This window comes from Pseudomonas sp. PA27(2017) (assembly GCF_001945445.1).
In the GTDB taxonomy this organism is placed as follows: Bacteria; Pseudomonadota; Gammaproteobacteria; order Pseudomonadales; family Pseudomonadaceae; genus Aquipseudomonas.
On record NZ_MSXW01000015.1, the window covers coordinates 113,594 to 156,963 of the forward strand.

The window sequence follows — 43,370 nt, forward strand, 5'->3', positions numbered from 1 at the left end:
TACCACGCGCTGTTCGCCGAGTTGCCGTCGCATACCACACGCGCTGCCATTGCCGATTACGCCCGGGCTTGAACAGGCGCCGCCATCCATCACTCTGCAGCATCGATTGTTCTTGGAATCGGTCATAGCCTGGACATGACCGTTCCGGACCTTGACGATGAAGCGCTTGCGAATCGCCACGTACAACATCAATGGCATCAACGCCCGGCTGCCCAATTTGCTGGACTGGCTGGAGCGCGAGCAGCCGGACATCGTGTGCCTGCAGGAACTGAAGACGCCCGACAAGTCGTTCCCGGCCAGGGATATCGAAGCGGCCGGGTACGGCGTGGTGTATCAGGGGCAGACATCGTGGAACGGCGTAGCGATTCTCGGCCGTGATACTCAGCCACTGGAGATTCGTCGCGGCCTGCCAGGCGCCGAGTGGGATACCCAGGCGCGCTACATCGAGGCTGCGGTACTGGGCGTGGTGGTGGCCTGCCTGTATTTGCCCAACGGCAACCCGCAGCCCGGGCCGAAGTTCGATTACAAGCTCAAATGGTTCGAACATCTGATCGCCCATGCCCAGGCGTTACAGGCCAGCGAGCATCCGGTGGTGCTGGCCGGCGACTTCAACGTGGTACCGACCGATTTCGACATCTACAACACCCGCTCGTGGCTCAAGGACGCTCTTTTACAACCCGAAAGTCGCGCCTGTTTTCAGCGCTTGCTGGATCAGGGCTGGGTGGATGCGCTACGCACGCTGCACCCTGATAAGCAGCTCTTCACCTTCTGGGATTACTTCCGTCGCCACTGGCAGAGCAACTCCGGGTTGCGTATCGACCACCTGTTACTCAATCCGGCGCTGGCCCCCTATCTACAATCGGCCGGCGTGGACACCTGGGTGCGGGGCGAGGCGCACCCTAGCGACCATGCGCCGACCTGGATCCAGCTGGGCAGCCGCAAAAAGCGCGACAGGTAAACGCGAAGCTCATATCAGAAGGTTAATTTCTTATTCATTCTAGGAATATGTAAAGAGTTTTTTCATATTTGCGGCGACTATGGCCGAATAGGAAAATGCTCGATTGCACGAATTTATTGATACAGGTCAAAGCCTTACTTCAAAGGTGCCATTTGAACACAACCCTTAGTGGCCAATTGGCCAGAACGCTTGCCGACAGCCAGCCAGGGTCTGATGAGCGTCAACGCGCCCGCGAGGGCGTGATCGATTACTTCGCCTGCCTGCTGCCCGTGCAGCTCGGTTTGCTGCGGGACTCGGGGCTGACCTCGGTTCGCAAGGTGTTTCCCGCAGCGCGCAGCACGGAGAATCATGCCCTGCAGCTGGGTTACATGAGCCACGCGCTGGATTTCGACGACTACCATGCGACGTTCCGCGGCCACCCGACCACGGTGGTGCTGTCGACGCTGCTGGCCGTGCTCGCGAATCATCCGCGCCTGACTTTCGAGAATTTTCTCGATGCTTATGTCGTCGGCGTCGAACTGGCCGGGCGCCTGGGCAAGGCCATCGGTACCCGCCATTACGCCGCCGGGCTGCACAGCACCGCGACGCTGGGCGTGATCGCGGCGACGGGCGCTGCCTGCCGGCTGCTGCGCCTGACGCCTGAGCAAAGCGAAACCGCCCTCGGCCTGGCTGCGACCCAGGCTTCGGGGCTGCGCGCCCAGTTCGGCTCCGCTGCCAAGGCCCTGCATGCCGGCCTGGCCGCGCGAGGTGCGATCAACAGCGTCGAGTTGGCCCAGGCCGGTTTTGCCGCGCAACGTCACGGCGTGCTGGAGGCATTTCTGGCCGCTCTGGGTTACGGCGTCGAACGCCCGGATGATCTGTTGGCCGGGTGGGGGGCACCCTGGCGGATCATTGCGCCAGGCCTGGAATTCAAGCGCTATCCCACCTGCGGTGGAACCCACAGTGCGGCGGAGGCCGCTTTCGTGCTGCGCGAGCGGCTGGGCGCCGACCTGCATGCTGTGCAGCATATCGAGGTGAGTTTCCCGCCGGGCGCCGACACCGCGCCCAACATCATCGCGCCTGTCAATGGCGTGCAGGCGCGTTTCAGCCTCGAATACGTGATCGCCGATGCGCTGCTCAACGGCGCCATCTCCCTTGAGCGTTACGGCGAAGAACCGGTCGATACCCAGATCGCCGCGCTGGCCGCACGGGTGAGGCGCGTACCGGATCCGCGTGCGCCGGCCGATGAACTCGATCCGGATCGGCGCTTTCACCGCGTCACGCTGTTCATGGCCGATGGCACGTCCCACAGCCACTGCGTGACCCGCATGGAAACCGCCGCCGCGCCCACCGACGTGCTGGCCAAGCTGCGCACTAATCTTCGATCCCTGCCCGAGGCGCGGCTGGCCGCGATCAGCGGGGATCTGCAACTCGCTGACGATGCCGCGCTGCATCGCCTGGCTTCACTCATTAGCTGTCAGTAAGGATTCGTTATGTCCGTGCAACCTACTTCACCCCGTCAACTGCGCCTCGGCCTGTTCGTGCAGGCGCTGGGGCACCACGTGGGCGGCTGGCGTGCCGAGGGCGCGAAAGGCTCGCCCACCGACATCGACTGGTTCACCTGGATCGCCAAGAAGGCCGAAGAGGGCAAGTTCGACATGTTCTTCGTCGGCGACGCCCTGGCCACCAGCGTGCACCGCCTGCCCTCGACCATGTCGCGCCTGGAACCGCTGACGCTGCTCTCGGCCCTGGCCGTGCAGACCAAACACATCGGCCTGGCCGCCACGGCGTCCACCACCTTCGACGAGCCATTCCACCTGGCACGCGCGCTGTGTTCGGTGGACCATATCAGCCGTGGCCGTGGCGCCTGGAACGTGGTCACCTCGTTTTCCCTCGACGCGGCGCGCAACTTCAGCCGTGAAGACCTGCCGTCCCACGCCGACCGCTATGAAATGGCCCGTGAGTTTCTCGATGTGGCCTTCAAACTGTGGGATGGCTGGGAAGAGGGCGCCATCGTCCGTGAAAAGGCTACCGGCCGTTACTCGGACGAAAACAAGATCCACGCGGCCAATCACAAGGGCAAGCACTTCCAGGTGCAGGGCCCGCTGAACATCGCCCGCTCGCCCCAGGGCCGCCCGGTGATCATCGAGGCGGGTTCGTCGCCTGCTGGTCAGCAGTTGGCCGCACAAACCGCCGAAGTGGTGTTCACCGCTGCATCGTCGCTGGAGGAGGGCCAGGCCTTTTACCAGAGCCAGAAGCAGTTCGTGCGCGACGCCGGTCGCCAGCCCGACCACCTGCTGATTCTGCCGGGAGTGATGCCCATCGTCGGTCGCACCCGTGAAGAGGCCCAGGCAGTCTGGAACCAGCTCAACGAACTGGTCGATATCGACAACGGCATCGAGCAGCTTTCGGCGCGTTTCGGCGTGGACATGACCGCCTATCCGCTCGACGGTCCGGTACCGGAAATCCCCGCTACCGAAGGCAGCCAGAGCCGCGTCAAGCTGCTTACCGAGCTGGCCGCCCGCGAGAACCTGACCCTGCGCCAACTGGCAGCAGTGGCTGCCGGCTCGCGCGGTCACCGCGTGGTGGTCGGCACGGCCGAGGATATCGCCGATGACTTCCAGCACTGGCTGGAGCAGGGCGGCGCCGATGGTTTCAACATCATGCCGGCCGTGCTGCCCGATCAGCTCGAGCTGTTCGTCGAGCTGGTGATTCCCGAACTGCAGCGTCGCGGCTTGTTCCGCACCGATTACCAATACAGCACGCTGCGGGAGAACCTCGGCCTGCCTAGCGTTGCTGAAAACTTTGCCGCCGTTGCCCCGCTGGCAACCGAGAAGGAATGACCCATGAAACGTTCTGCACTGACCGCTGCCGCCTTCGCGCTGTTGCCACTGACCGGCGCTTTCGCCGCCGACAAGGGCGTGCCCTTCAACGCCACCGCCAAGCCCGAGGCCGATGCCGCGCTGCATGACAGCCTGCCCGAAGCCATCAAGAAGCGTGGCAGCATCATCGCCGGCACCAACCCGAACACACCGCCGACCACCTTCTACCAGGCCGACAACAAGACCCTGGCCGGGCGCGAGATCGACATCATCAGCGCGGTTGCCGATCGCCTGGGCGTGAAGCTGGACCTGCGTGACACCGGCGGCTTCGACAACATCATTCCAGGTCTGAAATCCGGGCGTTACGACGCGGCGATCTCCAACATCGACGCCAATGCCAAGCGCCTGGAACAGGTCGATTTCGTCGGCTACTACAACGCCTCCAAGCTGGCACTGGTCGGCCGCGCGGATTCCGACAAAGGCCCGTTCAACAGCTTTGCCGAGCTGTGCGGCCAGACCGTCGGCGCCGGCGCCGGCACCTCCCAGGTTACGCGCCTGCAGCAGGCCAGCGAGGCGTGCGTGGCCGATGGCAAGCCGGCCATCAAGGTGCCTATCTTCCCGGATCGCCCAGCCGGCGTGCAGGCCGTGATCAGCGGCCGCGTGCCGATGTTCTTCGGTCCGTACGAAGGCCTGCGTTACCAGGCCAGCCAGGTGAAGGCGCTGAAACTGGCCGGTGAGATCACCATCGAGGACACCATCGTGTCCATCGCCCTGGCCAAGGACTCGCCGTTGGGCAAGCCGATCCAGGCAGCGCTCAACTCGCTGATCAAGGACGGCACCTACCAGCAGATCCTCGATAAGTGGGAAATCGGCTTCGGCGCCGTCGAATCCGCCGGCCTCAACGCAGAAAACCTCAAATGAGCCAACGGCCTGACGACGACATCGCCGGGCTGCGCATCGTCAAGCACCGTCACTGGGGGCGCTGGTTCAGCGCCCTGATCGTGCTGTTGCTGCTGTCGCTGGTGGCCACTTCGATGGTCAACAACCCGCGTTTCGAATGGGACGTGGTGGCGCAGAACCTGGCGGAAGAATCGATCCTCGCCGGCGTGCTGATGACCATCGAACTGACGGTCATCTCGGTGGTGTTCGGCTTTGCCGGCGGTACGCTGCTGGCCCTCATGCGGCTGTCTTCCAACCCGGTGCTGGTCAGCGTCAGCTGGGCCTACACCTGGTTCTTCCGCGCCGTGCCGATGCTGGTGCAGCTGTTTCTCTGGTACAACATCGCGGCGCTGTATCCGCAGCTGTCGCTGAGTCTGCCGCTGGTGGGCGAGGTGTGGAGCGCGGAAACCAACGAGATCATCAGCCCGTTCAGCGCCGCGGTGCTGGCCCTGGTGATTCACCAGTCCGCGTACGCGGCAGAAATCATTCGCGCCGGCATCCAGAGCGTCGGTCAGGGCCAGCTGGAAGCCGCCAAGGCGCTCGGCTACCGCCCCGGGCAGATCTTTCGTCAGACCGTGCTGCCCCAGGCCATGCGCACCATCCTGCCGCCGGCCGGCAACGAGGTGATCGGCCAGCTGAAAACCACCGCGGTGGTGTCGGTGATCGCTCTGCAGGACGTGCTCTATTCGGCGCAGATCATCTACCAGCGCACCTATGAGGTGATCCCGCTGCTGCTGGTCGCCACCCTGTGGTACCTGGTGATGACCTCGGTGCTGTCGGTGCTCCAGCATTACATCGAGGTGTGGTTCAGCCGCGGCAATGGCCCGGCGCGCGGAAGCTGGCTGCGCCGCAACAAAGGCACGCAGGAGTCCGAGTCATGAGCGAGTCCATCCGCCTGCGTGGCGTTCACAAGCAATTTTCCGGCAATACGGTGCTGCACGGCATCGACCTGGACATTGCCGCCGGCTCGGTGACGGTGATTCTCGGGCCGTCCGGCTCGGGCAAGTCGACCTTGCTGCGCTGCATCAACCACCTGGAAAAGCTCGACGGTGGCACCATCCACGTCGGCGACACGCTGATCGGTTATTGCCGCAAGGGCCAGGCGCTCTACGAACTGCCGGAGAAGGCCGTCGCCCGGCAGCGTCAGCGCATCGGCATGGTGTTCCAGCAGTTCAACCTGTTCCCGCACCGCACGGTGCTGCAGAATATCGCCGATGCACCGATCCGCATCCTCGGCCAGAAACGCGCCGAGGTGGAGGCGCGGGCCATGCAGTTGCTCGATCAGGTCGGCCTGGCGCACCGCGCCCAGGCCTGGCCGCGCGAGCTGTCCGGCGGCCAGCAGCAGCGCGTGGCGATCGCCCGGGCGCTGGCGATGCAGCCCGACGTGATGCTGTTCGACGAGCCGACCTCGGCGCTAGACCCCGAGCTGGTCGGCGAAGTGCTGCAGGTGATGAAGCAGTTGGCGCACTCGGGCATCACCATGGTGGTGGTCACCCATGAAATCGGCTTTGCCCGCGAGGTGGCGGACAACATCGTGTTCATGGACAACGGCAAAGTGGTGGAGGCGGGCGATGCCCGCGCCTTGCTGGACAGCCCTCAGCATCCAAGGCTGCGCGAGTTTCTGGCCAGCGTGCTGTGACGCGTCGCCTGGTGGTGAGCCTCTCGCTCACCACCAGGCGCATCGTCATCCCGCCCGGCCTGCGTGCACGGCTTGCAGGAATTCCGCCGCCAGGTGATGGGCCCAGGGCCTGGCGGTAAGCCCCGACAGGTAGGCGCAATGGCTGCCGCGCGAGGTGACGGCCAGCAGCGTTCTGGGCAAGCGCGCCATGGCGTGTACATGCTCGCGCACGTTATCCGCCACGCAGACGGGATCGTCCTCGGCATTGAGCACCAGCAGCGGCACACTGACGCGATCCATCAGCGCAACCGGGTTGCAGCCGTCCAGGTAGGCCTGCCAACTGTCGTAGCCAGCGCACTCGTACAGGTGCTGGTGAAATTCATCCAGGCTTTGCGCCCCCTCGAGCCGCGCCAGGCTGGGCCAGGTCGCCAGGGCTTCGCGGTTGCGCGTTACGAACTGGCGTACCAGCCTTCTCGCCATCACCCGGCTGTAGGGTGCTCGCGAGCGGGCGAACGCCACCTCGATGTCGTAACCCGGGCAATAGGCAAAGGCGCCGTGCAGCGGCGTGTCATCGCCTTGCTCGCCAAGGTAGCGCACCAATAGGCCGGTACCGGCCGAAATACCCGCGGCGTAAAGCGGGGAGTGGGGATGGCGCTCGCCGATCTGCCGCAATTGCTCGCGCAGGTCTTCGGTGTCGCCCATGGTGTTGAAGCGCGGGCTGGTCAGCGGCAACTCGCCGTGGCCGCGACGCTCGCACAGCACGATCCGCCAGCCGGTGAGGCGCTGCATGTCACGCACGAACACGCGCATGCTCTGCGGTGTACCGGTGATGGTGTGCAGCACTGCCAGGGTCGGCGTGTGGGCCGGCAAGTCGGCGCCCAGCCAATGCAATGCCGTGGTTCCACCATCGCTCATACGCAGCATCTCGACCTGGTCATAGACCAGGCGAGGGGACAGCGCTTCCTGGATGCCGGCGACGAAAATCTGCAGGTGTCCGTTGACGGCCCAGGGGGTGGCCCAGAAGCGCCGCGTCAGGCGTGGCAGCCTGGCGAGCAACTCGGCATTGTGTGCGTTGGCCTGATAGGTCAGCTGCGGTCGACGCGCGGCGGTGGCCAGGTAGTAAGCGGCGAAGCCGATCAGAAATACGCACAGCGCGACCATCGCGGTTGTCATTCAATGCCCCCATGAGCGTTCTCAGCCGGGCAATCTTACCGGCTGCGGCGCCGGATTGCCGCGTGGCCTGGGTGAATGAAGGCGGGTGAGGGCAGTTATTGCGCGCTATCTGTCCAACTGACGAGCCAGATCGAGCGCCCGGATGGGTCGGAATTAGTCGCCTGATGCTTTAAACTAGCCGGTTACCGTAAGAACCGTCATGGCCATAGCCATGAAGGGCTTCAAACCTTCAAATATGTGTGGTGAAGATGACCAAGCCTTTCATTTCGCTGTGCCCGGAAATCACTCGGGCACATGCGCTGAAGCTGATGGACTGGTTGGAAGATGATCGCGTTACCTGCTACCTGAGCGATTCACGAGATGTCTCCCGGTCCATCGAACACGCTATCGATCGGACGCAATTGCCGATCCTGACCCATCTGTTCGACCGCGACGGCCGCTTCTTCATGGCTTACGACCGGCACGACGAACCGGTGGGCTTCGTGCGTCTGATCAAGAATGGACCCGAGTGCGAGATCGTCCTGGCCATCGGCGACCGCGAAAAATGGGGCCGCAATCTCGGCACCCGCACCATCCGCGAAGGCATGAAGCTGGCGTTTCTCGACATGCGCGCCAGGAAGCTCATCGCCAAGATTCACCCGGACAACCAGCGCTCGCAGAACGCCTTTCTGCGCAGCGGCTTCGAACTCGAGAGCGAAACACCGACCCTGACCTCATGGGCCATGACGGCCGGGCGCTACCTGCAACTGCTGCGCGAAGATGCCTTCCGCGATGCCCCCGGGATCTACATCACCGAAATGGACAAGGCCAAGCTCGACAACCTGATCGCACTGGAGGAAGGCCCGGTCGTCCAACTCGAACACGAGCTCGAACGCGCCATTGTCGTCGAGCCGGACCAGGTGCCCAGCACCGTCGTCACCATGAACACCAGAGCCCTGGTGCAACTGGACGACGAAGAAATCGAAGTGGCCGTGGTTTACCCCGAAGACGCCAACAGCAGCGCCGGCAAGCATTCCGTGTGCTCCGACCTCGGCGCCGCCATCCTGGGTTATCAGGAAGGCGATGCTATCGACTGGCGCATCGCGGGCCGCACGCGGCAGATCGAAATCAGGAAGGTGCTTTATCAGCCGGAGGCGGCGGGGGATTTTCATCTTTAGTGGCCGAGGAAGCCTCCCCAAGAGCCTGTCCATAGTCTTGCCGTACAGGTTCGTGGGTTTGGCAACCAAGTGGGCGAAAGCGGGCGGTGTGCGCAGTACCTGTAGGCTTTCTTGTCTGCCTTGATGAAACGCTCGGGGCTAACGCGGATCGCCGCCAGGCCCCTCCTACAGAGGCGGCGCACGGTGACCGCTTCTGCTTTATGCGCACAAAGACCTTGAACAGGTTCTGAAGAGCCTCGCCCCAAGGGCAACTGATCGCGTTCGGCGAATCTGCCCCCAGTCACCGCACTTGTTGCTTGGGCTACTCAGGCCGCAGCGCTGGCCTGCCATCGTTATGGCCTATTGCACCGTCCCCAAAGACAGCAGTTTTCCTATTTTCCTGCTGGCTTCGAGCATCAGTTCGGTGAGCCTGAGTAAATCGAGATCCTTTTTGCGGTACTGCGGAATCGTAGCGGAGATCGAGCCACGAATCTTCCCATCGACGAAGAAGGGAGTGGCGCAGCCGAAGGCACCGATGACGCGCTCACCGTCGCCAGTAGCCCAGCCCCTTTCCCTGATCATTTTGAGGTCGGCATTGAGGGTTTCATAGGAGGTGATGGTGGCTTCCGTAATCTTCTTCAGCTCGATCGAGTCGATCGTGCCGGGGGCGCAATACGCCAAAACGGCTTTCCCGGACGCGCCTGCATAAAGAGGAACGTCAATTTGGGTTTGGAGCTTGTACTGGATGGGCCGCCACCCCTGAATTACATCCAGGTACCGGGCCTTGCGACTCGATTCGTCATAAGACAGAAACGCAATCGTCTCGCCAGTTTCTTGCACCAGATCAAGCAGAATCGAGCGGGCGAGATCCGCCAAGCCAGAAGGATGGCTACCCAGTTTGGCTGCCCACTTATAAAGCCTGGCGCCTGGGTAAAGGATGCCATCTTGCGCGACGACCACTCCGGCCTGAATAGCCGACTGTACGAGACGCTTGGCCGTGGCTCCATTGCAGAGCAATTGCTCATGAAGTTCGGCGTTGTTTTTCAAACCCTCAGGATGGACGCATGTGAGCAGTAGGAGCCTTTCAAGGCGATAGGCAGTGGATGTGGTGTCTTCGTCTGGCAACGCCGAGAAGGGCTTGAGACTGCCCGGCTCAAGGATCTCGATCTGCGCGTCCATCTCATCGATGGGCTGCGAGACGCAAGGAGCGGCATTCTCGTTTCTCTCCGGTTCTGATGCTCTAATCGAATGAGTGGAAACTGCAATCAGAAGCCCATTCGACAGTTGTCTGGTCGCGATAGATGTAGCACTGGGAAACTCCGATTCTGAAAGCAAACCCGCCGTATCCTGACGCTCGGTTCTCGTTGTTTCCCCTAAAAAACTGGGCGCGCAAGCATGTGTCAGCCCTACAGGTTCTTGCTCGAAAAAAGCGGTGAAATGGCGGCCTATATCACCGAATGAGAGGGGATAGATACGCCCCAGCTCAGGCCGGAACGAGAGCGTGGCAGCGGCTTCACCGCTCGCTGCCACGAAGTAACCGCGGCTGATTGGGCAGTACACCGAGATCAGGGCCGTGCTTCTAGTGGCATCGGCTAGCGAGTCGAGTGAACGTTTGCCCTCGCGCAGCAATACGCTCGAACCGCTCAATGCGTTGGTGAGGACCGTCATCCTAGGGCCTGCGTTGTACTTTCCTGCCCCGACTTCTACCGCAAGTCCTCGCTCGACGAGCGATACCAGAATTCGATTCACGGTACTTCGGCTTTCGTTCAATTCGGTAGCGAGCTCGCGAACCCCCCAGGGCTCAGCCGCTGATCGCTTGACGAGCGCGTCCAATACCTCGACGAGCCTGGTATGGCTGGAAGTAGAGCCCGTTGGCGTCATGGATGCCACAGCAGCTTGAGCGTCGTTCATCGCATTCGGATCGTCTATCGGGGCCTTCATTTTGGGCTCTAGCAGCAGGAAACCGCAAATCCGCCAGATGTTGACAAGCGTCGAATGGTTCTGGATGCTAGAAAAAAACAAGAGTAGGACGCTGTCCCATTATTTGAAATGGCGTCATACAATCCCGGAGTAGCGATGAACAATAACAATGCAATGACGGAACCGGTCGCCCAGGTGGAACAAACCAGAAAGGCCAAGAAAGCCACGCGAGCGGCGGTATTTGGCACTTTCGTCGAGTATTACGATTTCAGCGTTTATGGGTACGTGGCTGCCACTCTAGCCCTGGTGTTTTTCCCCTCGGATGACCCGACAACCGGGTTACTCAATACTTTTCTGGTCTTCGGATCAGCATTTTTGGTACGTCCCCTCGGTGCCGTGGCCTTCGGCTGGCTGGGTGACAAGGTCGGTAGGCGTACCAGTCTGATCGCGTGCATTACCCTGATGGGCGCAGCCGCTACCCTTATCGGATTACTTCCGGGGTATGCGCAGATCGGCGTCTGGGCACCAATCCTGCTCGTCGTACTACGAATGCTTCAGGGCTTCTCTGCGGGCGGAGAGATCGGTGGTGCGGCGAGCTACATTCGCGAGTGGGCTCCGCCATCTCGTCGAGCGTTGTACATCTCCTTCCTGCCTTCCATTGCGCAATTCGGTAAAGGGTTGGCCGCTGCAATAGCCGGGTTGGCAGCAGCGAATCTCACTGATCCGCAGATGCTTGAATGGGGCTGGCGTATCCCGTTCCTGCTGGCACTGCCCCTTGGTATCGTCGGTCTCTGGATGCGCTTGAGTATCGAGGACAGTCCTGAGTTCGAAGCCAAGAAAGAGGAAACTGCCAGTAAGCAAAGCGCTCCCTTCAGCGAGCTGATTCGTAAATATCCTCGTGCACTCTCCAAAGTTATTCTGATCTCGCTGGTTCAGAACACGGGTACTTACATCGGCACCGTTTTCATCGCTGCGTATTTCAGCTCAATACTCGGTTATTCGAAAAGCCAGGCTTCAACCATCGTTCTGATCGCAGTGATTCTGGCAGCGTTCCTGATTCCACTTGCGGGGCAACTTGGATCCTCTCGGGGCGGCAAGTCGATCTTGCGGATGTCTTATATCGCTTATGCCTTGCTGTCGATCCCGTCTTTTATGTTGATGCAGCAGGGCTCGATCAACCTTGCCGTCCTAGGACTTGCGGTTGGCATGATCCCCTATGCGCTCTGCCAGGCTGGCACCTATTCCGTAATGCCGGAGTTCTTTCCTACGCACATCCGTCATACGGGCGTGGCGTTCGGGCATAGCGTGGGCGCAGTTCTTGGTGGGGGCATTGGCCCGTATCTGGCAACTTGGTTGGTCGGCGCGACGGGCGATCAATCGGCGCCTGCCTACATTCTCTGCACCGCGGGTGTTATTGGCCTGATTGTTATATCAACAGTTCGCAAGAATGCCCCAGTACAAAACGATACCAACAGCCACCAATTTTCGTGAGTTGAAAGATGACCTTGATTTATGTGACCAGCCCAATTCATGAAGATGTGGTACGTGAACTTTCTAAAATTGGAAACGTTACGCTCGGCTACGGAGCCAACGCTGTTTCATATGCAGACATTCAGGAGCAAGTCGATGCGGTCTTCCTACGGGGAGGGCATATCACCGCCGAGATGATCGCAGCCTCTCCGAAGTTGCGCATCGTGGCACGCCATGGTGCCGGTTATGACAATGTGGACTACAAGGCCGCAGCGGCGTATGGGGTTTGGGTTACCAATACACCTGGTGCGAATCGGCGCAGTGTGGTCGAGCATGTCTTCGCGCTTCTTCTTGGGCTTTGCAGAAAGATTCAATTCGCCTCCGATCAGACGCGCAGTGGCGTGTGGGCTGAAGATCGTCTGTCGCTCACCGGCATCGAGCTGGAAGGTCGAACGATGGGGATAGTCGGCTTCGGCAGCATCGGCCAATACGTCGCTCCGATGGCGGAAGCGTTCGGCATGAAGGTGCTGCTGGCCGACCCGGCTTACGATTCCGGTTACGACAGCCGGATCGTCGATCTCGATACCTTACTGGCGAATTCAGACGTAGTCAGCCTTCACGTACCGCTTCTGCCGGGCACTCGAAATCTAATAGGTGCGGTTGAAATCGAGAAGATGAAAACCGGCGCCATTCTGATCAACACCAGCCGAGGAGGGGTAGTTGACGAGACGGCTCTCGCCGAAGCACTGACTCGTGGAAAGCTTGCAGGTGCGGGTGTCGATGTTCTGGATGCCGAGAACATCGACATGATCTCGCCGTTCAAACACAGCAAGTTTCCCGTTGCCGAGTTGCCGAACTTAATCGTGACGCCCCACGTTGCGGGGCAGACAAATGAGTCTCTTCTGCGGGTGGGTATGAGTGCTGTGGATGCCATTTCCGCCGTTCTCAAAGGCGAGTCGCCTGCGCACCCGGTCAATGAGCCAATAGCCAAGAAATTCAGCTAAGCATTACGAATTCACACTGAGGTCAATATGTTCATTAATGTCTCTGATGAAAGCATCGATGTAAGTGAGGGTTGGGAACGTGCCGACCTTGGCTTGATCGAGGAGATTTCCCATTATCCAATCGCTCTGATCGGTGACGTTCTTCAACGCATGGGAATGATGGCTTCAGCGATTCATCATGTCGCAGGCAAGCCCTCCTTCTTTGGAACCATTATGCCGTTGCTGACGAGGGAGGGGGACAACCTTGCCATTCACCGTGCCTTGGATGATGCACAGCCGGGTGACGTACTTGTCGTCAACGCGAATGGTGAAACCAATCGTGCTGTCTTCGGCGATCTGTTAGGCGAGATTTGTCTGCTCAAGAAGGTTGCTGCTGTGGTGATTGACGGCGCCGTCAGAGACATCGAGGAGCTGGATGTGATGGGATTGCCCACATACGCTCGCGCTGTAAATCCAGCTGGCCCGTCGAAATATGGCCCAGGCCAGGTTGGTGCCCCAGTAGCTTGCGGCAACGTCGTGTGCAATCCAGGCGATGCAATTCTTGGTGATCGAGATGGCGTCATAGTTATCAGTCGCCACATCCTTCCAACGTTGGCGGAAAGGCTCAAGACGCAAAATGACTTTGAGGTTTCTTTTCGTGAGCGCGTTCGTGCGTCCGTCGGCAATCGTTGATCGCGACAAAACCGGTTCGAGTGGGCGTGCGAATGCCTGCCTAATAACGTATCGAGGCACTTGGCCAAGCTTCCGAGGCTGTCGGGTGTTACGAGAAAGCATTGAGGCTGAACCCGAAGATTGAGGGTTAGGGGAACGCTTGATGCTTTGCTGAATCCGCAAAGTTTCTGCCTGATCGGGCGAGTGATGATCCAGCGACCTTTGAGATCTTTAGCCCCAGCGGTTAGCAGAGCAGTTGAGGTACGACCAGTCTGATCGTGCCATGCGATGCTAACCGGCGATTAATGAAACAGCAGTGAGAAGAGAGCATGAGTTAGGGAGTGAGGATGAGCATTCAGATGCTGCTATAGATCGTGGTAGGCAATTTAACATAATATACATTATGCGAAGTTATGGCTGAGCGATGCCAGCCATTCTCCCTGCCATTTTCTCGTAATCATCCGCTGCAAAACCCTCTAAGCAATCAGCCCCAGCGTCAACCCCTTCAACGTGGCTGCCGCCCGCGTCGAACACTCCAATTTGCGAAAGATGCTCTCCATATGCGTGCGCACGGTGCTCGGGCTGATCGACAGGTTGCGCGCCACTTCCTTGTTGCTGGCTCCACGGCTGATTTCGGTGAGAATGTCGCATTCACGTGCGGTTAGCAGCGCGCTTCTGGTGGATTGCGACAGCCGTCGTTTGCCTTGGGCGGCTGCAATCACGGCTTCGCAGATATCGCTGTCGAAGATGTCGCGGCTGGCGTCCTGCCTCAGTTCGCGTTGTGCCTGAGACATATCGCGGGCCGTTCGCCAGGGCCTGGTGCTGCGCAATGCGACCCAGGCAACCGAAGCTGCAAGCAAACGGTATTCGGTGCACAACGAATCAGCTGACGAGCCACGGAAGTAGCCGCTGCCGTCCAGGCGTTCGTAGGCATGGGCGGCGATTTCTCCAGGGCGGGCCAGTTCGGCGATGGGTTTGCAGGCCTTTTGCGTCCAGTACGGCGCCAGGTGAACACGTTCCAGGGCGCCGTATGGCAAAGCTGCCGGGTTGTTCCAGACCTGGTTGGAGACAGCGGCGCGCCCCAGGCCATGTAGTAGCGCGGCCTTGCCGACGTCGATCAGCGCGTGTTCCGGTAGGCCCCATAGTCGTCCCGCCTCGATGGCCATGTCCGCGACCTGCCGAGAATGGCCCGCCAACCAGGGCAACTTGAGATCGATCACGTCACCGACCAGACTCAGGGGCACCTGGCTTTCGGCTTGCGCCGCGCTCTGCGGTGGTTCGTAGCCATGCAATTGATCGAGCCAGTCGCTGGCATGGCGTTGCAGCAGTCGGGCAAGCGCTGCGGGATAGCGCCTGTCACCCTGCCCGCCAATCCACTCCAGCGCCGCTTTCAGGCCGTGACTGCGGCTGAGAATCTCCAGGTCGCCGGCCAGTACCACGTGGTAGACCGCATCGGGAATTTGCCCGTGCTTCAGCCCGGCAGGTCGGCCGGAACCGTCATAAGTTTCGAATATCCGGTACAACGTTGCCTCGACGTCCGTGCCAAGCCCCAACGTGCTTGCTACCTGCTCCGACACCTCGCAGTGCACGACGGCGAGCGAGCCGGCTTCGTGTACTGCACGCATGGGCGCAGCGCCGAGGGTTTGATCGAGCATCGCGCGGCGGCCGTCTACGTCGTCCCCCAGCAGATGGCTGAAACCCTCGGCGTTGGCCGTGCAACCGGACCAACGCAGCAAGGCCGCGTGCTCGGCGATGTCTAGATGACCGCCCTCGCCCAGGCTCGCTTGCGCCAATTGCCGCGCCAACCTGGCAACGCGCATCGAATGGCCCAGTGGCTGGCCCATGCTCAGGTCACCTACCTGGGAAATGGCCGCCAACGCGGCGCCGGTGGAGACGACAAGGTGCGAAGCGTCATTCACGGCAGAAAGTCTCCAGGTCGGATAAATGACCGATACCGGCCATGTGGCGCGCTCAGCAGAATTGGAGCCTCACCCACGCAGGAGTTTACCCAATGAAAACCTTCGGATCGCAAATCGCTGCACTCGCGCTCGCACTGGGCACTACCTTCACCGTTGCCGCCAGCCAGGCGGCCGATGCTTCGCCCTCGGTGGTGATCGTCCACGGCGCGTTCGCCGATGGCTCCGACTGGGCCAAGGTGGTGCCATTGCTGCAGGCGAAAGGCGTGACCGTTACCGTGGTGCAGAACCCCCTTACCTCGCTGGCCGATGACGTCGGGGCCACCAAAAGAGTGCTCAACAACCAGACCGGCAAGGTGGTGCTGGTCGGCCATTCCTGGGGCGGCACGGTGATCAGCGAAGTCGGTGACGATAACAAGGTCGGCGCGCTGGTGTATGTTGCGGCCTTTGCGCCGGATGCCGGCCAGACCAGTGGCGAACAAGGAAAAGGTGCGCCGACGCCTCCCGGTATCAGCCAATTGAAGACCGATGGCAATGGCTTCATCTACTTGACGCCCCAAGGCATGGCCACCGACTTCGCCCAGGACCTACCTGCTGCCCAGACAGCGGTGATGACCGCGACCCAAGGGCCGATCAAGGCATCGGCCTTCGAGGACAAGACCAGTGTCGCGGCCTGGAAGACCAAGCCGTCCTGGTATCTGCTGGCCACTCAGGATCGGATGATTCACCCGGACGTTCAGCGCTCTTCCGCCAAGCGCATCGGCGCAACGCTGGGCGAAGTGAACAGCAGCCATGTGCCGCAGCAGTCGCGGCCGGCCGAGGTCGCCAAGGTGATTCTCGAGGCGGTGCATGCGGTTGCCGGCGATGATCGAGATAGGTAAACCCGCACCGATGCCGTCATCACCATGACGGCATCAGCCTTTCACGCTACAGGATCAGGCTACCAATGACCGCCAGGGTGAAGGCGATGCCACCGAGCAGGGTTTCCATCACGGTCCAGGTCTTGAGAGTGGTCTTCTCGTCCATTTCCAGGAAGCGGCTGACCAGCCAGAACCCCGAGTCGTTGACGTGAGACAGCACGGTAGCGCCACCGGCGATGGCAACTACGATGAAGCACAGGTCGAACTCGCTGAGCCCGGGCGTGGCGGCAACCATCGGTGCCACCAGGGCGGCTGTGGTGGTCAGTGCGACGGTGGCCGAGCCCTGGGCCACGCGCAGCGCCGCAGAGATCACGAAGGCAGCGAGGATGACCGGCATGCCGGTGTCCGACAGGGTGCCAGCCAGCGCGTCACCGATACCGCTGGTGCGCAGTACGCCACCGAACATGCCCCCTGCCCCTGTCACCAGAATGATCGAGCAGATCGGGCCGAGCGCCCCTTCGCAGACCGTTTCCAGGTGCTTGCGGCTATGTCGGCCGCTGAAGGCGATCAGCGCGAACAGCACGGTAATCAGCAGTGCTACCGGGGTTTTGCCGAGCATGCGCAGGAATTGCACCCAGCTGCTGCCGCCATCCACTGCGCCAATGACGGTCAGGGTATTGAGGCCGGTATCCAGGAAGATCAACACCAGCGGCATCAACAGAATGGTCAGCACCAGCGAGAACGCCGGTGGCGTCACGCTGTTGTCACGCGGCACATCGGTCAGAAAGCTGGCCGGCAGTTTCAGGTCGTAGCGCTTGCCGGCCCACAGCCCGAACAGATAGCCGCCGAAATACCAGGTTGGCAGCGCGATGACGGTGCCGACGATGACCAGCAGACCAATGTTGGCACCGAGCAGCTCAGCCGCGGCGACCGGGCCGGGATGTGGCGGCACCAGCGCGTGCATGGCGGCGAAGGCACCGGCGGCTGGCAAGGCGTACTTGAGAGTGGAGCCACCGAAACGCTTGGCCACGCTGAAGATGATCGGCAACATCACGATCAGGCCGGCATCGAAGAAGATCGGAAAGCCGAACAACAGCGAAGCCACTCCCAGGGCGAACGGCGCCCGATGCTCCCCGAACTTGTTGATCAGCGTGTCGGCCAGCACCTGGGCACCGCCGGTAATCTCCAATAGCCGGCCGATCATCGCGCCGAGGCCGACCAGCAAGGCCACCGCCGCGAGCGTGGTGCCGAAGCCGCCGAGTAGCGTCGGTACGATCTTGTCGAAGGGAATCTGCGTTGCCAGTGCGGTGAAAATGCTCACCAGCACCAGTGCCAGAAAGGCATGCAGGCGGAAGCGGATGATCATCAGCAATAGCAGCAGGACGGCGCCGGCGGCGATGGACAGTAGCGGTCCCGCGCCAAGGGTGGTGGTCACCTCATTCATGGTGAGCGCCCTCCTCTATGCTTGCAGCATGGGATGAACAGTACGGTGCAGCCTGATGCTTGATATTCATGTCGCCTCCACTTGTCTTTGTTATGGGAGATGCATGGGGTCGTTACGGTCAGCGGTCGTCGTTGGAAGTCCGCCACCAGTCAGCGGCCTTGCGGCCAAGGGTATCGATGGGTTGCGTGGCATCCAGCACCAACGTCGAAGGCTCGCCGTGAGGCGGTTCCAGAGTGGCGAACTGGCTGTCGATCAGGCTGGCGGGCATGAAGTGCCCCGGGCGATTGCCGACACGCTGCGCGGCCTCCTCACGGGACAGTTCGAGAAACACGAAGCCCAGGCCGGGCACGGCTTCGCGCAGTCGGTCGCGGTACTTGCGCTTGAGCGACGAGCAGGTCAACACGGGATGCGGGTGGGTCTCGAGCGCGCTGACCAGTTCCCGGCCCAGGCGGCTCAGCCAGTCGGCACGGTCATCGTCGTCGAGGGGAATGCCGGCGCTCATCTTTTCGATGTTGGCAGGCGGGTGAAATTGGTCACCTTCGATCAGGTAACCACCGACATGGTTGGCGATCGATTCGCCGACGCAGCTCTTGCCGCATCCGGATACGCCCATGACGACTACTGCGGTTATCGGTTTACTCATCGTGCAACTCCAGCAGAAGACAGCGCTATCTTTGGCGAGTGAAACGATACGCGAGACAGCGGCTTCAGATGTTGTAGCTGTTATTCGCCGGTTCCTGCTGCTCAGAAGTGGCAAGCGCATTGCGCTCAATTGCCAAGCCCCCGAGACAGCGCTACCTTAACCAGCAATTCTGGCCGCTGACAACCCCTGCCGATGAAATCCCCGACGCACAACAACTCCCGCACCCTTGGTATGCCGACCCTGGCACAGGTCGCTGAACGCGCCGGCGTATCGACCATCACGGCCTCGCGGGCGCTGCGCGGCGTGGCCACGGTGGGCGCCGATCTCGCCGAGCGGGTGCGCAAGGCCGCCGATGAATTGGGTTACGTGGCAAACCCGGCGGCACGAACCCTGGCATCGGCGCGCAGTACCTCGGTCGTGGTGCTGATTCCCTCGCTCTCCAACCAGCTGTTCATCGAACCGCTGGATGCCATTCACGAAGTGATGCGGCCACGCGGTATCGAGGTGCTGATTGGTGATTACCACTACTGCCGGGACGAGGAAGAACGGCTGGTGCGCAACTACCTGCCATATCGGCCGATGGGCATGCTGCTGACCGGTTTCGACCGCACCGAGGGCACCCGGCACCTGCTCAGCGCCAGCCGTATTCCCTGCGTGCACATGATGGAATTGAGCGATGCGCCGGGTATCGCCAGCGTCGGCTTTTCCCAGCAGGCGGCCGGTGAAGCCGCGGCCAGGCATCTGCTGCAGCAAGGTCGCAAGCGGCTCGCCTATGTGGCGGCCCAGCTGGACCCGCGGGTGATGCAACGCGGCGAAGGGTTTCGCCGCGCCTTGCAGGCCGCCGGCGTCTACGACCCGGCCCTGGAGCTGTTGCATCCCCTGCCCTCGTCCATCGGCCTGGGCTGCCAGCTGTTTCACGATTTGATGCAGCGTCATCCGGATGTCGACGGCATCTTCTTCTGCAACGACGACCTGGCCCAGGGCGCGCTGTTCGAAGCACAGCGCTGCGAGATGGCGGTGCCGGGGCGCGTGGCGATGGTCGGCTTCAACGACCTGCCGGCTTCGGCGCACACCGTGCCGCGGCTGTCGTCGATCCATACGCCGCGCACCGAGGTCGGCCGCGAAGCCGCCAACCTGCTGCTGAAAATGCTCGATGGCCGCCCTGCAACGCCTAACATCGACCTGGGTTTCGAGCTGCGGGTGCGTGAGAGCAGCTAGGCGCGCGGTCATCAAATCGCAAGGGATGGCCGCCATGATCGGTACCCGACACAAGGATGTGTTACCCCAGAAAGAAGCCCGGTCAGTGCCGGGCTTCTTTCGTTCAGGGGCGGATCATTCCAGCGTCAGGGCGACGCGTCCACGATCGGGGCAGGCTTCCATATGGCGGTGCGCGTCGGCGAACTCCTCGAAGGCGAAGGTCCGGTCGATTCGCGGCTTGAGCAGGCCATCGGCGGTGAGCATGTTGATGTGATCCAGCGCGCGCTGTACGGCGGCGTGATCCTGCTCGATGCCCAGCTCCGAGTGCCCGGTGAAGTCCAGCACGCAGTGACGGAAGAACTGCAGGTGCTTCTTGAACGCCGCGCAGGCCGGAAACGCGGTGTCGTTGCCACCGTTGAGGCCGTAGAGAATCAGCTTGCCGCGGGTAGCGGCCACGTCACCGAGCAACTTCAGCTGCTGGCCGGCGCAATGGTCGAGAATCACCTCGGCGCCCTTGCCCTCGGTGTATCGCTCGACCTCGAGCACCAGATCCTGTTCTTCGGTGAAGATGATCTTGTCGGCGCCCAGCTCGCGCAGGAATTCACGGCTGCCCGGCACGCTGGTCGACACGATGACCTTGGCACCCAGCGCCTTGGCCAGTTGCACCGACTGTGGCGCCAGGCAATGGCAGGCCTCGGTGATCAGCACGTGCTGGCCAGCCTTGAGCTTGGCCAGGTCTACCATCGCGAAATAGGCGAACAGCAGGCCAGTGTAATGGATGCTGGCTTCGGTCGGGCTGAGCACGTCCGGGTAGCGGGTCAGCGCATAGCGCGGCACCACCACCACATCGCCCCAGGTCGGATAACGGTTGGGCGTGTTGGCCGGGAACGCGGCAACCGGCGTACCGACCGGGAGGTCGTCAACGCCCTCGCCCACGGCTTCTACGATACCGGCCAGCTCGGAGCCGACACCGGAGGGTAATTTGGCTTCTTCAGAGGCCAGGTTCTGGCGCCACAGCACATCGCCCCAGCTGACGCCAAGCGCCTGGACACGTACCAGCACCTCCCCGGCGTTCGGAGTGGGTGTCGGCATTTCTTCGCACTGCAATACGCTGGCGTCGCCGAACTTGTGGAAACGGATCATGCGGGACATCGTCAACCTCAACTGATCGCGGATTGGGTCATTCACTGGACTCGACTTTATCTGCACACCTGGGTGCACACCACCCGACACGACTAATAGTCGTCATGCCTGGCAGTGATATAGGCCGGCGGAACGTGTGGATATGCCAATCTTACCGGTGTCTTTCCCAATGCGCTCAAGTGCTCGTACTATTGGCGCACAAGGCTCTCACTAGCGTCCCGCTCTGGCAAGCCCGCACATTTGGAACCCGGATGAACCGCAACGACCTGCGACGTCTCGATCTCAACCTGCTGATCGTGTTCGAAACGCTGATGCACGAGCGCAGCGTGACCCGTGCGGCAGAGAAACTGTTTCTTGGCCAGCCGGCGATCAGCGCGGCGTTGTCGCGCCTGCGCAACCTGTTCGATGACCCGCTGTTCGTGCGTACCGGGCGCAGCATGGAGCCCACCGCGCGCGCGCAGGAAATCTTCGCCCTGCTCTCGCCAGCGCTGGACTCGATCTCCACCGCGGTCAGCCGCGCTTCCGAGTTCGACCCGGCCACCAGCACCGCGGTGTTCCGGGTCGGCCTGTCGGACGATGTCGAGTTTGCCCTGCTTCCCGCGCTGCTGCGGCGCCTGCGCTCCGAAGCGCCCAATGTGGTGCTGGTGGTGCGCCGCGCCAACTACCTGCTGATGCCCAACCTGCTCGCTTCCGGGGAAATCTCCGTAGGCGTCAGTTACACCGAGGAACTGCCGGCCAACGCCAAGCGCAAGACCCTGCGCCGCAGCAAACCGAAGCTGCTGCGCGCCGATGCGATCCCCGGCAAGCTCAGCCTCGACGAATACTGCGCTCGCCCCCACGCCATGGTGTCGTTCGCCGGCGACCTCAATGGCTTCATCGATGACCAGTTGGCGCGTTTCGACCGCACCCGCAAAGTGGTGCTCGCCGTGCCGCAGTTCAACGGCCTGGGCACCTTGCTGTCCGGCACCGACCTGATCGCCGTGGTGCCCGACTACACCGCTGCCACGCTTACCGCCGCCGGCGGCCTGCGCGCCGAAGACCTGCCGTTCGAGAGCAACAGCTTCGAGATGTCCATGGCCTGGCGCGGCGCTCAGGACAACGACCCGGCCGAGCGCTGGCTGCGCTCGCGCATCCAGATGTTCTTCGGTGATCCGGACAGCTTGGAATAGCCCTTACGCCTGCCGACAGGTCTAGATTAAATAGATAGGTAGCTCTCTATTTATATTCCAACGGGTAATATCATCATTCTCGATGATATCTATCTTCGTGGCGTTCGATTCGTTCCCGGATGTTGCAGCGACCAGACTCCGCCTCCATCACTTCCCTCTCCTCTTGGCGGATCGAAATCATGGAACAGTCCAACCCAAGGCTCTGGCAATTCCCCCTGGCCCTAACCGCAGCGCTCGTACTGGCCGCCTGTGGCAAGAGCCAGGAAACCGCACAGCAGATGCCTACCCCCAAGGTCAGCGTGGCCGAAGTCATCGAACAGCCCCTCAACGAGTGGGACGAGTTCACCGGCCGCCTCGAGGCGCCGGAATCAGTGCAGATACGCCCGCGGGTGTCCGGCTTCATCGACAAGGTGAGCTTCACCGAAGGCGCACTGGTGAAGAAAGGCGACCTGCTGTTCCAGATCGACCCGCGCCCGTTCCAGGCCGAAGTCAAACGCCTCGAGGCCCAGTTGCAACAAGCCCGCTCCAATCAGGTACGGGCCAGCAGCGAAGCCCAGCGTGGTGAACGCCTGCGTGAAGGCAATGCGATCTCCACCGAGCTGGCCGATGCCCGTAAAAGCGCGGCACAGGAAGCCCAGGCCGCCGTGGCCGGCATCCAGGCCGAACTCGACAACGCCCGCCTGAACCTCAGCTTCACCCGCGTCATCGCGCCCATCGATGGCCGCGTCAGCCGTGCCGAAGTGACCGCCGGCAACCTGGTGACCGCTAGCGAATCGCTGCTCACCTCGCTGGTGTCCACCGACAAGGTGTACGCCTACTTCGACGCCGACGAGCGCGCCTTCCTCAAGTACACCGAGCTGGCTCGCAAGGCCGGCCATGACAGCCGTAGCAAGAGCCCGGTGTACCTGGGCCTGTCCAACGAGGCCGGCAACCCGCATCTGGGCCAGCTGGACTTCCTCGACAACCAGGTCAACCCGCGCACCGGAACAATCCGCGGCCGCGCCGTGTTCGACAACCGTGACGGCACCTTCACCCCGGGCCTGTATGCGCGCCTGAAGCTGGTGGGCAGCGACACCTACGACGCCATGCTGATCCAGGACGTCGCCGTCGGTACCGACCTGGGCAAGAAGTTCGTGCTGGTGCTCGCTGACAACAACACCGTGGCCTATCGCTCCGTGGAGCTGGGGCCCAAGCTCGAGGGGCTGCGCATTGTCCGCAGTGGTCTGGCCAAGGGCGACCGCGTGGTGGTCAACGGCCTGCAGCGCGCGATACCGGGTAGCACCGTGGACCCGCAGAGCGTGCCGATGGCCGACGAGAAAACCCTGGCGACGCTGGAAAAGCAGCGCAAGGCCGTAGCCTCGGCGCGCAATGACGAACCCCTGAAGGTCAGCCTCAAGTAACACCGGGCCTCGCCCTCTCCCATTTCCTACCCGAGAACCTGCTCGCGCCGCCCATGGCGTGGGCAGGCTGGGCTGTGCCCGCATCAAAAGGACATTAACGATGAACTTCTCGCAGTTCTTCATCCAGCGGCCGATCTTCGCCGCCGTGCTCTCGCTGATCATCCTGATCGGCGGTGCCATCTCGCTGTTCCAGCTGCCGATCAGCGAATACCCGGAAGTGGTGCCGCCCACCGTGGTGGTGCGTGCCGACTTCCCCGGCGCCAACCCCAAGGTGATCGGCGAAACCGTGGCTTCGCCGCTCGAACAGGCCATCGTCGGCGTCGAGGGCATGCTCTACATGTCGTCCCAGGCGACCAACGACGGGCGCATGACGCTGACCATCACCTTCGCCCTGGGCACCAACCTGGATACCGCCCAGGTGCAGGTGCAGAACCGCGTCACCCGCACCATGCCGACGTTGCCCACGGAAGTGCAGCGCCTCGGCGTGACGGTCGACAAGGCGTCGTCTGACATGACCATGGTCGTGCACCTGACCTCGCCCAACGACGCCTACGACATGCTCTACCTGTCCAACTACGCGTCGTTGAACATCAAGGACGAGCTGGCTCGTCTCGATGGCGTCGGCGACGTGCAACTGTTCGGTCTCGGTGACTACTCGATGCGCGTGTGGCTGGACCCGGACAAGGTCGCCTCCCGCGGGCTGACCGCCACCGATGTGGTCAACGCCATCCGCGAGCAGAACCGCCAGGTGGCGGCCGGCTCCCTGGGCGCGCCACCGGCGGCCAGCGACAACAGCTTCCAGCTGTCGATCAATACCCAGGGCCGTCTGGTCAACGAGGAAGAGTTCGAGAACATCGTGGTGCGCGCCGGCGAGAACGGCGAGATCACCCGCCTCAAGGACATCGCCCGCATCGAACTGGGCTCCAAGCAATACGCCCTGCGTTCGCTGCTCAACAACAAGCCCGCCGTGGCCATGCCGATCTTCCAGCGCCCGGGCTCCAACGCCATCGCCATTTCCGATGCGGTGCGCGAGCGCATGGCCGAGCTCAAGCAGAGCTTCCCGGAAGGCGTGGATTACGAAATCGTCTACGACCCGACCATCTTTGTGCGCGGTTCCATCGAAGCGGTGGTGCACACACTGCTCGAAGCCATCGTGCTGGTAGTGCTGGTGGTGATCCTGTTCCTGCAGACCTGGCGCGCCTCGATCATCCCCCTGGCCGCCGTGCCGGTGTCGCTGATCGGCACCTTCGCGGTCATGCACATGTTCGGCTTCTCGCTCAACGCCCTGTCGTTGTTCGGGCTGGTATTGGCCATCGGTATCGTGGTGGATGACGCCATCGTCGTGGTGGAGAACGTCGAACGCAACATCGGCCTCGGCAAGACGCCGCTGGAGGCGACCCGCCAGGCCATGAAGGAAGTCACCGGGCCGATCGTCGCCACCGCCCTGGTGCTCTGCGCCGTGTTCGTGCCGACCGCGTTCATCTCCGGCCTCACCGGGCAGTTCTATCAGCAGTTCGCGCTGACCATCGCCATCTCCACGGTGATCTCCGCCTTCAACTCGCTGACCCTGTCGCCGGCCTTGGCCGCCGTATTGCTCAAAGGTCATCACGAGCCCAAGGACCGCTTCTCGGTGGTGCTCGACCGTTTGTTCGGGCGCTGGCTGTTCAACCCCTTCAACCGCGTGTTCGAACGGGCCAGCCATGGCTACGTCGGCACCGTGCGCCGTGTGGTACGCGGCAGCGGCATCGCCCTGATCGTCTACGCGGGCCTCATGGGGCTGACCTATATGGGCTTTTCCAGCACCCCGACCGGCTTCGTACCGCCCCAGGACAAGCAGTACCTGGTGGCCTTCGCCCAGTTGCCGGACGCCGCCAGCCTGGACCGCAGCGAAGCGGTGATCAAGCGCATGTCGGACATCGCCGCCAAGCACCCTGGCGTGGAAAACACCGTGTCGTTCCCGGGCCTGTCGATCAATGGCTTCACCAACAGCCCGAACAGCGGCATCGTGTTCGTCACCCTCAAGGATTTCGATCAGCGCAAGGACGCATCGCTGAGCGCCAACGCCATTGCCGCCGACCTCAACGGCCAGTTCTCCAGCATTCAGGAGGCCTACATCGCCATCTTCCCGCCACCGCCGGTGATGGGCCTGGGCACCATCGGCGGCTTCCGCGTGCAGCTGCAGGACCGTGGCAGCCTGGGGTACGAAGAGCTTTACAAGCAGACCCAGAACATCATCGCCAAGAGCCAGAACGTGCCGGAGCTGGCCGGGTTGTTCACCAGCTATCAGGTCAACGTGCCCCAGGTGGAAGCCAACCTCGACCGCGAGAAGGCCAAGACCCACGGCGTGGCCATCGATGACATCTTCGACACCATGCAGGTCTACCTCGGCTCGCTGTACGCCAACGACTTCAACCGTTTTGGCCGTACCTACCAGGTCAACGTGCAGGCCGACCAGCGCTTCCGCCTGGACGCCGAGCAGATCGGCCAGCTGAAGGTACGCAACAACCGTGGCGAGATGATCCCGCTGTCGACCTTCGTCAAGGTCAGCGACAGCTCCGGCCCCGACCGGGTGATGCACTACAACGGCTTCATCACCGCCGAGATCAACGGCGCCGCAGCTCCCGGCTACAGCTCCGGCCAGGCCGAAGCGGCGATGGCCAAGCTGCTCAAGGAAGAACTGCCCAACGGCATGAGCTACGAGTGGACCGAGCTGACCTATCAGCAGATCCTCGCCGGCAACACCGCGCTGTTCGTGTTCCCACTTTGCGTGCTGCTGGCCTTCCTGGTGCTGGCCGCCCAGTACGAGAGCTGGAGCCTGCCGCTGGCGGTGATCCTGATCGTACCGACGGTGCTGCTGTCGGCCATTACCGGGGTGATCCTGTCCGGCGGCGACAACAACATCTTCACCCAGATCGGCCTGATCGTATTGGTTGGCCTGGCATGCAAGAACGCGATTCTGATCGTCGAGTTCGCCAAGGAACAGCAGGAGCACGGCCTGGATCGCGTCGCCGCGGTGCTGGAAGCCTGCCGCCTGCGTCTGCGGCCGATCCTGATGACCAGCTTCGCCTTCATCATGGGCGTGGTCCCGCTGGTGCTGTCCAGCGGCGCCGGCGCGGAAATGCGCCATGCCATGGGCGTCGCGGTATTCAGCGGCATGCTCGGCGTGACCTTCTTCGGCCTGCTGCTCACCCCGGTGTTCTACGTACTGATTCGCGCCTTCGTGGAAAAACGCCAGGCGCGCAAACAACAGGCCCGTCTGCAGGAGGCCCAGGCATGAATTCGATGACTCACTTGGTGCCACGCACGCTGCTGATCTCAGCCCTGGCGCTGGCCATCAGCGCCTGCGCGGTCGGCCCGGACTACCAGGCGCCGCAGGATGCCACCGTGGTGTCGGCGCAAGCGGCCCAGGGCCGCTACGACACCGCCCGCTTCGAAGCGCAGTGGTGGCAACAGTTCGACGACCCGACCCTGAATCAACTGGTCGATCAGTCGCTGCAGAACAACCGCGAGCTGCGCGTGGCCTACGCCCGGCTGCGCGCTGCCCGGTCGATTCGCGACGACGTCGCTAACGACCGTCTGCCCACCGTGACCAGCCGGGCCAGCAGCGAAATCGGCAAGGCCCAGCAGCCCGGCGTGACCGAGCAGCGGGTCAATGCCGAGCGTTATGACCTGGGCCTGGACATGGCCTGGGAGCTCGATCTGTTCGGTCGCATCCAGCGCCAGCTGGAAGCCAGCGAGGCGCAGATCGAAGTGGCCCAGGCCGACTATCAGCAGCTGCAGGTCAGCCTGATCGCCGAACTGGTCGACGCCTACGGCACCTTGCGTGGAGCGCAGTTGCGCGAAGGCATCGCCCGCTCCGATCTGCAGAACCAGCAGTCGTCTCGGGACATCATCGAGCGTCGCCGCGAAGTCGGTATGGGCAGCGAGCTGGACGTGCTGCGCTCCGACGCCCGCCTGGCGGCCACCGAAGCGACGCTGCCGCAACTGCAGGCGCAGCAGGTGCGGGCGCGCAACCGCATTGCCACCCTGCTCGGCCAACGCCCGGAGCAACTCAGCGTGGACTTGGCGCCGCGCCCGCTGCCGGCCATTGCCAAGGCACTGCCGATCGGTGACCCGGGCGAGCTGCTGCGTCGCCGGCCGGACGTGCGCGCCGCCGAACGCGAGCTGGCGGCGGCTACCGCCCAGGTCGGCGTGGCCACGGCGGATCTGTTCCCGCGGGTCAGCCTGTCCGGCTTCCTCGGCTTTACCGCCGGCCGCGGCTCGCAGCTCGGCTCCTCGGCAGCGCGCGCCTGGGGCGTGGCGCCAACCATCAGTTGGGCCGCGTTCGACCTTGGCAGCGTCAGGGCCCGCCTGCGCGGCGCCGAAGCGGATGCCGACGGCGCCCTGGCGAGTTACGAGCAGCAGGTGCTGCTGGCCCTTGAGGAATCGGAGAACGCCTTCAGCGACTACGGCAAACGCCAGCAGCGTCTGCTGTCGCTGGTGCGCCAGTCCGAGGCCAGCCGCGCCGCCGCAGCCCAGGCCGCCCTGCAGTACCGCGAAGGCAGCGCTGATTTCCTCGTGCTGCTCGACGCCGAACGCGAACGCCTGGCCGCCGAAGACAGCCAGGCCCAGGCCGAGGTCGAGCTGTATCAGGGCATCGTCGCCATCTACAAGGCCCTGGGTGGCGGTTGGCAGCCGGCCTCCTGAACGCCTTTTCCCTACATGGCCGGTTCGCAGGCCCCTGATGCCCCGCCACTCGAGTTCGAGTGCGGGGTTTTTTTCGGGTTGTGGATGGCTCCCGCGGTTACCGATCCCGCGCTCTGCGTGGAAATGCAGCCATCGACGCTCCGCTTTGCGCACCTAAGCGCTCCGCAGCGCTCGATAGCGGGCACGGAGCGTGGGGAACGATTTCAGTGCCAAGTGACGCCATCTATTGATCAATAGATGTTGACAATTAACAATTTTTGTGTTGTTGGGCAAAAATCAAGAACATAAACTGCGCGCCCCTTCGCTCTGGCTCTAGCCCGGGATTCTTTGCCGATGTCCGTCAACACCCCGCAACAAATCGCCGTGCTGGTCATTCATACCGGCGTGCGCAAAAGTCGCATGCCGCTGCCCAGCGTGCTGATTCTTGGTTTCCTTGCTGGCGCCTTCATCGCGCTTGGTTTTCTCCTGGATATCCGTATCACTGCTCTGATCCCTGCAGAGTGGGAAAGCCTGGCCACGTTGCTGGGCGCGATGGTGTTTCCCCTGGGGTTGATTCTCGTCGTACTGGCCGGCGGTGAACTGCTCACCGGCAACATGATGTACCTGTCCATGGCCTTGTTTTCGCGGCAGATCGGCGCGGCGGCGCTGCTGCGCAACTGGTTCTGGGTGACCCTGGCCAATTTCGTCGGGGCCTTTTTCGTCGCCCTGGCATTCGGCCATTTTCTCGGCGTGATCGAAGGGCCGATTTTGGATAAGACCCTGGCCATCGCCCATGCCAAGGCCAATGCGGGATTCATGCATGCTTTCGTATCCGCCATCGGCTGCAACTGGCTGGTGTGCCTGGGCATCTGGCTGGGCCTGTCGAGCCAACAGGTGGCCGGAAAGATTCTCGCCATGTGGTTCCCGGTGATGGCCTTCGTTGCCATCGGTTTCCAGCACGTGGTGGCCAACATGTTCGTTCTGCCCATGGCCATCCTCAACGGCGAAATGGGCTGGGCAACCTACTTCGCCAACTTCGTGCCGGTGTTCCTCGGCAACATGATCGGCGGTTCGGTATTCGTCGGCCTGGCCTATTACCTGTCGCTGCAGCCGAACATCGAACCGGCGCAATGATACTCGTGACAACCTGATTGTTTTCATCGCAATCCACGATTGCCGTTCAGGGCGCCTTCCGGTACAAACGGCACCTTGCCACCGTAGGCCTTCGCTCCTGGAGAATTGCATGTCCCGCCCCGCCCCGCTGTTGCTGCTGATCGCCCTGGCCAGCGTCCTGATGCTCGCCGGTGCCCTGATTGCCCAGCATGTATTCGGTTGGGAGCCCTGCACCCTGTGCGTGCAGATCCGCCTGTGGCTATGCCTGACCGCCGTCATCGCCCTGCTGCTGAGCGCCGCCTCGGCAGCCCGCCAGACCTGGCTGTCGGTACTGCTGTGGCCCCTGCTGCTCGCTGCCAGCGGCATGGCGCTGATCGACAATGCCCACGTCACGCTGATCGAACTGGGTATCATGGAAAGCAGCAGTTGCTCGCCCTTCCCGTTCTACTACCAGCAGCTGCCTCTGCACGAATACTGGCCTGGCGTGTTCATGAGCGGCGGCGTATGCGGCATGAACGACTACAAGATTCTCGGTGTGCCGTTCACCGCCTGGACACTGGCGAGCATCGCCGCGCTGTTCGTGCTGGTACTCGTCACCCTGTGGCGCAGCATCCGCGGCACGCGCTGAGCCCTTATGCGCAAGGTACTGGTGCTCGGCTACGTGTGGCCGGAGCCGCGTTCGTCTGCCGCTGGCAGCCGCATGCTGGAACTGCTCGGGGTGTTTCGCAGCCAGGGCTGGCAGGTCACCTTCGCCAGCGCTGCGGCATTGTCCACCCATCGTGCCGACCTGGCCACGCTTGCGATCGAGGAAGTCGCCGTCGCCCTGAACTGCGACAGCTTCGATCGCTATGTCGCGAGCTTGCAACCGGATCTGGTGCTGTTCGACCGTTTCTTCACCGAGGAACAGTTCGGCTGGCGTGTGGAGCGGGCCTGGCCAACGGCGCTGCGGGTGCTCGACACCAGTGACCTGCATTGTCTGCGCGACGCCCGCCACGCTTTGCTCAAGGCCAGCCAGCAGGCCTGCGACAACGAAACCCAGCGGCATCAGGTCGGGCCCGTACAGGCATCCCCGCAGCAGCTGTACGCGGCCATGGCGACCGGCGACATGGCCCAGCGCGAAGTGGCGTCGATCTACCGCTGCGACCTGACGCTGATGATCTCCGCGTTCGAGATGCACCTGCTGCAGGAACAGTTCGGCGTGCCGGCGAGCCTCTTGCACGACTGCGCGCTGATGCTGATCCCGCCTGTGCTGGCCGACCTGCCCTTCGCCGAGCGTGCGCATTTCCTGAGCATCGGCAATTTCCGCCATGCGCCCAACTGGGACGCCGTGTTGTGGCTCAAGCACGCCTTATGGCCGCTGATTCGCGCACGCTTGCCCCAGGCGCAGCTGCACGTCTACGGCGCCTACCCGCCCCCCAAGGCCACGGCGCTGCACAACCCCAGGCAGGGCTTTCACGTGTTGGGCTGGGTCGACGACGCGCATCGGGTGATGGCCCAGGCCCGGGTCTGCCTGGCGCCCCTGCGTTTCGGTGCGGGCATCAAGGGCAAGCTGGCCGATGCCATGGCCTGCGGCACGCCCAGCGTGACCACCCGTATCGGCAGCGAAGGCATGCACGGCGAGCTGCCATGGCCGGGGCACGTGAGCGACGACGCCTTGGCCTTTGCCGAGGCGGCCGTGCAGCTTCATGAAGACCCGGCGACGTGGTCGCAAGCGCGTAGCCACATCGCGCCGCTGCTGCAGCAGCGCTTCGATCGCCCGCGGCTCGGCGCCGAACTGCTCACCAGGCTGGAGCAGTTATTGGAGACGCGCGAGCAGCATCGCCAGCTGAACTTCGTCGGCGCCATGCTGCGTCACCACCAGCACAAGAGCACCCAGTACATGTCCCAGTGGATCGCCGCCAAGAACGCACGCGGCGGCTGACCTGACGCAAGCTGGCATTTTGCTAGATCATTGCGCAGCAGGTTCTGCGCGAAAAGTCTCCGAGCGAAGGTCAGGCGAGGCAAAAATCGACGAGGACGCGGAGTTTACGAGCTGTAAATGAGCAGTCCGAGTCGATTTTTAACGAAGCATCACCGAGCGTAGGTACTTTTCGCGCAGAGCCTAGGACGGCTGTCACATATATGGCGCCAGCATTGCAGTAGACTTCGCCTACAATCCTAAGCGGTACCCACGGGCGCTACTGCCAACCGGCGTCCGACCGTAAAAAACAGTCGACAAGAATAAGGTCATCCACATGCTGAAAAAGATCGCTGTCGCGGCCGTCTGCGCCCTGACGCTCACCTCCTACGCCGCCGTCGCCCAGGAAAGCACGCTGGTGATCAAGCTTTCCCATGTGGTGGCGGACGACACGCCCAAGGGCCAGGGCGCCCTGATGTTCCAGCGCCTGGTCGATCAGCGTCTGGAAGGCAAGGTGCGGGTGGAGGTCTACCCCAATTCGTCGCTGTATGGCGATGCCAACGAGCTCGAGGCCCTGCGCAACAACGAGGTGCAGATGCTCGCGCCGTCGCTGGCCAAGTTCGACCAGTACACCAAGCAATTGCAGGTGTTCGACCTGCCGTTCATGTTCGATGACCTGGAAGCCGTCAATCGTTTCCAGAAGCGCGCCAAGGGGCGTCAGCTGCTGCGCTCGATGGAAGATCAGAACATCGTCGGCCTGGCCTATTGGCACAACGGCATGAAACAGATGTCAGCGACCAAGGCCCTGCGCCTGCCAGGGGACGCTGCCGGCCTGAACTTCCGTATCCAGAATTCCAAGGTGCTCGATGCCCAGTTCGCCCAGCTGGGTGCGACCGCGGTGAAGATGCCCTTCGCCGAGGTCTACAAGGGCCTGCAGAGCGGTCAGGTACAGGGCGCTGAAAACCCCTGGTCGAACATTTACAGCCAGCGCCTGCACGAGGTGCAGCCGTTCATCACCGAAACCAACCACGGCGTGCTCGACTACATGCTGATCAGCAACGCGCGCTTCTGGTACGCCATTCCTCACCAGATCCGCACCGAGCTGGAAGCGATCATCGACGAGGTCACCTATGCGGTGAACCGCCAGGCCGAAGAAGCTAACCAGGCCGATCGCCGCCGCATCGAAGCCTCCGGCAAGAGCCAGATCATCAGCCTCACCCCGGAACAGCGCCAGGCCTGGCGCGACGCGATGCAGCCGGTGTGGCAGCAGTTCGAAGCCGAGATCGGCAGCGACGTGATCAAGGCCGCTCAGGTAGTGAACCGCAAGCGCCACGATTGATCGTTCCACAAACGAAAGAGGCCCGCGTTATGCGGGCCTCTTCGTTTTTGCTCCCAGGCTCAGGTGTGCTGCGCCCCTTCGAACCAGGCCAGCTTCTCGCGTAGCAGCACCACTTCCCCGACGATCACCAGGGTTGGCGCATGCACTTCATGCTGCGCCACCAGATCCGGCAGGTTGGCCAGGGTGCCGGTGAATACCCGCTGATTTTCCGTGGTGCCCTGCTGGATCAGCGCTGCTGGCGTGCTGGCAGCACGGCCGTGGGCGACCAGTTGCTGGCAGATGGTCGGCAGGCCGACCAGGCCCATGTAGAACACCAGGGTCTGGCTGGAGGCCACCAGTTCCTGCCAAGGCAGATCGGCGCTGCCGTCCTTCAGGTGGCCGGTGACGAAACGTACCGACTGGGCATGATCGCGATGCGTCAGCGGAATGCCGGCGTAGGCTGAACAGCCGCTGGCCGCGGTGATGCCTGGCACTACCTGGAACGGAATGCCGTGGGCCGCCAGTTGCTCGATCTCCTCGCCGCCACGGCCGAAGATGAACGGGTCGCCGCCCTTTAGGCGCAAAACGCGCTTGCCGGCCTTGGCCAGGTCGATCAGGCGCTGGTTGATCTGCTCCTGGGGCACGGCGTGATCGGCGCGGCGCTTGCCCACGTAGATGCGTTCGGCGTCACGGCGGCACAGCTCGACGATGGCCGGGGCGACCAGGCGGTCGTAGAGCACCACGTCGGCCTGCTGCATCAGGCGCAGCGCGCGGAAGGTCAGCAGATCGGGATCGCCGGGGCCGGCGCCGACCAGGTACACCTCGCCCAGCGCCTGGGGCGCCGCGCCGTTGATCTTGTCTTCGAGCAGGCGGCGAGCTTCACCGAGCTTGCCGGCGAATGCGCTCTCGGCCACCGGGCCCTGGAATACGTCTTCCCAGAAGACGCGGCGCTGCTGTACGTCCGGGAACAGGTTCTTGACCTGGGCACGGAAGATCTTCGCCAAGCCGGCCAACTGGCCATAGGTGGCCGGGATCCAGGTTTCGATCTTGGCGCGAATCAGGCGAGCCAGCACCGGGGCATCGCCACCGCTGCTGACCGCGACGATCAGCGGCGAGCGGTCGACGATGGCCGGGAAGATCACGCTGCACAGCGCCGGCGCATCGACCACGTTGACGGGAATGCCGAGGGCCTGGGCCTGCTCGGAGATCTGCGCATTGAGGGGCACGTCGTCGGTCGCCGCGATGACCAGCGACACGCCCTGCAGGTCGCCTGCCTCGTAGCCACGCAGCAGCAACTCCCCTGCCCCTTGCTCGACGAGGTCACGCAATTCGCTGACCACGTCGGGCGACACCACCCGCAGCGTGCCGCCGGCATCGGCCAGCAGCCGCGCCTTGCGCAAGGCGATTTCGCCACCGCCTACCACCAGCACGCGGCGGTTCTGCAATTTGTGGAACAGGGGAAGGAAGTCCATAGCGAGTCCCGCTTCAGTCGCTCACGGCAGCGACATTGAAAATGGCGACCCCGAGACGAAGCTCGGGGCCTGGTTGGTAAGGTGGGCAGGGGCGCGTAGCGACGCTCTATTGGCCCACCGCTGTAACGGCCGGGCGCTCAGTCGAGCGCCCAAGCCGCTTCAGATGACCTCGATGCCACCCATGTACGGCTTCAGCACGTCCGGTACGCGGATGGTGCCGTCGGCCTGCTGGTAGTTCTCCAGCACGGCCACCAGGGTACGGCCCACCGCGAGGCCGGAGCCGTTGAGGGTGTGCAGCAGCTCGGGCTTGCCGGTTTCCGGGTTGCGATAACGGGCCTGCATACGGCGTGCCTGGAAGTCGCCACAGTTTGAGCACGAGGAGATCTCGCGGTACTTGTCCTGGCTTGGTACCCAGACTTCCAGGTCGTAGGTCTTGGTGGCGCTGAAACCCATGTCGCCGGTGCACAGCGCGAGGACGCGGTACGGCAGTTCGAGCAATTGCAGCACTTTCTCGGCGTGGCCGGTCAGCTCTTCCAGGGCGTCGAAAGACTTGCCCGGCTCGACCACGTGAACCATCTCGACCTTGTCGAACTGGTGCTGGCGAATCATCCCACGGGTGTCACGCCCCGATGCACCTGCCTCGCTGCGGAAGCACGGCGTGTGGGCGACGAACTTCAACGGCAGTTGCTTGGCCTCGACGATCTCGCCGGCAACGATGTTGGTCAGCGACACCTCGGCGGTCGGGATCAGGTAGAAGTCGGCTTCGCCTTCGCGGCTGATCTTGAACAGGTCTTCCTCGAACTTCGGCAACTGGCCGGTGCCCTGCAGCGCAGGCGCCTGCACCAGGTACGGCGTGTAGGCTTCTTCGTAACCATGCTCGGCGGTGTGCAGGTTGATCATGAACTGCGCCAGGGCGCGGTGCAGGCGGGCGATCGGGCCACGCAGCAGGGCGAAGCGCGCGCCGGACAGCTTGGCGGCGGTTTCGAAATCCAGCCAGCCGTGCTGCTCGCCAAGGCTGACGTGATCCTGCACGGCGAAATCGAAAGCACGCGGCGTACCCCAGCGACGCACCTCGACGTTGTCGTCTTCATCGGCGCCCACCGGCACCGACTCATGCGGCAGGTTGGGGATGCTCAGCAGCAGGTTATCCAGTTCGACCTGGATGGCGTCCAGTTCGCGCTTGCCCTCTTCCAGCTCGTTGCCCATGCGGTCGACATCGGCCAGCAGCGGCGCGATGTCTTCACCGCGCTGCTTGGCCTGGCCGATGGACTTGGATCGACTGTTGCGCTCGGCCTGCAGTTGCTCGGTGCGGGTCTGAACGGACTTGCGCTGCGCCTCGAGGGCTTCGACGCGGGTCACGTCCAGTTCATAGCCACGGGTGGCCAGACGCTGGGCAATTTCGTGCAGTTGGCTGCGCACCAGTTTGGAGTCGAGCATTTCAGGTTCTCGTCGATCAGAGTTTGGTTAGCGAAAGGCCTGCCCAGGTGGCGAGCAGGCCGCCCAGGACACTCACTGCCACATAGGCCAGGGCCAGTGGCGCCTGGCTGCCTTCCAGCAGGCGCAGGGTGTCCAGGGAAAACGAAGAAAATGTGGTGAAACCGCCCAGCACGCCGACGATCAGCCCTGCCCGAACGGGCAGCGGCACCTCGGGGCGCATCAGGAACAGGCCGTAGAGTACCCCGATCAGCAGGCAGCCGACGAGGTTGACGATCAAGGTGGCGCCATAAAAATGCTGTGGCCAGTTGGCGTTGACCCAGTTGCCAGTGAAAAACCGCGCCAGGGTGCCCAGGGCGCCGCCGACGGCAACCGCGACGATGGTCGTGATCATGGCTTTCTCCGCTGCCGGGGGCTGTTGGCATCCTGATTGGCCAGATGGGCCAGCTTGTCGCGAATTTTCAATTCCAGACCGCGCGGCACCGGTTCGTAATAGCGCCGCGGTTCGAGGTCTTCCGGGAAGTAGTCTTCGCCTGCCGCATAGGCATCGGGCTCGTCGTGGGCGTAGCGGTATTCATCGCCGTAGCCGAGCTCCTTCATCAGTTTGGTCGGTGCGTTGCGCAGGTGCAGCGGCACTTCCCGGGAGCCATTTTCGGCGATATCGCGCTTGGCGGCCTTGAAGGCCATGTATACGGCGTTGCTCTTCGGCGCACAGGCCAGGTAGACGATGGCCTGTGCCACGGCCAGCTCGCCCTCGGGGCTGCCCAGGCGTTCCTGCACGTCCCAGGCGTTCAGGCACAGGGTCAGGGCGCGCGGGTCGGCGTTGCCGATATCCTCGCTGGCCATGCGCACCACACGGCGGGCGATGTACAACGGATCGCAGCCACCGTCGAGCATGCGTGCGAACCAGTACAGCGCACCGTCCGGGCTGGATCCGCGAATCGATTTGTGCAGCGCGGAGATCTGGTCGTAGAACGCCTCACCGCCCTTGTCGAAACGCCTACGCGTGTCGCCAAGCAGGTCGAGCAGCAGCTCGGTGCTGATCTCGCCGCCGTCATCGGCCAGGTCCGCCGCGTTCTCGAGGAAATTGAGAAATCGCCGGCCGTCACCGTCCGCGGCGCTCTTCAGAATCTCGAAGCTTTCTTCCGGCAGCGTCAGGTGGCGCTCGCCAAGCCCTTTGGGCTCGTTCAGGGCGCGGTTTACCAGCTTGCGCAGCGCAGCGTCGTCGAGGCTCTTGAGCACATAGACGCGGGCGCGGGACAGCAAGGCGTTGTTGAGTTCGAAGGACGGGTTTTCGGTGGTCGCACCGATGAAGATCAGCGTGCCGTCTTCGACATAGGGCAGAAAGGCGTCCTGCTGGGACTTGTTGAAACGATGCACTTCGTCGACGAACAGGATGGTGCGCCGGCCATACTGGGCCGCATGCTGCTGGGCGACCTCAACGGCCTGGCGGATTTCCTTGACCCCGGACAGCACCGCGGAAATGGTCTCGAAATGCGCGTCGGTAACCTGGGCCAGGAGACGCGCCAGGGTTGTCTTGCCGACCCCGGGCGGGCCCCAGAAGATCATCGAATGCAGGGCGCCCAGCTCCAAGGCTTCGCGCAGCGGTTTGCCGCGGGCCAGCAAGTGCTCCTGACCGACGTATTCGTCCAGCGTGGTCGCCCGCAAACGGGCGGCCAGAGGCTGGGCGACGGGCGCGCTGCGAAACAAATCCACGACGACCTACTCTTGGATGACGTCCGCACCCTCAGGGATTTCGAAGCTGAACTGCTTGTCATCCAGAGGCTGGTTCATCTTCACGCTCATGAACAGGATGTTGGTGCGCTGGCCGATGCTGTCGATCAGTTGCATGTCGTTGAGCACGCCGTTGCGGAAGGACAGGCGCAGGCTGTCGAACAGGGTGTCCTTGGACTTCGGCTTGAGGATGAAGTCCACCACATTGCCACCTTCCTTGAAGGTGATCTCGAAGTTCTCGCGAATCTGCGACACGTCGCCGGACAGCAGCAGCGCCGGCGTGTGGGTCAGACGCTGGTCGAGGGACTGAATGGTGACCTGCTCCAGGTCCGGGTCATACAGCCAGACCTGCTTGCCGTCGGAAACCAGCAGCTGCTCCATCGGCTCGTCGGTGTGCCAGCGGAACAGGCCCGGGCGCTTGAGTGCCAGCTCGCCAGCGGTTTCCTGCAGCTGAGTGCCGCTGCCATCGAGCGACAGCTGGGAAAAGCGTGCGGTGATGGTCTGCGCCTGGTTGAGCAGCTCGGTCAGGCGTTTGACCGCCGCCTCGTCGTCAGCGTGGGCGAACAGGCTGGCCGTGGTGAGAACGGCGAGCAGCATCAGGCGAATCAGGCGCATGTGAATCCTCTGTCGGAGTTAATCGCGGCTCGAACCAGGTGCGATGACCTCGCGCGAGCCGTTGGTGTTCATCGGGGTGACGACGCCGGCCATTTCCATGGCTTCGATCATGCGAGCAGCGCGGTTGTAGCCGATCTTCAGCTTGCGCTGCACCGAAGAGATCGAGGCGCGACGGCTCTCCAGTACGAAGTTGACCGCTTCGTCGTACAAAGGATCACTCTCGCTGTCTTCACCGCCCTCGCCGCCGCTGCCGCCGTCGAAGCCACCGCCGCCTTCTTCGGCGCCGGCGAGGATGTCTTCGTTGTAATCCGGTGCGCCGCGCAGTTTCCACGCTTCCACCACGCGGTGCACTTCGTCATCGGATACGAAGGCGCCGTGCACGCGGATCGGCAGGCTGGTGCCCGGCGGCATATAGAGCATGTCGCCATGGCCGAGCAGCTGTTCGGCGCCGCCCTGGTCGATGATGGTGCGCGAGTCGATCTTGCTCGATACCTGGAACGCCATACGGGTCGGGATGTTGGCCTTGATCAGACCGGTGATCACGTCCACCGAGGGGCGCTGGGTGGCGAGAATCAGGTGGATACCAGCCGCACGCGCTTTCTGGGCGATACGGGCGATCAGTTCTTCGACCTTCTTGCCGACGATCATCATCATGTCGGCGAATTCGTCGACCACGACCACGATGGTTGGCAGCGGCTTGAGCAGCGGTGCTTCGTCTTCCATGCTCTCGCGGCGATACAGCGGGTCGGCCAGCGGTTCGCCGGCTTCGATGGCGTCCTTGACCTTGCGGTTGAAGCCCGCCAGGTTGCGCACGCCCATCTTCGACATCAGCTTGTAGCGGCGCTCCATCTCGGCAACGCTCCAACGCAGGGCGTTGGCCGCCTCCTTCATATCGGTAACCACCGGGCACAGCAGGTGCGGAATGCCTTCGTAGATCGACAGTTCGAGCATCTTCGGGTCGATCATGATCAGCCGCGCGTCTTCCGGGCTCGACTTGAACAGGATCGACAGGATCATCGCGTTGACGCCCACCGACTTACCAGAACCGGTGGTACCGGCCACCAGCAGGTGCGGCATCTTCGCCAGGTCGGTGATCACCGGCTTGCCGCCGATGTCGTGGCCCAGGGCCAGGGCCACCGGCGACTTGGCGTCGTCGTATTCCGGGGTGGACAGCACTTCGGAGAAGCGCACGATCTGGCGGTTCTCGTTGGGAATTTCGATACCCACGGTGGTCTTGCCGGGAATCACTTCCACGACGCGCACGCTGGTCACCGCCAGCGAACGCGCCAGGTCCTTGGCCAGGTTGGCGATACGGCTGACCTTGACGCCGGCCGCCGGCTGGATTTCGTAGCGGGTGATCACCGGGCCCGGATGGATCGAATCCACCGTGACCTCGACGCCGAACTCCTTGAGCTTGATTTCCAGCAGGTGGCCGACGCCAGCCAGGGATTCGGGCGAGTACTCGACCTTCTTGGCCTCGGCCGGGTCGAGCAGGGAAATGGGCGGCAAGGTGCCTTCCACGGCGCTGTCGACGAACAGCGGCACCTGTTTTTCCTTCTGCACGCGCTTGCTCGGCTCCGGCGCCTTGGGCGCTATCGGTGCGGAAATGACTGGCGCCGGTCGGCTTTCACGCTCGGTCATGTGCTTGTTGAGCGACTCTTCACGCTCGATCAGGCGTTCCTTGACCTTGGCCTGCTCGCGGCGGTCCTTGACCACCGGGGCGGCGACGTCATGCACGCGCTCGTCCACTTCCCGCAACTGGGCGACCAGCTGTTTGCGATCCTGGCGCGAGCTCCACCAGCGGTTGACCACGCTCTGCACCAGTTCCAGCAGGTCGAGGGTGATCTTGCCGGTCAGGTCCATGACCTTGAACCAGGACAGGTCGGTGAACACGGTCAGGCCGAACAGGAACAGGGCAATGAACAGCAGCGTGCTGCCCTGTACGTTGAGCGCTGCGACGGTCAGTTGCCCGAGGCTCTCGCCCAGCGCACCGCCGGCGGAAGCCGGCATGTTGGCGCCGCTCTGGAAGTGAATGTAGGCCAGCGCCGCCCCGGACAGCACCAGAAACACCAGGCCGATCAGCCGCCAGGAGAACAGCCAGCCGCTCCAGTGCCACGGCTCGTGGCGTGCGCGAAACACCTGCAGGGCCTTGATGCCCAGCAGCAGCGGAAACAGATAGGCGAAATAGCCCAAGGCCATGAACAGCACATCGGCGAACCAGGCGCCGGCTCGCCCCGCGGCGTTGTGCACCTGCTCGACGTTGCTGGTGTGCGTCCAGCCCGGATCGGCCGGGTCGTAGGTGAGCAACGCCATCCACACGTAGAGACACAGCGCACCGAGAGCGATCAGGGCGCCCTCTTTGAGGCGATATGGCAATTGCTGACGCCAGGCCGGCGCCGGTGCTGTAGAGCTAGAGTTCTTCAAAACGCATCTGTTCCTGCGCTGCTTAGCGCGCCGAATGATCGGTGGAGGACGAAACGCCGCCATTGTACGGCATGCCGCCGGTGCATTGGGGAACCGATCGCCCGGCTGGCTCCCGCTCGTCCCGTGCTTCGGTGTAGCATAGCGGCCACTATTCGTCCGTGCGGCTCAATTTGAGCATGCATTCTCTTTTGTGACAAAGGCTTATGAGGTGTTTTTATGAGCGAAGTCAAGCATTCCCGCCTGATTATCCTGGGCTCCGGGCCGGCCGGTTACAGCGCCGCCGTATACGCCGCTCGTGCCAATCTGAAGCCTGTCATCATCACCGGTATTCAGCCTGGCGGTCAGCTGACCACCACCACCGAGGTCGACAACTGGCCGGGTGACGTGGAAGGGCTGACGGGACCGGGGCTGATGGAGCGCATGCAGAAACACGCGGAGCGCTTCGAAACCGAGATCATCTACGACCACATCCACACCGCCGAGTTGCAGAGCCGTCCGTTCACCCTCAAGGGTGACAGCGGCACCTACACTTGCGATGCGCTGATCATCGCCACCGGCGCTTCGGCGCAGTATCTGGGCCTGCCCTCCGAAGAAGCGTTCGCCGGCAAGGGCGTTTCCGCCTGCGCGACCTGCGACGGTTTCTTCTACCGCAACCAGGTGGTCGCGGTCATCGGCGGCGGCAACACCGCCGTGGAAGAAGCGCTGTACCTGTCCAACATCGCCAAGGAAGTGCACCTGGTGCATCGCCGCGACAAGCTGCGCTCGGAGAAGATCCTGCAGGACAAGATCTTCGACAAGGCGGCCAACGGCAATATCAAGCTGCACTGGAACCACACCCTGGAAGAAGTGCTGGGCGACACCACTGGCGTGACCGGCGCGCGCCTGCGCAGCACCCAGGACGGCACCACCAGCGACCTGCCATTGGCCGGCGTGTTCATCGCCATCGGTCACAAGCCGAACACCGACCTGTTCCAAGGCCAACTGGAAATGCGTGACGGCTACCTGCTGGTCAAGGGCGGCAGCGAAGGCAACGCCACGGCCACCAGCATCGAGGGCGTGTTCGCCGCCGGTGACGTGGCCGATCACGTCTATCGCCAGGCCATCACCTCGGCCGGTGCGGGCTGCATGGCCGCCCTGGATGTCGAGAAGTTCCTCGACGACAACTGAGGCTCCGGGCGGGGTGACTCCCGCCCTCCCCCGCTGCGGTCTCGCCAATGCTTACCTGGTTGCAACGCGACTCCCTGACCTTTCCGCCGCTCGACAAGGCGCTGCGCGAACCCAATGGCCTGCTGGCCGCTGGCGGCGACCTGCGCGCCGAGCGGCTGATCGCCGCCTATCGGCACGGCTGCTTTCCCTGGTACCAGGATGGGCAGCCGCTGCTGTGGTGGTCGCCCGACCCGCGTACCGTGCTGTTTCCCAGCGAATTGCATGTGTCGCGCAGCCTGCGCAAAGTCATCCGCCAAGGTTATTTTCAGGTGACCTTCGACCAGGCGTTCACTGATGTCATACGCGCCTGCGCGGCGCCTCGCGACTACGCGGATGGCACCTGGATCACCACGCCCATGCAACAGGCCTATATCGACCTGCACGAGCGCGGCGTCGCGCATAGCGTCGAGGTGTGGCAGGACCAGCAACTGGTCGGCGGGCTTTACGGTCTGGCCATGGGCAGGCTGTTCTTCGGTGAGTCGATGTTCAGCCGGGCCGACAATGCCTCAAAGGTCGGTTTCACCAGCCTGGTCGAGCAACTCCAGGCCTGGCAGTTCGAACTGATCGACTGCCAGATGCCGACCCAGCACCTGCACAGCCTCGGCGCCCGCGCGATCAGCCGCCAGGCGTTCGCCGGCTATCTGGAGCGTTTTCTGGATCAGCCCAGCCTGGCCGACTGGCACGGCGCTGGCGACCGGTGACGAGCGCCGTTCTGGCTCGCAGCCCGGCACTGGCATACACTGATTCCAGGCCATTCCCGGGAGTCGATCATGACTGAGCTGGCTCGCCTGAAGTTCTACGCCACGCAACCCCATCCCTGCAGCTACCTGCTCGAGGAACAGGCCACCACGCTGTTTCTCGACCCCAGCCAGCCGATGGACGCGGACATGTATGCCGAGCTCTCCGAGCTGGGCTTCCGGCGTAGCGGCGATCACCTCTATCGCCCGCATTGTCAGCGCTGCACGGCCTGCGTGCCGGCGCGGATTCCGGCTGCCCGCTTTGCCCCCAATCGGCAGCAGCGGCGTATCCTCAAACGTAATGAGTCGCTTGAGGTTCGTGCGGTAAGGCCTTGTTTCAACGAAGAATATTATCAGCTCTACGCGCGCTACATCGAGCAGCGTCATGCCGACGGCGACATGTATCCGCCCAGCCGTGAGCAGTTCTCCACGTTTCTGGTGCGCGACCTTTCTTTCTCCTGCTTCTTCGAATTTCGCGAACAGGGCCGGCTGCTCGCCATCGCCGTGACCGACGTATTGCCCAATGGCCTGTCGGCGGTCTACACCTTCTACGATCCGGACGAAGAGCGCCGCAGCCTGGGTCGCTACGCCATTCTCTGGCAAATCGGCGAAGCGCTGCGCCTGAATCTGCAGGCCGTATATCTTGGCTACTGGATCAAGAACTGCAGGAAGATGAACTACAAGACCCAGTACCGCCCCATCGAGCTATTCGTCAATCAGCGCTGGGTCGCTCTGACCTGAAATCGACGATTTTCCTGGCCTTTCGCTGCTGAAACAGAGGCAGCCCCTTGGCGTCAACCCTTGTTTTCAGGCACAATGCTTGCCGCTTTTGCCTGGGGCCAGTTGCGCCGGGCCATTCTCTGGATACCGAGGGCTTTACTGCATGTCGAAAGAAGACAGCTTCGAAATGGAAGGCACTGTCGTCGACACCCTGCCCAACACCATGTTTCGCGTGGAGTTGGAAAACGGGCACGTCGTTACCGCGCACATCTCCGGAAAGATGCGCAAGAATTACATCCGCATTCTGACTGGTGACAAGGTTCGCGTAGAGCTGACCCCGTACGACCTGAGCAAAGGTCGCATCACCTATCGCGCTCGCTAACAGGGCAAGAGCACGATTCACTGCTCTGCTCCAGTGACCAATAAAAAGCCCGGTATCTCTGCCTAATGCTGTTCACTTAAGCATTTGAGTCCAAGCCGGGGTTTCTAGAAAATCCGATACCAGCCTCCTGGTATCGGATTTTTTATGCCCATTCAGCAGCAACTGCTCGACCTCGGCGATCTCTTCAACTTCTCCGACCTCAGCACTTTCA

37 protein-coding genes (1 of these 37 cut by a window edge) are annotated in these 43,370 nt (G+C 62.7%); 25 read left to right on the plus strand and 12 right to left on the minus strand.

Annotation, left to right across the window (positions count from 1 at the left end):
• From BVH06_RS07875 to BVH06_RS07905, 7 genes are all read left to right on the plus strand, one after another.
• Positions 1-72: the 3' end of a helix-turn-helix domain-containing protein gene (locus BVH06_RS07875; protein WP_075933703.1), read on the plus strand. Its footprint begins 903 nt before the window's first position; 72 of the gene's 975 nt are visible here — the last part of the coding sequence; the start codon falls outside the window, past its left edge; it ends in the stop codon at positions 70-72.
• An 85-nt stretch (positions 73-157) separates the two neighbouring features.
• The gene (gene xth, locus BVH06_RS07880) at positions 158-958 is read left to right on the plus strand and encodes an exodeoxyribonuclease III (RefSeq protein WP_075933704.1); all 801 of its coding nucleotides are present in this window, start codon (positions 158-160) and stop codon (positions 956-958) included.
• Positions 959-1,110: 152 nt separating this feature from the next.
• Entirely contained in the window at positions 1,111-2,421 is a 1,311-nt protein-coding gene (locus tag BVH06_RS07885; RefSeq protein ID WP_075933705.1) for an MmgE/PrpD family protein, read from the plus strand.
• Positions 2,422-2,430: 9 nt separating this feature from the next.
• Complete coding sequence (locus tag BVH06_RS07890; RefSeq protein WP_075933706.1) at positions 2,431-3,780, plus strand: LLM class flavin-dependent oxidoreductase; 1,350 nt, start codon at positions 2,431-2,433, stop codon at positions 3,778-3,780.
• Between the two features lie 3 nt (positions 3,781-3,783).
• Entirely contained in the window at positions 3,784-4,680 is an 897-nt protein-coding gene (locus BVH06_RS07895) for an ABC transporter substrate-binding protein (RefSeq protein ID WP_075930245.1), read from the plus strand.
• Complete coding sequence (locus BVH06_RS07900) at positions 4,677-5,579, plus strand: amino acid ABC transporter permease (RefSeq protein WP_075933707.1); 903 nt, start codon at positions 4,677-4,679, stop codon at positions 5,577-5,579. The genes BVH06_RS07895 and BVH06_RS07900 overlap by 4 nt, the downstream gene beginning before the upstream one ends.
• Positions 5,576-6,337, plus strand: a complete 762-nt coding sequence (locus tag BVH06_RS07905) for an amino acid ABC transporter ATP-binding protein (RefSeq protein WP_075930247.1) — start codon at positions 5,576-5,578, stop codon at positions 6,335-6,337. Before BVH06_RS07900 ends, BVH06_RS07905 begins: the two co-directional genes overlap by 4 nt.
• Before the next feature lie 45 nt (positions 6,338-6,382).
• Here BVH06_RS07905 and BVH06_RS07910 read toward each other — a convergent pair whose 3' ends face one another.
• On the minus strand, positions 6,383-7,489 hold the full coding sequence (locus BVH06_RS07910; RefSeq protein WP_083651933.1) for a YheT family hydrolase: 1,107 nt from the start codon (positions 7,487-7,489) through the stop codon (positions 6,383-6,385).
• Between the two features lie 248 nt (positions 7,490-7,737).
• Here BVH06_RS07910 and BVH06_RS07915 point away from each other — a divergent pair, with 248 nt between their 5' ends.
• A complete protein-coding gene (locus BVH06_RS07915; RefSeq protein WP_075933708.1) occupies positions 7,738-8,646 on the plus strand; it encodes a bifunctional GNAT family N-acetyltransferase/nucleoside diphosphate kinase regulator in 909 nt (302 codons plus the stop codon).
• Between the two features lie 339 nt (positions 8,647-8,985).
• On the opposite strand, the gene BVH06_RS07920 is transcribed toward BVH06_RS07915, so the two are convergent.
• Positions 8,986-10,566: an IclR family transcriptional regulator C-terminal domain-containing protein gene (locus BVH06_RS07920; protein ID WP_075933709.1), complete on the minus strand. Its 1,581-nt coding sequence runs from the start codon at positions 10,564-10,566 to the stop codon at positions 8,986-8,988.
• A 135-nt stretch (positions 10,567-10,701) separates the two neighbouring features.
• Between BVH06_RS07920 and BVH06_RS07925 the strand changes: the two genes are divergently transcribed.
• From BVH06_RS07925 to BVH06_RS07935, 3 genes are read left to right on the plus strand one after another with little or no spacing between them, the layout of a single operon-like run.
• Complete coding sequence (locus tag BVH06_RS07925; protein WP_075930251.1) at positions 10,702-12,036, plus strand: MFS transporter; 1,335 nt, start codon at positions 10,702-10,704, stop codon at positions 12,034-12,036.
• 8 nt (positions 12,037-12,044) lie between these two features.
• On the plus strand, positions 12,045-13,019 hold the full coding sequence (locus BVH06_RS07930) for a hydroxyacid dehydrogenase (protein WP_075933710.1): 975 nt from the start codon (positions 12,045-12,047) through the stop codon (positions 13,017-13,019).
• 27 nt (positions 13,020-13,046) lie between these two features.
• On the plus strand, positions 13,047-13,691 hold the full coding sequence (locus tag BVH06_RS07935; protein WP_075930253.1) for an RraA family protein: 645 nt from the start codon (positions 13,047-13,049) through the stop codon (positions 13,689-13,691).
• 455 nt (positions 13,692-14,146) lie between these two features.
• Here the strand turns inward: BVH06_RS07935 and BVH06_RS07940 are convergent, their stop codons facing one another.
• A complete protein-coding gene (locus BVH06_RS07940) occupies positions 14,147-15,589 on the minus strand; it encodes an HD domain-containing phosphohydrolase (RefSeq protein WP_075933711.1) in 1,443 nt (480 codons plus the stop codon).
• Positions 15,590-15,681: 92 nt separating this feature from the next.
• Between BVH06_RS07940 and BVH06_RS07945 the strand changes: the two genes are divergently transcribed.
• On the plus strand, positions 15,682-16,467 hold the full coding sequence (locus BVH06_RS07945) for an alpha/beta hydrolase (RefSeq protein ID WP_075933712.1): 786 nt from the start codon (positions 15,682-15,684) through the stop codon (positions 16,465-16,467).
• Positions 16,468-16,513: 46 nt separating this feature from the next.
• Here the strand turns inward: BVH06_RS07945 and BVH06_RS07950 are convergent, their stop codons facing one another.
• Both BVH06_RS07950 and BVH06_RS07955 read right to left on the minus strand, forming a co-directional pair.
• Entirely contained in the window at positions 16,514-17,890 is a 1,377-nt protein-coding gene (locus BVH06_RS07950; RefSeq protein WP_075930276.1) for a GntP family permease, read from the minus strand.
• A 118-nt stretch (positions 17,891-18,008) separates the two neighbouring features.
• Positions 18,009-18,503 carry a gluconokinase gene (locus BVH06_RS07955; protein ID WP_177344612.1) on the minus strand — a complete coding sequence of 165 codons (495 nt, stop codon included), beginning with the start codon at positions 18,501-18,503 and terminating at the stop codon, positions 18,009-18,011.
• Between the two features lie 222 nt (positions 18,504-18,725).
• Here BVH06_RS07955 and BVH06_RS07960 point away from each other — a divergent pair, with 222 nt between their 5' ends.
• Positions 18,726-19,751, plus strand: a complete 1,026-nt coding sequence (locus BVH06_RS07960) for a LacI family DNA-binding transcriptional regulator (RefSeq protein ID WP_075933713.1) — start codon at positions 18,726-18,728, stop codon at positions 19,749-19,751.
• Between the two features lie 114 nt (positions 19,752-19,865).
• Here BVH06_RS07960 and BVH06_RS07965 read toward each other — a convergent pair whose 3' ends face one another.
• Positions 19,866-20,882 carry a zinc-dependent alcohol dehydrogenase family protein gene (locus BVH06_RS07965; protein WP_075930279.1) on the minus strand — a complete coding sequence of 339 codons (1,017 nt, stop codon included), beginning with the start codon at positions 20,880-20,882 and terminating at the stop codon, positions 19,866-19,868.
• Between the two features lie 242 nt (positions 20,883-21,124).
• Here BVH06_RS07965 and BVH06_RS07970 point away from each other — a divergent pair, with 242 nt between their 5' ends.
• From BVH06_RS07970 to BVH06_RS08005, 8 genes are all read left to right on the plus strand, one after another.
• Entirely contained in the window at positions 21,125-22,042 is a 918-nt protein-coding gene (locus tag BVH06_RS07970; RefSeq protein WP_075930280.1) for a LysR family transcriptional regulator, read from the plus strand.
• Between the two features lie 179 nt (positions 22,043-22,221).
• On the plus strand, positions 22,222-23,442 hold the full coding sequence (gene mexE, locus BVH06_RS07975) for a multidrug efflux RND transporter periplasmic adaptor subunit MexE (protein WP_075930281.1): 1,221 nt from the start codon (positions 22,222-22,224) through the stop codon (positions 23,440-23,442).
• Positions 23,443-23,542: 100 nt separating this feature from the next.
• Positions 23,543-26,719 carry an efflux RND transporter permease subunit gene (locus BVH06_RS07980; RefSeq protein WP_075930282.1) on the plus strand — a complete coding sequence of 1,059 codons (3,177 nt, stop codon included), beginning with the start codon at positions 23,543-23,545 and terminating at the stop codon, positions 26,717-26,719.
• 5 nt (positions 26,720-26,724) lie between these two features.
• Complete coding sequence (locus tag BVH06_RS07985) at positions 26,725-28,128, plus strand: efflux transporter outer membrane subunit (protein ID WP_371915272.1); 1,404 nt, start codon at positions 26,725-26,727, stop codon at positions 28,126-28,128.
• A gap of 333 nt (positions 28,129-28,461) precedes the next feature.
• The gene (locus BVH06_RS07990) at positions 28,462-29,241 is read left to right on the plus strand and encodes a formate/nitrite transporter family protein (RefSeq protein WP_075933715.1); all 780 of its coding nucleotides are present in this window, start codon (positions 28,462-28,464) and stop codon (positions 29,239-29,241) included.
• 109 nt (positions 29,242-29,350) lie between these two features.
• Positions 29,351-29,848 carry a disulfide bond formation protein B gene (locus tag BVH06_RS07995; protein ID WP_075930284.1) on the plus strand — a complete coding sequence of 166 codons (498 nt, stop codon included), beginning with the start codon at positions 29,351-29,353 and terminating at the stop codon, positions 29,846-29,848.
• A gap of 6 nt (positions 29,849-29,854) precedes the next feature.
• The gene (locus BVH06_RS08000) at positions 29,855-31,141 is read left to right on the plus strand and encodes a glycosyltransferase family 4 protein (protein WP_075933716.1); all 1,287 of its coding nucleotides are present in this window, start codon (positions 29,855-29,857) and stop codon (positions 31,139-31,141) included.
• Between the two features lie 313 nt (positions 31,142-31,454).
• On the plus strand, positions 31,455-32,456 hold the full coding sequence (locus tag BVH06_RS08005) for a TRAP transporter substrate-binding protein (protein ID WP_075930286.1): 1,002 nt from the start codon (positions 31,455-31,457) through the stop codon (positions 32,454-32,456).
• Between the two features lie 59 nt (positions 32,457-32,515).
• Here BVH06_RS08005 and cysG read toward each other — a convergent pair whose 3' ends face one another.
• The 6 genes from cysG to ftsK form a co-directional block, all read right to left on the minus strand.
• Positions 32,516-33,907, minus strand: a complete 1,392-nt coding sequence (gene cysG / locus BVH06_RS08010; RefSeq protein ID WP_075933717.1) for a siroheme synthase CysG — start codon at positions 33,905-33,907, stop codon at positions 32,516-32,518.
• Positions 33,908-34,066: 159 nt separating this feature from the next.
• Positions 34,067-35,344 carry a serine--tRNA ligase gene (serS, locus tag BVH06_RS08015; RefSeq protein WP_075930288.1) on the minus strand — a complete coding sequence of 426 codons (1,278 nt, stop codon included), beginning with the start codon at positions 35,342-35,344 and terminating at the stop codon, positions 34,067-34,069.
• 16 nt (positions 35,345-35,360) lie between these two features.
• Positions 35,361-35,735, minus strand: a complete 375-nt coding sequence (gene crcB / locus BVH06_RS08020; protein ID WP_075930289.1) for a fluoride efflux transporter CrcB — start codon at positions 35,733-35,735, stop codon at positions 35,361-35,363.
• Positions 35,732-37,057 carry a replication-associated recombination protein A gene (locus BVH06_RS08025; RefSeq protein ID WP_075933718.1) on the minus strand — a complete coding sequence of 442 codons (1,326 nt, stop codon included), beginning with the start codon at positions 37,055-37,057 and terminating at the stop codon, positions 35,732-35,734. Before BVH06_RS08025 ends, crcB begins: the two co-directional genes overlap by 4 nt.
• Positions 37,058-37,063: 6 nt before the next feature.
• Complete coding sequence (lolA, locus tag BVH06_RS08030; RefSeq protein WP_075930291.1) at positions 37,064-37,690, minus strand: outer membrane lipoprotein chaperone LolA; 627 nt, start codon at positions 37,688-37,690, stop codon at positions 37,064-37,066.
• 18 nt (positions 37,691-37,708) lie between these two features.
• Complete coding sequence (ftsK, locus tag BVH06_RS08035) at positions 37,709-40,114, minus strand: DNA translocase FtsK (protein ID WP_075933719.1); 2,406 nt, start codon at positions 40,112-40,114, stop codon at positions 37,709-37,711.
• 216 nt (positions 40,115-40,330) lie between these two features.
• On the opposite strand from ftsK, the gene trxB reads away from it, so the two are divergent.
• The 4 genes from trxB (at position 40,331) to infA (ending at position 43,159) form a co-directional block, all read left to right on the plus strand.
• Positions 40,331-41,281, plus strand: a complete 951-nt coding sequence (trxB, locus tag BVH06_RS08040) for a thioredoxin-disulfide reductase (RefSeq protein ID WP_075933720.1) — start codon at positions 40,331-40,333, stop codon at positions 41,279-41,281.
• Positions 41,282-41,328: 47 nt separating this feature from the next.
• On the plus strand, positions 41,329-42,021 hold the full coding sequence (gene aat / locus BVH06_RS08045; RefSeq protein WP_075933721.1) for a leucyl/phenylalanyl-tRNA--protein transferase: 693 nt from the start codon (positions 41,329-41,331) through the stop codon (positions 42,019-42,021).
• Between the two features lie 69 nt (positions 42,022-42,090).
• Complete coding sequence (locus BVH06_RS08050) at positions 42,091-42,798, plus strand: arginyltransferase (protein ID WP_075930294.1); 708 nt, start codon at positions 42,091-42,093, stop codon at positions 42,796-42,798.
• Between the two features lie 142 nt (positions 42,799-42,940).
• A complete protein-coding gene (infA, locus tag BVH06_RS08055; RefSeq protein ID WP_002553999.1) occupies positions 42,941-43,159 on the plus strand; it encodes a translation initiation factor IF-1 in 219 nt (72 codons plus the stop codon).
• Positions 43,160-43,370 lie beyond the last annotated feature (211 nt).

Bases quoted from the DNA above. Each gene is read 5' to 3' on its own strand.
- xth (WP_075933704.1), top strand. From the start codon at position 158: ATGAAGCGCTTGCGAATCGCCACGTACAACATCAATGGCATCAACGCC.
- BVH06_RS07890 (WP_075933706.1), top strand. From the start codon at position 2,431: ATGTCCGTGCAACCTACTTCACCCCGTCAACTGCGCCTCGGCCTGTTC.
- BVH06_RS07895 (WP_075930245.1), top strand. From the start codon at position 3,784: ATGAAACGTTCTGCACTGACCGCTGCCGCCTTCGCGCTGTTGCCACTG.
- BVH06_RS07900 (WP_075933707.1), top strand. From the start codon at position 4,677: ATGAGCCAACGGCCTGACGACGACATCGCCGGGCTGCGCATCGTCAAG.
- BVH06_RS07905 (WP_075930247.1), top strand. From the start codon at position 5,576: ATGAGCGAGTCCATCCGCCTGCGTGGCGTTCACAAGCAATTTTCCGGC.
- BVH06_RS07910 (WP_083651933.1), bottom strand. From the start codon at position 7,489: ATGACAACCGCGATGGTCGCGCTGTGCGTATTTCTGATCGGCTTCGCC.
- BVH06_RS07915 (WP_075933708.1), top strand. From the start codon at position 7,738: ATGACCAAGCCTTTCATTTCGCTGTGCCCGGAAATCACTCGGGCACAT.
- BVH06_RS07920 (WP_075933709.1), bottom strand. From the start codon at position 10,566: ATGAAGGCCCCGATAGACGATCCGAATGCGATGAACGACGCTCAAGCT.
- BVH06_RS07925 (WP_075930251.1), top strand. From the start codon at position 10,702: ATGAACAATAACAATGCAATGACGGAACCGGTCGCCCAGGTGGAACAA.
- BVH06_RS07930 (WP_075933710.1), top strand. From the start codon at position 12,045: ATGACCTTGATTTATGTGACCAGCCCAATTCATGAAGATGTGGTACGT.
- BVH06_RS07935 (WP_075930253.1), top strand. From the start codon at position 13,047: ATGTTCATTAATGTCTCTGATGAAAGCATCGATGTAAGTGAGGGTTGG.
- BVH06_RS07945 (WP_075933712.1), top strand. From the start codon at position 15,682: ATGAAAACCTTCGGATCGCAAATCGCTGCACTCGCGCTCGCACTGGGC.
- BVH06_RS07950 (WP_075930276.1), bottom strand. From the start codon at position 17,890: ATGAATGAGGTGACCACCACCCTTGGCGCGGGACCGCTACTGTCCATC.
- BVH06_RS07955 (WP_177344612.1), bottom strand. From the start codon at position 18,503: ATGGGCGTATCCGGATGCGGCAAGAGCTGCGTCGGCGAATCGATCGCC.
- BVH06_RS07960 (WP_075933713.1), top strand. From the start codon at position 18,726: ATGAAATCCCCGACGCACAACAACTCCCGCACCCTTGGTATGCCGACC.
- BVH06_RS07965 (WP_075930279.1), bottom strand. From the start codon at position 20,882: ATGTCCCGCATGATCCGTTTCCACAAGTTCGGCGACGCCAGCGTATTG.
- BVH06_RS07970 (WP_075930280.1), top strand. From the start codon at position 21,125: ATGAACCGCAACGACCTGCGACGTCTCGATCTCAACCTGCTGATCGTG.
- mexE (WP_075930281.1), top strand. From the start codon at position 22,222: ATGGAACAGTCCAACCCAAGGCTCTGGCAATTCCCCCTGGCCCTAACC.
- BVH06_RS07980 (WP_075930282.1), top strand. From the start codon at position 23,543: ATGAACTTCTCGCAGTTCTTCATCCAGCGGCCGATCTTCGCCGCCGTG.
- BVH06_RS07985 (WP_371915272.1), top strand. From the start codon at position 26,725: ATGACTCACTTGGTGCCACGCACGCTGCTGATCTCAGCCCTGGCGCTG.
- BVH06_RS07990 (WP_075933715.1), top strand. From the start codon at position 28,462: ATGTCCGTCAACACCCCGCAACAAATCGCCGTGCTGGTCATTCATACC.
- BVH06_RS07995 (WP_075930284.1), top strand. From the start codon at position 29,351: ATGTCCCGCCCCGCCCCGCTGTTGCTGCTGATCGCCCTGGCCAGCGTC.
- BVH06_RS08000 (WP_075933716.1), top strand. From the start codon at position 29,855: ATGCGCAAGGTACTGGTGCTCGGCTACGTGTGGCCGGAGCCGCGTTCG.
- BVH06_RS08005 (WP_075930286.1), top strand. From the start codon at position 31,455: ATGCTGAAAAAGATCGCTGTCGCGGCCGTCTGCGCCCTGACGCTCACC.
- cysG (WP_075933717.1), bottom strand. From the start codon at position 33,907: ATGGACTTCCTTCCCCTGTTCCACAAATTGCAGAACCGCCGCGTGCTG.
- serS (WP_075930288.1), bottom strand. From the start codon at position 35,344: ATGCTCGACTCCAAACTGGTGCGCAGCCAACTGCACGAAATTGCCCAG.
- crcB (WP_075930289.1), bottom strand. From the start codon at position 35,735: ATGATCACGACCATCGTCGCGGTTGCCGTCGGCGGCGCCCTGGGCACC.
- lolA (WP_075930291.1), bottom strand. From the start codon at position 37,690: ATGCGCCTGATTCGCCTGATGCTGCTCGCCGTTCTCACCACGGCCAGC.
- trxB (WP_075933720.1), top strand. From the start codon at position 40,331: ATGAGCGAAGTCAAGCATTCCCGCCTGATTATCCTGGGCTCCGGGCCG.
- aat (WP_075933721.1), top strand. From the start codon at position 41,329: ATGCTTACCTGGTTGCAACGCGACTCCCTGACCTTTCCGCCGCTCGAC.
- BVH06_RS08050 (WP_075930294.1), top strand. From the start codon at position 42,091: ATGACTGAGCTGGCTCGCCTGAAGTTCTACGCCACGCAACCCCATCCC.
- infA (WP_002553999.1), top strand. From the start codon at position 42,941: ATGTCGAAAGAAGACAGCTTCGAAATGGAAGGCACTGTCGTCGACACC.